At 62.4% G+C, this 56124-nt stretch carries 54 protein-coding genes (1 of these 54 only partly in view); 29 read left to right on the top strand and 25 right to left on the bottom strand.

What is annotated here, in order from left to right:
* On the bottom strand, positions 1 to 532 hold the 5' portion of the coding sequence (sfsA, locus tag J4721_RS10785; RefSeq protein WP_102914506.1) for a DNA/RNA nuclease SfsA. It extends 167 nt beyond the left edge of the window; 532 of the gene's 699 nt are visible here — the first part of the coding sequence; it begins with the start codon at positions 530 to 532; the stop codon falls past the left edge of the window.
* Between the two features lie 50 nt (positions 533 to 582).
* Between sfsA and J4721_RS10780 the strand changes: the two genes are divergently transcribed.
* From J4721_RS10780 to J4721_RS10765, 4 genes are read left to right on the top strand one after another with little or no spacing between them, the layout of a single operon-like run.
* The gene (locus J4721_RS10780) at positions 583 to 1305 is read left to right on the top strand and encodes a molybdopterin-binding protein (protein WP_027248675.1); all 723 of its coding nucleotides are present in this window, start codon (positions 583 to 585) and stop codon (positions 1303 to 1305) included.
* Positions 1302 to 2045, top strand: coding sequence for an N-acetyltransferase (locus J4721_RS10775; protein ID WP_211002675.1), 744 nt, complete (start codon positions 1302 to 1304; stop codon positions 2043 to 2045). Before J4721_RS10780 ends, J4721_RS10775 begins: the two co-directional genes overlap by 4 nt.
* 3 nt (positions 2046 to 2048) lie before the next feature.
* The gene (locus J4721_RS10770) at positions 2049 to 2624 is read left to right on the top strand and encodes a peroxidase-related enzyme (protein WP_014875801.1); all 576 of its coding nucleotides are present in this window, start codon (positions 2049 to 2051) and stop codon (positions 2622 to 2624) included.
* Complete coding sequence (locus J4721_RS10765; protein ID WP_211002674.1) at positions 2621 to 3601, top strand: OmpA family protein; 981 nt, start codon at positions 2621 to 2623, stop codon at positions 3599 to 3601. The genes J4721_RS10770 and J4721_RS10765 overlap by 4 nt, the downstream gene beginning before the upstream one ends.
* Positions 3602 to 3688: 87 nt before the next feature.
* On the opposite strand, the gene J4721_RS10760 is transcribed toward J4721_RS10765, so the two are convergent.
* The gene (locus J4721_RS10760) at positions 3689 to 4594 is read right to left on the bottom strand and encodes a LysR family transcriptional regulator (protein WP_014875799.1); all 906 of its coding nucleotides are present in this window, start codon (positions 4592 to 4594) and stop codon (positions 3689 to 3691) included.
* 222 nt (positions 4595 to 4816) lie between these two features.
* On the opposite strand from J4721_RS10760, the gene J4721_RS10755 reads away from it, so the two are divergent.
* The 4 genes from J4721_RS10755 to J4721_RS10740 all read left to right on the top strand — a co-directional run bounded on the left by J4721_RS10755 (position 4817) and on the right by J4721_RS10740 (position 6430).
* On the top strand, positions 4817 to 5260 hold the full coding sequence (locus tag J4721_RS10755) for a DUF4399 domain-containing protein (protein WP_199539482.1): 444 nt from the start codon (positions 4817 to 4819) through the stop codon (positions 5258 to 5260).
* A gap of 98 nt (positions 5261 to 5358) precedes the next feature.
* Positions 5359 to 5682 carry an NIPSNAP family protein gene (locus J4721_RS10750; protein WP_014875797.1) on the top strand — a complete coding sequence of 108 codons (324 nt, stop codon included), beginning with the start codon at positions 5359 to 5361 and terminating at the stop codon, positions 5680 to 5682.
* On the top strand, positions 5679 to 6035 hold the full coding sequence (locus tag J4721_RS10745) for an antibiotic biosynthesis monooxygenase (RefSeq protein ID WP_211002673.1): 357 nt from the start codon (positions 5679 to 5681) through the stop codon (positions 6033 to 6035). Before J4721_RS10750 ends, J4721_RS10745 begins: the two co-directional genes overlap by 4 nt.
* A 47-nt stretch (positions 6036 to 6082) precedes the next feature.
* Complete coding sequence (locus J4721_RS10740; RefSeq protein WP_076617233.1) at positions 6083 to 6430, top strand: hypothetical protein; 348 nt, start codon at positions 6083 to 6085, stop codon at positions 6428 to 6430.
* A 70-nt stretch (positions 6431 to 6500) separates the two neighbouring features.
* On the opposite strand, the gene J4721_RS10735 is transcribed toward J4721_RS10740, so the two are convergent.
* Positions 6501 to 7052, bottom strand: coding sequence for a type 1 glutamine amidotransferase domain-containing protein (locus J4721_RS10735; protein WP_211002672.1), 552 nt, complete (start codon positions 7050 to 7052; stop codon positions 6501 to 6503).
* A 160-nt stretch (positions 7053 to 7212) separates the two neighbouring features.
* Complete coding sequence (locus J4721_RS10730) at positions 7213 to 9240, bottom strand: NADPH-dependent 2,4-dienoyl-CoA reductase (RefSeq protein WP_211002671.1); 2028 nt, start codon at positions 9238 to 9240, stop codon at positions 7213 to 7215.
* 156 nt (positions 9241 to 9396) lie between these two features.
* On the opposite strand from J4721_RS10730, the gene J4721_RS10725 reads away from it, so the two are divergent.
* Both J4721_RS10725 and J4721_RS10720 read left to right on the top strand, forming a co-directional pair.
* Entirely contained in the window at positions 9397 to 9879 is a 483-nt protein-coding gene (locus tag J4721_RS10725) for an RNA pyrophosphohydrolase (RefSeq protein WP_211002670.1), read from the top strand.
* A gap of 39 nt (positions 9880 to 9918) precedes the next feature.
* Positions 9919 to 10422 (top strand): hypothetical protein, encoded by a 504-nt coding sequence (locus tag J4721_RS10720; protein WP_211002669.1) that lies wholly within the window; start codon positions 9919 to 9921, stop codon positions 10420 to 10422.
* A 51-nt stretch (positions 10423 to 10473) separates the two neighbouring features.
* On the opposite strand, the gene J4721_RS10715 is transcribed toward J4721_RS10720, so the two are convergent.
* A complete protein-coding gene (locus J4721_RS10715; RefSeq protein ID WP_102877241.1) occupies positions 10474 to 11343 on the bottom strand; it encodes an EamA family transporter in 870 nt (289 codons plus the stop codon).
* A gap of 83 nt (positions 11344 to 11426) precedes the next feature.
* Here J4721_RS10715 and J4721_RS10710 point away from each other — a divergent pair, with 83 nt between their 5' ends.
* A complete protein-coding gene (locus J4721_RS10710; protein WP_211002668.1) occupies positions 11427 to 11915 on the top strand; it encodes a MarR family winged helix-turn-helix transcriptional regulator in 489 nt (162 codons plus the stop codon).
* 99 nt (positions 11916 to 12014) lie between these two features.
* On the opposite strand, the gene J4721_RS10705 is transcribed toward J4721_RS10710, so the two are convergent.
* Together J4721_RS10705 and nth are read right to left on the bottom strand one after the other, a co-directional pair.
* Positions 12015 to 13004 (bottom strand): adenosine kinase, encoded by a 990-nt coding sequence (locus tag J4721_RS10705; protein WP_014881072.1) that lies wholly within the window; start codon positions 13002 to 13004, stop codon positions 12015 to 12017.
* On the bottom strand, positions 13001 to 13645 hold the full coding sequence (gene nth, locus J4721_RS10700) for an endonuclease III (RefSeq protein WP_014875787.1): 645 nt from the start codon (positions 13643 to 13645) through the stop codon (positions 13001 to 13003). Before nth ends, J4721_RS10705 begins: the two co-directional genes overlap by 4 nt.
* Positions 13646 to 13822: 177 nt before the next feature.
* Here nth and J4721_RS10695 point away from each other — a divergent pair, with 177 nt between their 5' ends.
* Positions 13823 to 14680 (top strand): bifunctional helix-turn-helix domain-containing protein/methylated-DNA--[protein]-cysteine S-methyltransferase, encoded by an 858-nt coding sequence (locus J4721_RS10695; RefSeq protein WP_014875786.1) that lies wholly within the window; start codon positions 13823 to 13825, stop codon positions 14678 to 14680.
* Here J4721_RS10695 and J4721_RS10690 read toward each other — a convergent pair.
* Positions 14635 to 14913 carry a hypothetical protein gene (locus tag J4721_RS10690; protein ID WP_102849658.1) on the bottom strand — a complete coding sequence of 93 codons (279 nt, stop codon included), beginning with the start codon at positions 14911 to 14913 and terminating at the stop codon, positions 14635 to 14637. The genes J4721_RS10695 and J4721_RS10690 overlap by 46 nt on opposite strands.
* Positions 14914 to 15016: 103 nt before the next feature.
* Between J4721_RS10690 and J4721_RS10685 the strand changes: the two genes are divergently transcribed.
* From J4721_RS10685 to J4721_RS10675, 3 genes are all read left to right on the top strand, one after another.
* Positions 15017 to 15724: a YafY family protein gene (locus tag J4721_RS10685; protein ID WP_211002667.1), complete on the top strand. Its 708-nt coding sequence runs from the start codon at positions 15017 to 15019 to the stop codon at positions 15722 to 15724.
* Positions 15725 to 15847: 123 nt separating this feature from the next.
* Positions 15848 to 16507: an OmpA family protein gene (locus J4721_RS10680; protein WP_014875783.1), complete on the top strand. Its 660-nt coding sequence runs from the start codon at positions 15848 to 15850 to the stop codon at positions 16505 to 16507.
* 210 nt (positions 16508 to 16717) lie between these two features.
* Complete coding sequence (locus J4721_RS10675; protein WP_211002666.1) at positions 16718 to 17260, top strand: NADPH-dependent FMN reductase; 543 nt, start codon at positions 16718 to 16720, stop codon at positions 17258 to 17260.
* A 79-nt stretch (positions 17261 to 17339) separates the two neighbouring features.
* Here J4721_RS10675 and J4721_RS10670 read toward each other — a convergent pair whose 3' ends face one another.
* Positions 17340 to 17756, bottom strand: coding sequence for a VOC family protein (locus tag J4721_RS10670; protein WP_211002665.1), 417 nt, complete (start codon positions 17754 to 17756; stop codon positions 17340 to 17342).
* Positions 17757 to 17779: 23 nt separating this feature from the next.
* On the bottom strand, positions 17780 to 18844 hold the full coding sequence (locus tag J4721_RS10665; protein ID WP_211002664.1) for an FAD-binding oxidoreductase: 1065 nt from the start codon (positions 18842 to 18844) through the stop codon (positions 17780 to 17782).
* 58 nt (positions 18845 to 18902) lie between these two features.
* Between J4721_RS10665 and mnmD the strand changes: the two genes are divergently transcribed.
* Positions 18903 to 19601, top strand: coding sequence for a tRNA (5-methylaminomethyl-2-thiouridine)(34)-methyltransferase MnmD (mnmD, locus tag J4721_RS10660; RefSeq protein ID WP_211002663.1), 699 nt, complete (start codon positions 18903 to 18905; stop codon positions 19599 to 19601).
* Complete coding sequence (locus J4721_RS10655) at positions 19598 to 20515, top strand: DMT family transporter (RefSeq protein ID WP_211002662.1); 918 nt, start codon at positions 19598 to 19600, stop codon at positions 20513 to 20515. The genes mnmD and J4721_RS10655 overlap by 4 nt, the downstream gene beginning before the upstream one ends.
* Here the strand turns inward: J4721_RS10655 and J4721_RS10650 are convergent.
* Entirely contained in the window at positions 20489 to 22447 is a 1959-nt protein-coding gene (locus J4721_RS10650; RefSeq protein WP_211002661.1) for a lytic transglycosylase domain-containing protein, read from the bottom strand. The two genes, J4721_RS10655 and J4721_RS10650, sit on opposite strands and share 27 nt — an antisense overlap.
* Positions 22448 to 22588: 141 nt before the next feature.
* On the opposite strand from J4721_RS10650, the gene dapA reads away from it, so the two are divergent.
* Positions 22589 to 23461 carry a 4-hydroxy-tetrahydrodipicolinate synthase gene (gene dapA / locus J4721_RS10645; protein WP_211002660.1) on the top strand — a complete coding sequence of 291 codons (873 nt, stop codon included), beginning with the start codon at positions 22589 to 22591 and terminating at the stop codon, positions 23459 to 23461.
* Positions 23462 to 23831: 370 nt separating this feature from the next.
* Here the strand turns inward: dapA and sigJ are convergent, their stop codons facing one another.
* The 6 genes from sigJ to J4721_RS10615 form a co-directional block, all read right to left on the bottom strand.
* A complete protein-coding gene (gene sigJ / locus J4721_RS10640) occupies positions 23832 to 24713 on the bottom strand; it encodes an RNA polymerase sigma factor SigJ (protein WP_211002659.1) in 882 nt (293 codons plus the stop codon).
* A complete protein-coding gene (locus tag J4721_RS10635; protein WP_014875774.1) occupies positions 24710 to 25183 on the bottom strand; it encodes a carboxymuconolactone decarboxylase family protein in 474 nt (157 codons plus the stop codon). The genes sigJ and J4721_RS10635 overlap by 4 nt, the downstream gene beginning before the upstream one ends.
* A gap of 148 nt (positions 25184 to 25331) precedes the next feature.
* The gene (locus J4721_RS10630; protein WP_211002658.1) at positions 25332 to 26219 is read right to left on the bottom strand and encodes a DmsC/YnfH family molybdoenzyme membrane anchor subunit; all 888 of its coding nucleotides are present in this window, start codon (positions 26217 to 26219) and stop codon (positions 25332 to 25334) included.
* On the bottom strand, positions 26219 to 27013 hold the full coding sequence (locus J4721_RS10625) for a 4Fe-4S dicluster domain-containing protein (protein WP_211002657.1): 795 nt from the start codon (positions 27011 to 27013) through the stop codon (positions 26219 to 26221). The genes J4721_RS10630 and J4721_RS10625 overlap by 1 nt, the downstream gene beginning before the upstream one ends.
* A 79-nt stretch (positions 27014 to 27092) precedes the next feature.
* Positions 27093 to 29933, bottom strand: a complete 2841-nt coding sequence (locus J4721_RS10620; protein ID WP_211002656.1) for a molybdopterin oxidoreductase family protein — start codon at positions 29931 to 29933, stop codon at positions 27093 to 27095.
* A gap of 76 nt (positions 29934 to 30009) precedes the next feature.
* A complete protein-coding gene (locus J4721_RS10615) occupies positions 30010 to 31143 on the bottom strand; it encodes a citrate synthase (RefSeq protein ID WP_211002655.1) in 1134 nt (377 codons plus the stop codon).
* Between the two features lie 32 nt (positions 31144 to 31175).
* Between J4721_RS10615 and J4721_RS10610 the strand changes: the two genes are divergently transcribed.
* Positions 31176 to 32027 (top strand): phosphate acyltransferase, encoded by an 852-nt coding sequence (locus tag J4721_RS10610; RefSeq protein WP_102873582.1) that lies wholly within the window; start codon positions 31176 to 31178, stop codon positions 32025 to 32027.
* Positions 32028 to 32064: 37 nt separating this feature from the next.
* Here the strand turns inward: J4721_RS10610 and J4721_RS10605 are convergent, their stop codons facing one another.
* The 4 genes from J4721_RS10605 to J4721_RS10590 form a co-directional block, all read right to left on the bottom strand.
* On the bottom strand, positions 32065 to 33225 hold the full coding sequence (locus J4721_RS10605) for an acetate/propionate family kinase (protein WP_102873583.1): 1161 nt from the start codon (positions 33223 to 33225) through the stop codon (positions 32065 to 32067).
* Positions 33222 to 33968, bottom strand: coding sequence for a TSUP family transporter (locus J4721_RS10600; protein WP_211002654.1), 747 nt, complete (start codon positions 33966 to 33968; stop codon positions 33222 to 33224). Before J4721_RS10600 ends, J4721_RS10605 begins: the two co-directional genes overlap by 4 nt.
* Positions 33969 to 33973: 5 nt before the next feature.
* Positions 33974 to 35749, bottom strand: a complete 1776-nt coding sequence (gene xsc, locus J4721_RS10595; RefSeq protein WP_211002653.1) for a sulfoacetaldehyde acetyltransferase — start codon at positions 35747 to 35749, stop codon at positions 33974 to 33976.
* Positions 35750 to 35942: 193 nt separating this feature from the next.
* On the bottom strand, positions 35943 to 37418 hold the full coding sequence (locus J4721_RS10590) for a PLP-dependent aminotransferase family protein (RefSeq protein ID WP_014881050.1): 1476 nt from the start codon (positions 37416 to 37418) through the stop codon (positions 35943 to 35945).
* Positions 37419 to 37669: 251 nt separating this feature from the next.
* On the opposite strand from J4721_RS10590, the gene J4721_RS10585 reads away from it, so the two are divergent.
* Positions 37670 to 37987 (top strand): helix-turn-helix transcriptional regulator, encoded by a 318-nt coding sequence (locus J4721_RS10585; protein WP_014875764.1) that lies wholly within the window; start codon positions 37670 to 37672, stop codon positions 37985 to 37987.
* A complete protein-coding gene (locus J4721_RS10580; protein WP_014875763.1) occupies positions 37980 to 39008 on the top strand; it encodes a permease in 1029 nt (342 codons plus the stop codon). Before J4721_RS10585 ends, J4721_RS10580 begins: the two co-directional genes overlap by 8 nt.
* A 119-nt stretch (positions 39009 to 39127) precedes the next feature.
* On the opposite strand, the gene J4721_RS10575 is transcribed toward J4721_RS10580, so the two are convergent.
* On the bottom strand, positions 39128 to 39709 hold the full coding sequence (locus J4721_RS10575; RefSeq protein ID WP_014875762.1) for a GNAT family N-acetyltransferase: 582 nt from the start codon (positions 39707 to 39709) through the stop codon (positions 39128 to 39130).
* Positions 39710 to 39822: 113 nt separating this feature from the next.
* Entirely contained in the window at positions 39823 to 41220 is a 1398-nt protein-coding gene (locus J4721_RS10570; RefSeq protein ID WP_061049731.1) for an aspartate aminotransferase family protein, read from the bottom strand.
* Between the two features lie 242 nt (positions 41221 to 41462).
* Here J4721_RS10570 and J4721_RS10565 point away from each other — a divergent pair, with 242 nt between their 5' ends.
* The 8 genes from J4721_RS10565 to J4721_RS10530 all read left to right on the top strand — a co-directional run bounded on the left by J4721_RS10565 (position 41463) and on the right by J4721_RS10530 (position 52156).
* Positions 41463 to 42269, top strand: coding sequence for a 3-keto-5-aminohexanoate cleavage protein (locus J4721_RS10565; protein WP_211002652.1), 807 nt, complete (start codon positions 41463 to 41465; stop codon positions 42267 to 42269).
* A complete protein-coding gene (locus tag J4721_RS10560) occupies positions 42266 to 43588 on the top strand; it encodes an aspartate aminotransferase family protein (RefSeq protein WP_211002651.1) in 1323 nt (440 codons plus the stop codon). The genes J4721_RS10565 and J4721_RS10560 overlap by 4 nt, the downstream gene beginning before the upstream one ends.
* 208 nt (positions 43589 to 43796) lie before the next feature.
* Entirely contained in the window at positions 43797 to 45266 is a 1470-nt protein-coding gene (locus J4721_RS10555) for an aminotransferase class V-fold PLP-dependent enzyme (protein ID WP_211002650.1), read from the top strand.
* The gene (locus J4721_RS10550) at positions 45266 to 46045 is read left to right on the top strand and encodes a class II glutamine amidotransferase (protein WP_014875757.1); all 780 of its coding nucleotides are present in this window, start codon (positions 45266 to 45268) and stop codon (positions 46043 to 46045) included. Before J4721_RS10555 ends, J4721_RS10550 begins: the two co-directional genes overlap by 1 nt.
* Positions 46046 to 46216: 171 nt before the next feature.
* Positions 46217 to 46969: an allophanate hydrolase subunit 1 gene (locus tag J4721_RS10545; protein WP_014875756.1), complete on the top strand. Its 753-nt coding sequence runs from the start codon at positions 46217 to 46219 to the stop codon at positions 46967 to 46969.
* Positions 46966 to 48021, top strand: coding sequence for a biotin-dependent carboxyltransferase family protein (locus J4721_RS10540; RefSeq protein WP_211002649.1), 1056 nt, complete (start codon positions 46966 to 46968; stop codon positions 48019 to 48021). Before J4721_RS10545 ends, J4721_RS10540 begins: the two co-directional genes overlap by 4 nt.
* Complete coding sequence (locus J4721_RS10535) at positions 48018 to 48791, top strand: LamB/YcsF family protein (protein ID WP_027248719.1); 774 nt, start codon at positions 48018 to 48020, stop codon at positions 48789 to 48791. Before J4721_RS10540 ends, J4721_RS10535 begins: the two co-directional genes overlap by 4 nt.
* Positions 48792 to 48940: 149 nt before the next feature.
* A complete protein-coding gene (locus J4721_RS10530) occupies positions 48941 to 52156 on the top strand; it encodes a 2Fe-2S iron-sulfur cluster-binding protein (RefSeq protein ID WP_211002648.1) in 3216 nt (1071 codons plus the stop codon).
* Positions 52157 to 52250: 94 nt separating this feature from the next.
* On the opposite strand, the gene J4721_RS10525 is transcribed toward J4721_RS10530, so the two are convergent.
* Both J4721_RS10525 and J4721_RS10520 read right to left on the bottom strand, forming a co-directional pair.
* On the bottom strand, positions 52251 to 54827 hold the full coding sequence (locus J4721_RS10525) for an HWE histidine kinase domain-containing protein (protein ID WP_211002647.1): 2577 nt from the start codon (positions 54825 to 54827) through the stop codon (positions 52251 to 52253).
* Between the two features lie 84 nt (positions 54828 to 54911).
* Complete coding sequence (locus J4721_RS10520) at positions 54912 to 55622, bottom strand: hypothetical protein (RefSeq protein ID WP_247656073.1); 711 nt, start codon at positions 55620 to 55622, stop codon at positions 54912 to 54914.
* Between the last annotated feature and the right edge of the window lie 502 nt (positions 55623 to 56124).

Below are 56124 nucleotides of genomic sequence, written 5' to 3'. Positions count from 1 at the left end.
AGAGCAGCACCGCCCGGTGCCCGGCGCGGCACATATCAGCCAGGTTGCCCAGATGCTTGGCGCCGCGCGCGGTGACGCTATCGGGGAATTCCGCCAGACCGGGCTGGCGCGATAGGGTGACGCTTTTGACTTCGACATAGCAATCGGGCAGGCCGGGTTGGCTCAGCAGAAAATCAATGCGGCTCTTCTCGGCGTATTTCACCTCAGCACGGACCGTTTCATAGGCCGACAGCGCTGCGATCTGGCGCGCTTCCAGCGTGGATTTCAACGCGCGGTTCGGCACCGATGTATCTACACCCACCAGGGTGCCACCGGCAACCTCGACCAGCCGCCAGCCGTATTTCAGCTTTTTCTTCGGATCGTCATTCGGCTCCAGCCAGACCGCGCTGCCGGGCTCGGCCAGCCCGAGCATCGAACCGGGGTTGGCGCAATGGGCAGTTACCTCGCGCCCATCCGGCAACTGGCAGTCCGCCAGAAACCTCTTGTAGCGTCGGATCAGCACGGCGGGCAGGAGAGGGGTTTGAAAGCGCATGTGACAGGGCCTATACCTGCGCTATCATTGGATCAAGAGGAGGAGCGCAGATGGCAAACCCAACCGCCGCCATGCTGGTGATCGGAGACGAGATTCTGTCCGGGCGCACCCGTGACGCCAATATGTATTATCTCGCCGGTGAACTGACAAAACACGGCATCGACCTGCAGGAGGTTCGGGTGATCAGCGATGATGCGGCTGCGATCATCGCGGCTGTCACGGCGCTATCCGACAGCTATGACCATGTCTTCACCAGCGGTGGCATCGGCCCCACCCATGATGACATCACCGCCGATTGCATCAGCAAGGCCTTTGGTGCGCATCTGGACGTGCGCGATGATGCCCGTGCTCTGTTGCAGGCCCATTACGACAAATCCGGGCAGGAGCTGAACGCGGCCCGCCTGCGCATGGCGCGGATTCCCGATGGCGCGACGCTGATCGAAAACCCGGTCTCCACTGCGCCCGGTTTCACCCTGCGCAATGTGCATGTGATGGCCGGGGTGCCCAGCGTGTTTCAGGCCATGGTGGCCTCGGTCCTGCCGACGCTCACGGGCGGCGCGCCGCTTCTGTCGCAGACCCTGCGGGTGCAGCGCGGCGAGGGCGATATCGCGCCTATCCTGACCGCCATTGCCGAGGCTTATGATGATCTCTCCATCGGCTGTTACCCGTTCCAGCAGAATGGTGCCTTTGGCGCCAATGTGGTGGTGCGCGGTGCCGACGGCGCGCGGGTGGATGCGGCGATTACGGCGCTGGCGCGGGATCTTGATCTTTGACGACCACTCCCTCTCTGACCGATCCCAAATTTTACGACGTCACTGATCACACCTGGCCCGCGGCTGAGATGTGGCAGCTTGGCCCGGTTACCCTGCGCCGTGGCGATGGCGGTGGCAGCCGTGTCTCCGCAGCAACCGTCATCACAGGCCACGCAAGCGAGGCAGAAATCACCGCCGCTGAACAGGCGATGTCGGAGATGGGGCAGGATCATCTGTTCATGATCCGCGATGGTCAGGACGCCCTTGATGCGCAACTCGCTGCGCGGGGCTATGTGATCAAGGATCCGGTGGTGCTCTGGATCTGTCCCGTCGAACAGCTCTGCCATGTTGAAATCCCGCCGGTGACCGCCTTCTGCGTGTGGGAGCCTCTGGCCATTCAGCATGAGATCTGGGCCGCAGGCGGCATCGGTCCCGAGCGCTTTGCGGTCATGCAACGGGTGGAGGGGACCAAGACCTCGCTGTTGGGCCGCTGTGATGATTCTCCGGGCGGCACCGGCTTTGTGGCGATCCACGACGGCACCGCCATGATTCACGCGCTGGAAATCCTGTCGCATCAGCGGCGCAAGGGCATGGGCGTTTGGCTGATGCACCGCGCTGCGCGATGGGCCGCCGATCAGGGCGCGCGCGAACTGGCGGTTCTCTGCACCGAAGCCAACGCCGGGGCAAACGGTCTATATGCCTCACTTGGCATGCTGCGCGCCGGGCGTTACCACTATCGGCACAACCCAAAGGGAGTGTAACCAATGACCCGCGACACCGACGCACCCACAGCGCTTGATCTGCCGATGGTGGACCCGCTTCCGCCCGAGACACAGAAGTATTTCGACATCTGCCAGGAGAAGCTGGGCATGGTGCCCAACGTGTTGCGCGCCAATGCGTTCGACATCGACAAGCTCAACGCCTTTACCGGGATGTATAACGACCTGATGCTGGCGGACAGCGGCCTGTCAAAGCTGGAACGCGAGATGATCGCGGTGGTCGTGTCTTCCATCAACAGCTGTTTCTACTGCCTCGCAGCCCATGGCGCTGCGGTGCGTCAACTGTCGGGTGATCCCAAGCTGGGCGAGATGCTGGTGATGAACTACCGCGTTGCCCCGTTGGAGCCCCGCCAGCGCGCCATGCTGGATTTCGCCGCCAAGGCAACCAAAGCCAGCGCCGAGATCGAAGAGGCCGACCGCCAGATCCTGCGCGACCACGGATTCAGCGACCGCGATATCTGGGACATCGCCAATGTCACCGGGTTTTTCAACATGTCCAATCGGGTTGCCAGCGCCACCGGCATGGTGCCCAACGACGCCTATCACGCGCAGAACCGGTGATCCGTCGTGCTGTCTTTGCCGCCCGACGGCTGACGCCTGCGGCGGCGGGGCTGCTCTGTGCGGCCCTGCCATCGTTTGTAGTGGCCCAAGGGATCGAACTGCCCCCCGGCGCACGTCAGCTGGCTGAGAGGGCCACCGCCCTTGGCAGCTACGCGGTGCCGCTGGGCCCCGCCAGCGACGATGGTGTGCCAGAACGCCAGGTGGAAGGGCAAATCCTGCGCCGCAGCTGGCGGATTTCCGGTGATGCCACGGTGCTGCAGGTGCTGGCCCCCCTGCGCGCGCACTTGGTCGAGGCGGGGTATGAACTGCTCTATCAATGCCCCGCGCGCAGCTGTGGCGGCTTTGATTTTCGCTTCGATATTGAGGTGATCCCCGCCCCGGACATGACCGTGGATGTCAGCAACTACAGCTTTGTTGCGGCCGAGCATCCCGACGGGCGCATCGTCACCCTCTTGGTCTCGCGCTCTGGCAACGCCACCTTTGTGCAGGCAATTGAGGTCACGCCCGAAGGTCTCAGCACGCCGGTCATCACAGATGGCATCACTCCGGCAAACGGCGGCACCGACGCAGCCCCGACCGTCGCGCTGCCACTCATTGGCGCGGCAGAGCTGATCACCGGGTTGCGCCGCAACGGGCGGGCGGTATTGGCTGATCTGGAGTTTGAAACCGGCGCCGTGACACTGGGGGCAAAACCCTATGACAGCCTTGCGGCCCTCGCAGAGTTCCTGATCCAGAACCCGGATTTTGATGTGCTCTTGGTCGGGCATACCGATACGGTGGGGTCGCTGGAGCAGAATATCGCGATCTCTGAACGCCGCGCCGATGCGGTGCGCCGCCGCCTGCTGGCCGATAGCGCGGTTGGCGGTGAACGGGTCGCGGTGGCAGGCGCGGGCTTCATGGCGCCGCTGACCACGAATCTCACCCCCGAGGGGCGCGAGGCCAATCGCCGGGTTGAGGTGGTGCTGATCAGACGCTGATATGGTGCGGTCCAACTCGGTCTTTCGGATAGATACAGAAAACCCGGCACAACGGCCGGGTTCTGTCCAATCCCAAAGAGGCGCGTCTCACCAGGTGATGCCATCCTTGTCGGCAAAGGCATTGGCGAGGAAGTCGATAAAGGCCCGCACCTTGGGCTGGGTGAAACGGCCAGGAGGGTAGACCGCATAGATGCCTTGGGTCTCCATCGGCAGCGAGGGCATGACGTCCTCGACCAGCCCTTCGGCCATGGCATCCGAATAGAGGTAGCTTGGCAGATAGGCGATCCCCAGGCCGGAAATGGCCGCATTCAGCAGCGATTGCCCGTCATTGACCGACAGCCAGCCGGAGGTCCGCACCTGCCGCTTTTCGCCCGACGGCGCGGTGATCTTCCACATGCTGCCGCTCGACTGGTTCGAATAATGCAGCAGCTTGTGCATGTTCAGATCGTCGATTTTCTGCGGACGGCCGAATTTCTCCAGATAGGCGGGGGAGGCGATCATCCGCTTGGTGGTTTCGGTCAGTTTGCGCGCCCGCAGAGAGCTGTCTTCCAGCTCACCAATCCGCAGCGCCATGTCGAACCCTTCAGAGATCAACTCCACATAGCGGTTGTTCAATACCATATTGACGGTGATGTCAGGGAAATCGCGCAGGAAGTCCGACAGCACCGGCGACAGGTGGTTGACGCCAAAATCCGTCGCCACCGAAATCCGCAACAGCCCGGAAGGCGCAGATTGCATCGAGGTCACCAGCGCGTCCGCCTCACCGGCATCATTCAGGACACGGCGCGCCCGATCATAATAGGCCAGACCAATTTCTGTGGGCGATACCCGCCGCGTCGTCCGGTTCAAAAGCCGCGCGCCCAGCCGGGCCTCAAGGCTGGACACATGTTTGGACACCGCCGATTTGGATATCCCCATTTTCTTTGCCGCATCGGTGAATCCGCCCTGATCCACCACATTGGCAAAGGCCTCCATTTCGGTCAGTCGATCCATTGCGTTCGCGTCCTTATCCATCCGAGTTCCCCCATTTTTCGCGGTGAAATCGGGCAAGAACGGGGCAGGGATGGGATAATTGCGAGGTTATTCACCGATAGTTTACCAGCTGGAAACACCTGCAGCTCTGCCCGAATATCGCAATAGTGGTCGAAGCCACTATGTTGAAAGGGGCTTACATCAATGGGAGGACAACTAATGACTGCGATCATCAGATCCACGATGAGAACCACGCTGGCGGCCCTCGTCGCCTTTGCCCTACCGGTTTCCGCGGCCTTGGCCGGTGGTGAAACCCCCGCACCGGAGGGGGCGGAGGTCTACTTCGTGATGCCCAAGGATGGCGATACAGTTTCATCCCCGGTCACCGTGGTCTTTGGCCTGCGCGGTATGGGCGTGGCACCGGCAGGGACGGAGGAAGAGAACACCGGCCATCACCACCTGCTGATCGACCGCCCGCCACTTGGCGAGGGCGAGGATGGTGCGGATGAGCTGTCCTACGGCCTGCCATCGGATGAAAACCACATCCATTTCGGCGGCGGACAGACCGAAACCACGCTGGATCTGGCACCGGGTGAACATACGCTGCAGCTGGTGATGGGCGATTACGGCCACGTCCCTCATTCGACACCCATCGTCTCAGAGGTGATCACCATCAAGGTTGAATAGGCGGGGCAATGGGCGGCGATACTTCGGCGTAGGGCGAAGCATTCCCCGCATCCTGCCTGCTAGATCGGGGGCGTATTTTCCAGCAAAGGACGCCCCTGATGCTCACCTGTGTTATCCGCTACCATATCGACCCCACCAAACGTGAGGATTTCGCCACCTACGCCCGCAACTGGGGGCAGGCAATTCCGCGATGTGGTGCGGATCTCATCGGCTACTACGCCCCGCATGAGGGCTCATCAACGCTGGCCTATGGCATCTATGATGTGGCAAATCTTGCCGAATACGAAGCCTACCGCGCGCGCCTCGCAGCCGACCCGCTTGGGCGTGAAAACTATGCCTTCGCTCAGGACCGCCGCTTCATCCTGCGCGAGGATCGCACCTGGCTGAAGAAAGTCTCTGACCCGGAAGGATCCACAGGATGATTGCCGTTATCTTCGAGGTTGAAATCAAGGATGGCGCCAAGGACCGTTACCTTGAGATCGCAGCAGATCTGAAACCCCTGTTGCAGGAGATTGAGGGCTTCATCTCCGTCGAACGGTTCCAGAGCCTGACGGCACCGGGCAAACTCCTGTCGCTGTCCTTCTGGGAGAGCGAGGAAGCCGTGGCCAACTGGCGCCGCCTCAGCGCCCACCGCGCGGGGCAGGCCGAGGGCAGAGAGAGCGTGTTCAGCGACTACCGTCTGCGGGTGGCAGGCGTGCTGCGCGACTACGGCATGGAGCGGCGCGACGAAGCCCCCGCCGATGCCCGCGCGGTCCACGATCCTGTTGTCACGTGAAACACAAGGCGCGCAGACTGCGCCTCTGGGGCTGTGCTGGGATCGGCATGGCCCTTTTCACCTCTCTGGTTGGGGCGGAAGAGACGCGAATACCCGGCGCGGCGATCCTGTCGCCCCGAGATGGCGATATCGTCGCATCGCCCATCGCGGTTGATCTCCGGGTGCCCGCAGAGGGCGCATATCACCTCTATGTCGATGGCGATCCTGTAGACCCCGAGGGACTACCCATGGGCGATGTCCGCCTGACCTTGGATGTGCCAACAGGGATCCACGAACTTGACGTGCGCCAGATGGGCGCCGCCTTCAGCGGTCAGGCTATCACCGTGCTTGTTGATCGGATCACCTTGCCGGACGACACGAACTGCCTCGCCTGTGGCGGTTTGCGCCGCCCTTGACCGTTACGGCAAAGACCCCGGCGGCGAACCGGGGCCGTTGTGGAAATAGACACATTCACCGGTCGCAGGCTCAGCGCGGGTGCCGACCTTCTTCGAACTCTTCTACGATCTTGCCGACAAATGCCTTCAGATCATCGGGGTTGCGGCTGGTCACGATCCCGTTGTCCGCGACGACCTCCGCGTCTTGCCAATCGGCCCCCGCGTTGATCATGTCGGTCTTGATCGACTGAAACGATGTCATGGTGCGGCCCTTGACCAGACCGGCCTCAATCAGAAGCCAGGGCGCATGGCAGATTGCGGCGACAACCTTGCCCTGATCGTAGAAAGCGTTGATCAGCTCAATCACATCGTCATTGATGCGCAGCAGATTCGGGTTGATCTGACCGCCGGGTAGGACCAGCGCGTCGTAATCGTCGACACGGACCGCCTCCAGCGCCAGATCCGCCTCGGCCTCGCGGCCCCAATCATCGCCTTCCCAACCCTTGATCGCCTTGCCATCGAGGCTGGCGACAGAGACCTCAGCGCCCTTGACCCGCAGCTGATCGCGCGGGAATTCCAGTTCGGACTGCTCGAACCCATGGGTGGCAATCATCAGGATCTTGGCGTCGGTGATACGGGGCATGAAACTCTCCTGTTCGTCGTGGCGGTAATCGCGCCGCAGGGGCGGCGCCGTTCACCGACAAAACGCCACCGGGCGCCGGAGGTTCCACAATAGCAAACGACCCCCGCCACCACAGGCGGCGAGGGTCGCAAGACTTACAAGGGGGCGAAATGGTGCCGGATCAGAGGCTGGCCGCCAGCCTCGTGCCCTGATTGATGGCCCGTTTGGCGTCCAGTTCTGCGGCCAGATCCGCGCCGCCGATCACATGGCAGGAGGTGCCCTGAGCCTCCAGCGCATCCGCCAGCGACCGCTCCGACAGCTGGCCAGAGCACAGCACCACGGTGTCCGCCGCAATCACGGTCGGATTTTCGCGTGCCTCGCCAAAGCTGACATGCAGCCCATCGTCGTCGATCTTCTCATAGTTGACGCCGCCGACGAAATTCACATCCTTCATCTTCAGCGTGGCGCGGTGGATCCAGCCGGTGGTCTTGCCCAACCGCTTGCCGTGGCGCTCCGCCTTGCGCTGCAACAGCGTCACCTCGCGGGCCGGGGCCTCGGGTTGCGGGCCTTCGGGGGCCAGACCGGCACGATGGTCGGCCGGATCCGCAACGCCCCATTCCTTCATCCACAAGGGCAAGTTTTCAGTGGCGCTTTCACCTTCGTGCAGCAGGAATTCCGACACATCAAAGCCGATGCCGCCTGCGCCGATCACCGCCACCCGCTTGCCCACCTCGGCCTTGTGGCGCAGCACATCGATGTAATCGACCACATTGTCACGGTCCTGACCGGGGATCTGCGGATTGCGCGGCACCACACCGGTGGCAATCACCACCTCGTCAAAGTCCTTGAGATCGCCCGCAGAGACTTCGCGGTTCAGTTCCAGCGTGACGTCGCTCTGGGCCAGCATGGTGCGATACCAATCGACCAGCCCCCAGAACTCTTCCTTGCCCGGCACCTGCTTGGCCATGTTCAACTGGCCGCCAATCTCACTTGCGCGATCAAACAGCGTCACCTTATGGCCGCGCTCCGCTGCCGCCAGTGCGGTGGACAGACCTGCCGGACCCGCACCGACAATGGCGACGGTCTTCACGCTCTCCGCAGGCGTCAGCACCAGTTCGGTCTCATGGCAGGCGCGCGGGTTCACCAGGCAGGAGGTCAGCTTGCCGCTGAACGTATGGTCCAGACAGGCCTGATTGCAGGCGATGCAGGGCGCGATCTGATTGGCCTTGCCGTCGGCGGACTTGGCCACAAAATCCGCATCCGCCAGCATTGGTCGCGCCATCGACACCATATCGGCGCAGCCCTCGGACAGCACCTGTTCGGCGACCTCAGGCGTGTTGATCCGGTTCGATGTGATCACCGGAATGCCAACCTTGCCCATCAGCTTTTTCGTGACCCAGGCAAAGGCCGCGCGGGGAACAGATGTGGCAATCGTCGGAATCCGCGCCTCATGCCAGCCAATGCCGGTATTCAGGATGGTCGCGCCGGCTTTCTCGATCTCCTGTGCCAGTTCGACCACCTCGTCATAGGTGGAGCCATTGGGCACAAGGTCGATCATCGACAGGCGGTAGATGATGATGAAATCCGTGCCCACTGCCTCGCGGGTGCGGCGCACGACCTCGATCGGCAGGCGCATCCGGTTCTCATAGGAGCCACCCCAGCGGTCCTCACGTTTGTTGGTATGGGTGACGAGGAACTGGTTCAGGAAATAGCCTTCTGACCCCATGATCTCAACGCCATCATAACCCGCCTGCTGCGCCAGCACGGCGGCATTCACGATATCTGCGATCTGCTTCTCGATGCCCTCTTCGTCCAGTTCATTTGGCGGGAAGGGCGAGATGGGGGATTTGACCGGGCTGGGGGCGACACATTTTGGCCCGTAGGAATAGCGCCCCGCATGCAGGATCTGCATCGCGATCTTGCCGCCCGCCTCATGCACGCGATTTGTGACGATGCTGTGGTTTTCCACATCCTGATCGGTGGTCATCATCGCGGCCCCCGGCAGAACGGACCCTTCAAGGTTCGGACCAATACCGCCGGTGACCATCAGCGCCACGCCACCCCGCGCCCGGTCAGCATAAAATTCGGCCACCCGGTTCCAGTCCTTGGTTTCCTCAAGCCCGGTGTGCATGGATCCCATCAGCACGCGGTTTTTCAACGTGGTAAAGCCGAGATCCAGCGGCGCCAACATTTTCGGGTACGCAGTCATGACACTCTCCCTGGTAGTTCTCTGGTAAGTCTTCTGTCTTGGTTTGCGCGAAAATGGCCCAGCCTGAAAGGGATTGTCACTTTGGACGCGGCGTCAACCTCTTGCACGACGCTGGGGCACAGGTGCACAAGGGGGCATCCAACCAAGGAGAGCCTGATGACGCCCGAAGAAATCGCCGCCTTGCCCTATCGACCCAATGTGGGTGTGATGCTGATCAATGGGGTAGGGGATGTCTGGGTCGGCCAGCGCATCGACCGGCACAAGGACGCCTGGCAGATGCCACAGGGCGGCATTGACGCAGGCGAAGATCCCAGGCTGGCGGCCCTGCGTGAGCTGGAGGAAGAAACCGGCGTCACCGCCGATCTGGTTGAGATCATCGCCGAAAGCAACGGCTGGCTGCCCTATGATCTGCCCGCTGAGGTGGTGCCGCAGTTCTGGGGCGGCAAATATCGCGGGCAGGAACAGAAATGGTATCTTATGCGCTTTCTCGGGCGCGACGATCAGATCAATATCGCCACCGAACACCCGGAATTCTCCGCCTGGTGCTGGCAGCCGGTCGATCAGCTGGTGAGCAAGATCGTGCCATTCAAACGCGAGGTCTACGAACGGGTTATTCAGGAGTTTCAGGACCATCTATGATGGTTCGGACCGACCTCCCGTCTGACAAAGGATGTTCTGATGCCGCCTCTTCGCACGTTTTTTCTGCCCGTCGCCGTCCTGTCTGTGCTGGCCGGTCCGGCATCCGCCCTCAGCTGCCTGCCTTGGGGACCGTCGGATGCCTATCTTGAGGCCGCGAAATCCGACAAGACCTATGTCGTGGTCGAGGGCGTGCTGAGCTTTGACGAGGGCGCGTTGCCCAAGGCCCCGCAGGACAATCCCAATGATGCGCCGCCCCGCAGCCTGATCCCCGCGCGGATCAACGGCAAGCTGATGACGGCGCAGGGCTTTGCGAAACCGGTCGATCTGCCGATCACGCTGGAGGTCCTGTGTTTTGGGCCGTGGTGTGCTGGCGCAGCGGATGGCGTGGACTATCTGGCCTTTCTGGAGCAGCGCGCGGATGGCTATGTCCTGCGGATGGATCCCTGTGGCGGCTTTGGCTTCGGTGGCACCGATGGTGCCGCCCGAGAGGAGGTGCTGGCCTGCCACGCGGGCACATCCTGCACCCCTTGGTCCGAACGCTAACCCGGTCCCGGGTTTTGTTGCCGGCTTCGGTCTTGCGCATCCGGCAGGGCCTCAGGCCCCGGCCACCCGCCGCCTGCGCCAGCGCAATCCGCTTTGCCCCAGCCACAGGCTGAACAGCGCAAGGCCCGCGCCAATCGCCTGTTTCGCCGTCAGCACCTCGCCGAGGAACACCCAGCCCAGCACCACCGCTGACAGCGGGCTGAGCACCCCGAGAAGCGACACCACCGATGGCTCCAGCCGGGCAATGCCGCGAAACCACAACACATAGGTCGCAGCGCCACCGATCAGGCTCATGTACGCCAATCCGAGCAGGTTCTCGGCACTCAGCTGCGGCAATGCGGGCAGCGACCACAGGGTCACCGGGATCAGCAGCAGCCCGCCCGCCGTCAGCTGCCAGGCGGTGAAGGTCAGCAAGGACACAGGCGGCTGCCACTTGCGGCTCAGCACCACGCCGGCCGCCATCGCAATGGCCCCGGCGAGCCCCGCAAAAACACCGATCCCGTCCAGCTGCGCACTCGGCGTCAGCACCAGCAACGCCACGCCCAGAATGCTCAGGCCCGCCGCCAGCACCGCCGCCGTGCGCACCGGCGTCTTCAGCATCAGCGCTGACAAGAACACCACCACCAGCGGCTGTACCGCGCCAAGGGTCGCGGCCACCCCGCCGGGCAGGCGGTAGGCGGCGACAAACAGCAGGCTCCAGAAGATCGAGAAGTTCAGCGCCCCGAGCACCAACAACCGCGGCACCCAGTTCAGCGGTGGCAGTTGCCGCACCATCAGCATCAACAGCAACCCGGCTGGCAAAGCCCGCAGTAGGGCCACCAGCAGCGGCGACTGCCCGGGCAGCAGGGTAGTCGTGACAATATAACTGCTGCCCCAGATCATGGGCGCCAGCGCGGTAAGGATCAGATCACGGCTCTGCATAGCAGACTCCTTTTGGATTTCTCGATATCAAGATATAACGGTTTTTCTTGACGTCAAGATATCACCCGGTAAAACCTTCCGACATGGACCATGTGGATTTTGTGACCCAGCAATGGGAGCGAGAGCGCCCCGACCTTGATGTATCGGCGATGGCCGTCATCGGGCGGGTTGGGCGATTGGCGCAAGCTTATCAGAAGGAAATGCAGAAAACCTGGGCGCGCTATGATCTGAACGCGGCCAAGTTCGACGTGCTGGCCACCCTGCGCCGCGCCGGTGCGCCTTATCGCCTGTCACCGGGTGATCTGTTGCAGGCCACCATGGTCGCCTCCGGCACCATGACCAACCGTATCGACCGGCTGGTGGACGCGGGTCTGGTGGCCCGCAGCGTCAACCCCGAGGACAGCCGCAGTTTTCTGATTGAGCTGACGCCAGAGGGGTTGCGCCTGATCAATGAGGTGGTCGAGGCTCATGTCGCCACACAGACGCGCCTGCTTGATGGTCTCGGAACGGAAGAGCAGAAGCTGTTGACCGACTTGCTGTCAAAGGCGCTGACCTCCGCCGAAAACGCCTGACCCCGAACCGGGAAAACCAAAGTTGTTGACCGATGAAAAAAGCCGCCCCCGATGGCTCCGGGGCGGCTTTATCATATCAGTTGCAGGGGGCGTGCCGGCTCAGAGCAGCCCTTCGCGGCGCAGCACCTGGCTCATCACCGCTTTGGGGCGGGGGCCGATGTGGCTGATCACCTCGGCGGCGCAGGCGTTGCCGATCTTGGCGCAGGTCTCGATATCCAGCCCTTTGGCCATGCCAAACAGGAACCCGGCCGCAAACTGATCACCCGCACCCGTGGCATCCACCGGAACCACCCGTTCGACCGGCACCGACACGCGGCTGTCACCCTGAACCACGGTGACACCATCGCCGGAGCGGGTGCAGACCACGAGCGAACAGATTGCAGCCGTCTTGGCCAGCGCCTCTTCCAGATCATCGGTTTCGAACAGGGATTTGATCTCGGCCTCATTGCCGATTACGAAATCCAGATCGTTTTCGATCAGCGACAGGAAATCGGCGCGGTGGCGTTCCACACAGAAGGGATCGGAAATCGCGATGCCGCATTTGCCGCCACCCTCGCGGCAATCCCGCGCCGCTTCCATAAAGGCGGTTTTGCCCTTGTCCTTGTCAAACAGATAGCCCTCTAGGAACATCAGCTGCGCCTTGCCGGCCACCGTATCCGGCACATCTGACGAGGACAGCTCGGACGAGATACCCAGATAGGTGTTCATCGACCGCTCACCATCGCCGGAGACAAAGATCATCGAGCGCGAGGTGGGCAGCTCGCCGCCTGCAACCGGCGGGTTCACAAAATCCACGCCATCATCGGTCATTGCCTGTGCATAGAACCGTCCCAATGCGTCGTCATGCACCCGGCCGATAAACGCCGCCTCCAGCCCCAGCGCACCGGCCCCAGCGATGGTATTTGCGACTGAGCCGCCGGGCGTCTGCACCCGTTCCTGCATCGCCGCATAAAGCACCTCGCCGCGATCACGTTCGATCAGCTGCATGATGCCTTTTTCAATGCCCATATGCTCCAGAAAGCTGTCGTCGCATTGGCTGATCACGTCCACAACGGCATTGCCGATCCCGACGAGCTGGTAGGTTTTCATAGAGTTTTGTCCTCAAACTGGCAGAGATCGCGGATGATGCAGGTGGGGCACATCGGCTTGCGAGCTTTGCAATGGTATCGCCCGTGCAGGATCAGCCAATGATGGGCATGGAGCTGAAAATCTGCCGGAATGTTGTCTTCGACGGCGCGTTCGACCGCATCGACATCCTTGCCCGGCGCAATACCCGCCCGGTTGCCAACGCGAAAGATATGGGTGTCCACCGCCTGTGCAGGCTGGCGCCACCACATGTTCAGCACCACATTCGCCGTCTTGCGCCCGACACCGGGCAGGGATTGCAGCGCCGCGCGGGAATTGGGCACAATGCCATCATAGTCTTCGACCAGAATCCGCGACATCTTGATCACGTTCTTGGCCTTTTGCCGGTAAAGGCCAATGGTCTTGATATGCTCGATCAGACCTTCTTCGCCTAGATCCAGCATTTTCTGCGGGGTATCTGCGATCTTGAACAGCTCGCGCGTGGCCCGGTTGACACCGGCATCCGTAGCCTGTGCCGATAGCGCCACCGCCACCACAAGGGTATAGACGTTGACGTGGTCCAGTTCGCCCTTGGGTTCTGGATCCGCTGCCTGAAACCGCGTGAAGATCTCACGCAGGGTGTGATAATCGAGTTGCTTTGCCATCGCGGACCTTAATGCCGCGCAGGGTCCCCCGGCGCAAACAGAAAAGCCGCAATAGGTGAGCGAAGCGTTACCCTGTGGTCACCGGCCCATAGTCCGCTGTTCTCGCAAGATCCGGGTCGCGCAGTCAGGGCTTGCCCCTATAATGAGGGGCAGGAACACAGGTCGGGAGGGCTCCCCATGAACATCCAAACACGCGAGCAGAGCTATCACTACGGCGTCATGCGCCGCGCGATTGAGCTGATTGACGATGGCGGTGAGGATCTGACCCTGGCCGAACTGGCCGCTGCCATGGATATGAGCCCGGCGCATTTTCAGCGTCTGTTCTCCGCCTGGGTCGGCGTCTCCCCCAAGCGTTACCAACAGTATCTGCGCCTTGGCCATGCCAAGACCCTGTTGCAGGACCATTTCACCACGCTGGAGGCCGCCCATGCTGTCGGTCTTTCGGGCAGCGGCCGTCTGCATGATCTGTTCCTGCGTTGGGAGGCGATGAGCCCCGGTGAATACGCCCGCAAAGGGGCCGGTCTGCGTATCCTCTGGGGGTGGTTTGACAGCCCCTTCGGACTGGTGCTGGTGATGGGCACGGAGAAAGGCATCTGTGGCATGGGCTTTGCGGCGGAAACCGGGGCTGAGCCGACCATGGCCGACATGCGCAGCCGCTGGCCCGACGCCGATTTTGTCGAGGATCCGATGGCCCTGCGCGCGATGGTGGAGGCGATCTTTGATCAGCGGGGCGAGGCCGTCCTGCATATGATCGGCGCGCCACTACAGATCAAGGTCTGGGAGGCGCTGCTGCGCATTCCTTCGGGACAGGTCACCACCTATTCCGAGATCGCCCATGCCATCGGCGCGCCCCGTGCGGTGCGCGCCGTCGGCACGGCGGTAGGGCGCAACCCGGTCAGCTGGCTGATCCCCTGTCACCGTGCCTTGCGTAAATCCGGTGCCCTTGGCGGTTACCACTGGGGGCTGCCGGTCAAACGCGCGATGCTGGCCTACGAGGCCGCGCGGGATGAGGGGCAGCAGGACGGCGCGGCCTGACCCGCACCTGTCGCGCCCTGACCCATGCGTCGCGCAAACAGGCGCCGCAGCAGGCCGGGGCGCTTGGCGGTCGGCTCTGTCTCGGCCCGCGCTGCGGCCTTTGCCGCTGCCTCAGCCGCACCCCGGATCTGAGCGGCATCCCGCTCCAATTCATAGGATTTGGGAAACTGGCGCTGTGCCTCCCATTTGTCTTTGCCCAGTGTGATCAGAACAATCCAGTCATAGGTCAACATGGTGTCTCTCCTTCTGTCTGAAGCCAGAACACCACAACGCTGCTGACACCCATTGTCAGCGGCCTGTGCTAAGATGTCAGCAGCCTGTCAGTGGAGAGAGACCATGGAACGCACCGGTCGCCTGTTCGAAGTCATCCAAATCCTGCGCGCCGCCTCCGCCCCGATCCGGGCCGAGGATCTGGCGGCGAAGCTTGAGGTCTCAAAACGCACGATCTACCGCGATATCGCTGCACTTCAGGGCATGCGCACCCCGATCGAAGGGGAGGCGGGCATCGGGTATATGTTGCGCAAAGGCTATGATTTGCCACCGCTCAACTTCGATGAGGAGGAGTTGGAGGCGCTTTATGTCGGCCTGTCTTTGTTGATGCGAACCGGCGATGGCGCCCTGCAAGAAGCCGCCATACGGGTCTGTCGCAAGGTGATGGAATGCCGCTCCCCCGGGGATCGGCTGCAGGTGGCCCCCTGGGGTGGTGCCCCGCAGGATGATCCTGAACAGGGCTGTGTCTCCAAGGGGCTGCTGCGTCAGGCGGTGCGCGAAAGCCGCAAACTGCATCTGACCTATCTTGGCCCTGACAGTGGCGAAACCCGACGGATCCTGCGCCCGCTGGCGCTGATCTACAATGTCGAAACCACGCTACTGGCCGCATGGTGCGAATTGCGGGGCGGGTTTCGTCACTTTCGCACCGACCGGATGCTTTGTGCTGATCTGCTGGACGACAGCTTTGCGCCAGAGGCCGATATACTGCGCAAGCTGTGGATCGATCAGGGAGGTGGCGTGCTTGGCGATGAGGAAGGTGTCGCCTCAGCTTAAAGCAGAGATTTGGCAGGTTTTCGCCGAGCAGAAAAGACGTTACCTTGTGATGAACGCGCCGCAGCACGATATTCTCCGCAGCACGGGCTCCGCCCGGATTGAGCAAGCAAAAGGCAGATTTTGATGATTCAGATGAAACTTACCACCGCCGCCATCGTGGCCGCTGGCCTTGGCCTGACCGCCTGTACCGATCCCGCAACCATCGGGACCCCCGGCAGCAAAACCCAGAACGGCGCGCTGATTGGCGGCCTGATCGGCGCGGGTGTTGGCGCTGCTGCCAATGATTCCGACCGTGGTCTGGGTGCTGTCACCGGCGCGCTGGTCGGTGCTGCTGCTGGCAGCGTGATCGGCAACCAGCTGGACGCACAAGAGCGCGAGCTGCGCCAGTCGATCTCCAACGATGGCATTTCCATCGTCAACACTGGCGACCGTCTGATCGTGTCCCTGCCAAATGACCTGACATTTGCCACCGACAGCGCGGCGGTCTCGCCCGCTGTGCGGTCTGATCTGAACAAAGTGGCCAGCAGCCTGGTGCGCTATCCCAATAGCCAGGTGCAGGTGATCGGTCACACCGATAGTGATGGCGACGCGGGCTATAACCAAGGCCTGTCCGAGCGCCGCGCCAATGCGGTTGCCGACCAGATCCAAGCCGGTGGCGTGCCCTACAACCGCGTGCAGATCATCGGCCGCGGTGAGAGCCAGCCGGTGGCCTCGAACCTCACTGCTGAGGGTAAGGCGCGCAACCGTCGTGTCGAAATCGTGGTGATCCCGCAGGGCGCCTGATTTCCGGCCTCACAGTTAAGGTCTGATAGACAACAGGGCCGCGCCGCAGGGTGCGGTCCTTTTTTGTGCGAAAATGTGCAAAACTAACGCCACATAGTGCGTATTGTGAACTGTTGCACAGTCAGTGCGCAGGCTTTGGGCTTTTCTTGTGACCGAAGCGGAATAGGTTGGAGCCAGACAGACATTCCCAACCGAAAGAGGCATCCTTCCATGTCCGATCCCAAACTCATCACCATTTCCGGCTCGCTGCGCGCAGGGGCCACCAATCGCAAACTGCTGGCCGAGGCCGCGCGTCTGTTTGGTCCCGCCGAGGTGACAGAGGCCGATCTCAATCTGCCGCTCTATGATGGTGATGATGAGCAGGCGAGCGGTATTCCCGCAGCCGTTCAGACACTTGCGGATCAGATTGGGGCGGCGGATGCGGTGATTATTTCGACCCCTGAGTACAACGGCGCGCCGTCAGGTGTGTTGAAAAATGCCCTCGACTGGGTCAGCCGTACCAGCAACAAGCCCTGGCAGGACAAACCCGTCGCCATCATGTCCGCCGCTGCGGGCCGCGCCGGCGGCGAGAAATCCCAAATGCTGCTGCGCACATTCTTGGTGCCATTCCAGCCCCGCGTCCTGACCGCGCCGCAGGTGCATCTGGCGGCATCGCATTCGGAGTTCGACGAAGGCGGCCGCCTGCTGAGTGAACTTTATACCGAAACGCTTGAGGCGCTGATGACAGCACTGCGGGCTGAAATCGCGCGCTAAATCAGATGAAGTCCCCAACAGGCCCGGTGCGCGCGTATCACCCCGGGCCTGTTGTCTTGTGGGCTAGGGCGGGCAAAGGCTACCCGTTGCGGCCCGGCTCATCCGGGTTGCTGGAAAACAGGGCAATCTTATTGCCCTGCGGGTCGCGCAGATAGCCTACGTAGAACCCTGCACTATAAGCCGCGCGAAACCCCGGCGCGCCATCGTCTGTTCCGCCTGCCGCCACTGCGGCTGTATGTAGGGCCCGCACCTGAGCCTGAGTGTCGGCCTGAAAGGCCACCATCACCCCATTGCCCGCCGAGGCAGGCGCACCGTCAAAGGGATGTTTGACATAGACATCTGGCGCGGTCGGAACCTCTCCCTCCGGCACCGGCAGGGCGAAGCTGAGACCATCGGAGCCTTCGCTGAAATCATAGCCAAGTGCCGGCAGGAACGCGGTGTAGAACGCCCGGGCGCGGGTCATGTCATTGGTACCGATGGTGATATAGGCGATCATCGCTCTGCCCCTTGGCCTGGCATTCAGAAGTTATCTTCGACCCGGAAACCATCGGGGATATCGTCGTTTCCGTCCAGAAGCAGATTTGCCATTGTCTCGGCCACCTTGGGTGCCATGCCAAAGCCGATCTTGAAGCCCCCGTTGGCGATGAAATGGTCCGTGCGATCAGGCCAGGCCCCCAGCATCGGCGCGCGTGAGCGGGCACGGGGGCGGACACCGGCCCAGCGTTCGATCACCTCGGCCCCGTGCAGGATCGGCAAAGCAGCCCGCGCGCGGTTGATCACATCGTCCAGCTGCGCATCGGTGCTGCTGGGATCCTCAAACTCACGTTCGCTGGTGGAGCCAATCGCGAGTGTGCCGTCAGCATGCGGGATAATATGCAACCCATCGGCATAAAGCTGCGGCACATCCCCCTCGGCAAAGCGCAGCAGCGCGGCCTGACCCTTGACCCCATTGCCCAGCGTCTTGCCCGCAGCCACGCCGCCGGGACCTGCCAGCCTGTCGTTCAGCTCCAGCAGCCCGGCATAGCCCTTGGCATGTACCACGAGCCCCTGATCGGCGCCCTCTGCCTGCACCTCAACACCCATGACGGACAACCCTGCCACCAGTGCGGCACAGGCGCGGCGGGGGTGCATCCGCGCGCTCAGCGTGTCGTGGATGACAAAACCGGTGGCGCTGGGCGGCACCCATGGCCCCGCGTCGGCAGCGGCGATGACGGACCAGTCCGCCTTCCCCTGCCACAGGTTCCGGGCGCTTATTGCGCGTTGATGCGCCAGATCCAATGTGCGTTGATCATTGATCGGTTGCAGCCGTCCGGTGCGGCCAAAGCCGGGGGAAACCCCGCCGGTTGCCTCAACCTCGGCCCAGAAAGCTTCGGCCATCAGCAGGCTTTCCAGCTGGTACTGTTTCTTGGCGTTCCAGTTTTCCGGCACATGCGGCGCCAGCGCGCCGACCAGCCCGCCGCTGGAGCCGGAGCCCGCACCAAAGGGGTCGATCACCTGCACCGATGCGCCGCGCCGGGCGCAGGTCCAGGCAATCGAAAGCCCAAAGATCCCGGCGCCCCGGACGGTGATATCTGCCATTGCCATTTTCGCACCCTTTCGCCAGTGTCGCGCCGTTCCACCGCATCACTTAGGGGATAATAGCATGGCAGACCAGCAGGCGCGGCTCAGCTGGCGGGATGGCAGCATTCCGGTATCCGATCAGTTTGACGACCCCTATTTCTCAATCCACGATGGGCTGGCCGAGACGGAGCATGTGTTTCTGGGCGGCAATGACCTGCCCGACCGCTTTGCCGCTGCGGTGGAGGCAGGCGAGGATTTTCATATTGCAGAACTGGGGTTTGGCACTGGGTTGAACCTGCTGGCCGCCTGGCGGGCCTGGGAGATGGCGCAGGCCGAACATGACACCGCAGCGGTGCTGCATTTCACCAGTTTTGAGGCCTTCCCCATGGCCACGGATGATATGGCGCGCGCGCTGGAGGCCTTTCCCGAGGTGGCGCCTTGGGCCGAACGGTTTCTGGCGGTCTGGCGTGGTGCAGGTCAGTGCGATCTGGGCAATTTGCGCGTCAATGTCATCACCGGCGACGCCCGCGTGTCGCTGCCAGACTGGACAGGGGCGGCAAACGCATGGTTTCTGGACGGGTTTTCACCGGCCAAAAACCCGGAGCTGTGGCAGGATGATCTGCTCGCTGCTGTCGCGGGGCACACCCGCGCTGGCGGCACGGCGGCAACCTACACCGCAGCGGGATTTGTTCGCCGGGGGTTGGAGGCTGCCGGGTTCGAGGTCACCCGCACGCCCGGTTTCGGGCGCAAGCGGCATATGACAAAGGCACGATTGCGATGACCATGCGCCCCGACGCCAAAATACTTGAGCCGCATCCACCCCAGTTGACCCAAACGAACAACGTCTCGGCGGGCGTTCTGTTGATGATCGCGGCCACAGTTGTCTTTGCGATGCAGGACGGGATCTCGCGGCATCTGGCGGGGGAATACAACACCTTCATGGTGATCATGGTGCGTTACTGGTTCTTTGCGCTGTTTGTGATTGCGCTTGCAGCGCGCGCGCCGGGGGGCATTCGCGCCGCGGCCCGCACCGATCAGCTGGGGTTGCAGATCTTTCGCGGGGTGCTGCTGGTGGCGGAGATTTGCGTTGCGGTCTATGCCTTTACCGTGCTGGGGCTGGTCGAAAGTGTGGCGGTGTTTATCTGCTATCCGCTGTTGGTGGCGGCCCTGAGCGGGCCAGTGCTGGGCGAGAAGGTCGGCTGGCGGCGGTGGGCGGCAATTTCGGTCGGGCTGATTGGCGTGCTGATCATCCTGCAACCGGGCGTCGGTGTCTTTGATCCGCTGGCAATCATCCCGTTCGTTTCGGCGCTGATGTTTGCGCTTTATGGTCTGATCACCCGCTATGCGGCGCGGCGCGATAGCACGGCGACCAGTTTCTTCTGGACCGGAGTTGCAGGCATGGTGGCGATGACCCTTGTCGGCATCTGGTACTGGGAGCCGATGAGCCAGGGCGACTGGATGTGGATGGGCATCCTGTGCCTCACTGGTGTGACCGGGCATTGGCTGCTGATCAAATGCTATGAGATGGCTGAGGCCAGCGCGGTGCAGCCCTTTGCCTATTTCCACCTGATCTGGGCGGCGGTGCTTGGGGTGGTTGTCTTTGGCGAGGTGATCCGCACCAATGTCGCCATCGGTGCGACCATCATCGTGGCGGCCGGCCTGTTCACCCTATGGCGCGAACGCGTCAAGGGTTGATCCGGCCAGTTCCTTGGAGAACGGCACTGGCAGCGGCGGTTTGCCAAGGCGGGCGCGATAGACCGGCAGGCTCTCGGTGACCCGCATCACGTAGTTGCGGGTCTCGTTGAAGGGGATGTGTTCGATCCAGTCGACAATCCCCGGCGTGCCATCGCGCGGATCGCCGTAGCGCTCCATCCAGGCCCTGGGGCGATGGGGGCCTGCGTTATAACCTGCTGCCATCATCACCACATTGCCGTTAAAATCACCCGCCAGATCCGCAAGGTAATTGCTGCCCAGAAGCGCATTATAGGACCAGTCGGAAATCAGCCGTGTGGTGGTGTGATTGGCCTGAATGCCCATGTTGGATGCCACCAGTTTTGCGGTGGCGGGCATCACCTGCATCAGTCCCCGCGCACCGGCGTGGCTGATCACGATGGGGTCGAATTCGCTCTCGCGGCGGGCAATGGCGAGGGTCATTTCCTTGGCCATCGGCAGGTCCTTTTGCGCGACGGGATGCAGGGGGAAATAGGCGGCCTCCAGCTCTTCGCCGGTCTGCGCGGCGCGTTTGGCGATCATCACCGCCAGATGTGGTTCGTTCATGCTGACGACCATTTCGCCCAGCTGACGGGCTTCAACCGGGCTGAGCCCCTCAACCAGATGGGTGAGGAAGCGCTCCGCCAAGGGCAGATCGCCAGCCTGCAACAGCAACAGCCCGGCCTCTGCCACGGTGGAGTTCAGGAAGCTGGCCGCGCGCCAGTCGGGCAGCTGCGGCGGGGTGACCAGATCGGGATTAAAGGGACGGCCCAGAACCTCTGCCGCCAACAACCCGTAGAACGATGTCTGATAATCCGCCGCCTTGGCATAGGCGGCATGGGCTTTCTCGATATCACCATGGGCGCCATAGGCCTGTCCCAGCCAATAGCCGCCGCGTCCGATTGAGATTGGGCTTTCGACGGAGGCGAGGAAGCGTTCGAAGTGATAGGCGGCCAGTTCCGGGTCCTGCAGTTTGCGCAAGGCGATATAGCCTGCCAGCCATTCGCAATCGGAGTAGCCATAGCCCGCATCCTCGGGCGCGAAGTGATGCGCGGCCAGCTGATAGGCGCGTTCGTGGTTGCCGTCGCGCATATCCTGCCGCGCCAGATCCCGGCGGCGGCGCAGCCATTTGGCAGGCTCGCCCAGTTTCTTGGCAGAAGTGCTGCGATCCATCATCAGGGTGATGGCATCCTCTTGCCGCCGCTTGCGGTCGCGCCAGGCAAAGCGGTCATAGGCAAGGCCCGCGTCATCCTTCAGCGCGTCGGGAACGGCAGCGATTTTGCCATCCACACCCGGTTCCACCTCTTGCAGGGCCAGACGGGCCTCTGCCAGCTTGCGCTGATCGGTGCTGACCAACGGCAACATCCGCCGCGCGCTGACCTTGTGACCGTCCCACAGCAGCCGGTCCAGCCGGGCTGCGTGATGGGACGCCAGAAGTTTGGCGTGATGTTTCAGGTAATCGTCCTGAATGACCGACCCCATGGGCATGGTCCGCCAGGCCAGCACCAGCTCTGCCTCGCCTTCGCCTTTTTGCCCGGCTGCGATCAGCGCGCGGCCATAGCTCAGCGCGCCTTCGGCGGTCTGTGGCCGGGTGTCGCTGTAAAAGGCAAGGATGGTCTTGCGACCTGCGCTGGCAATCTCCGGCTCATTCTTGCGCTGCAGCAGCGCCAGCCCCGGCCAGTCCGACCGCCGCGCCAGAAACGCCATCACATCGGAGGCCGACCCCATCCCGGCGCGCAGGCGGTGCCATTCAATGACATCGCGGGCGACGGTGGCTTCGTGGCCTGCGCTGCGACCTGCCTCGCTCCATTTTTCCGAGCGCATCAGCTCAAGCGCGCGGCTTAGGTCCACGGCCATGGCAGCGGTGCCGCTCAGAGTGGCGGAAATAAGGGCAATAAGGGCCAGAATGCGTGTCATCTCTTGCATTTTCCAACGTTCCGGGGATAGAGCCAATGACGATAATCCGTGACCTGCCGGTATCAACTCAAATCCCCGGCATGTCCATCACCCAAGCCGGTGCAATTCTGCGCCCGCACGAACAGCAAAGGGAGCGTGCCCATGTTCAAAGGCTCTATGCCAGCCCTCGTCACCCCGTTTTCCAACGGCGAGCTGGATCTGGATACGCTCAAACGTTTGGTCGAGTGGCATATTGATCAGGGCTCTACTGCGCTGGTCCCGGTGGGCACCACCGGCGAAAGCCCGACGCTGACTCATGAAGAGCATGAAACCGTGATTGCCGAGGTGGTGAAGATCGCGGCAGGCCGGGTGCCGGTGATTGCCGGCGCGGGCTCCAACAACACGGTTGAGGGCAAGCGGTTCGTGCAATTCGCAGCCGAGGTCGGTGCTGATGCCGCGCTGGTGGTGACGCCGTACTACAACAAGCCGACTCAGCGCGGATTGATCGCGCATTTCACCGAGCTGCATAACTGCGCCGATATTCCGATTGTGATTTACAACATCCCCGGTCGCTCGGTCATTGACATGACCCCGGCCACCATGGGCGAACTGGCCAAGCTGGAACGCATCATCGGTGTGAAGGATGCAACCGGCGATATCGCGCGTGTGTCGCAGCAACGTGCGTCCTGCGGTGCGGATTTCATCCAGCTGTCCGGTGAGGATGCCACCGCACTGGGGTTCAACGCCCATGGCGGGGTTGGCTGTATTTCGGTAACGGCCAATGTGGCGCCGAAGCTTTGCGCGGAATTCCAGGCGGCGACGCTGGCCGGTGATTACGCATTGGCGCTGGAGTATCAGGACAAACTGATGCCGCTGCATGAGGCGATTTTCATTGAACCGGGTCTGGTTGGGGCAAAATATGGCCTGTCGAAACTGGGTCTGTGCAGCGAAGAGGTGCGCCTGCCGCTGACGGGTCTGGAAGACAGCACCAAGGCCGCAATCGACGCGGCCATGGCGCACGCGGGCCTGCTGTAAGCGCAGCACACCGACCATGGACATGGTTTTTCGGACCGGGACGCTGATGCGTTCCGGTCTGTTTCGTTTTGGCTGTCTTCTGTCTCTAACCGGCGGTTTAGGGTCACATCGCCAGGGCCAGATCCGTCGAAAATGAAAAAGGCGGCGCCGCCCCGAGGAAAGTTCCCGGGAAAGGCTGGAAGTTGCGGGACGCGTCACTGCCCCGGTGCCAAACTGTTTTGCACGAACCCTGAGGGCATAACTGCCAACAGGGCCGGTTTCCATGGTGTCCGGGGGCGTAAATCCCGGAGGTGATCGCGATCCGGAACAGGATAGTGCCGCCAGATGTATCAACGGTAAGCAGGGCGCGCGCCGCATTGGCAACGGCGGGTCACCCCAGCACGGATGTCAGATGCCGTGTCTTATCCGGGTTGCGAGTCACATAGATGCGGGCAATCCGGCCGTCGCGAATCTCCAGCGAGGTGGCTTGCAGAATGCCGTCCTCGCCCCGGCTCAGAATGGCGGGCAGGCCATTGAGCTGGCACAGGCGCCATTGATCTGGCGCTGTGTGATGGCCTTTGCGGGCAAGCCCGGCGAGAAGGCGCAGCACCTTGTCGCGTCCGTAGATCGGGTTGAGCGCCGCAGTCGCCTTGCCGCCGCCATCGGATATCAGCTGCACATCGTCACTCAGCAACCGGGTGAGGGCGGTCATGTCCCCGGTTTTGGACGCGCGAAAGAACGCCTCGGTCAGCGCGTCACCGTGATCGGGGCGGCTGGGGGGATCCGGTCGCAGTGCCTGCACCTTGCGGCGCGCGCGGGTGGCGAGCTGGCGGCAGGCCTCCGGTGAGCGATTGAGCGCAGAGGCCACATCGCCATAAGAGCTGTCAAAGATGTCATGCAACAGAAAGGCCGCGCGTTCGAGCGGCGACAGCGCGTCCAGCGCCAAGAGCAGTGCAACCGAGACGTCATGGTCCAACTGCTCGGTGGCGTCATCGGTGAGCACGGGTTCCGGCAGCCACTCCCCCGGATAGGTCTCACGCTGTTTGCGGGCCGATTTCAGCTGATCAAGGCACAGCCGCGTGGTGATACGCATCAGATAGCCGATAGTATCCAGAACCTCGCCCTGCGGTGCGGATTGCCAGCGCAGATAGGCATCTTGCAGGATATCCTCGGCGTCCGTCACGCTGCCGAGCATCCGGTAGGCGGCCGCAAACAATCGCGGCCGCGCTGTCAGGAACGCATCGGTTCCGGTGTCTTTCATCTGTGCTGTCACGCCGCGTTGGCCCCTGTGGTCTGGTCCTCGCTCACAGGGTGGGCGCTGCGAAAGCCGATTGCAATGCGGTTCCAGCTGTTGATGGCGCCGATCAGCAGCGTCAGCAGCACCTGTTCGCGCGGCTCAAACAGGTCTGCCATGGCGTCATAATCGGCGTCCGGTGCGGCGGTGGCCTCCACCCGCGTCAGCGCCTCGCACCATGCCAGGGCGGCGCGTTCGCGGGGCGTGTAGAGCGGAGATTCGCGCCAGGCGTTCAGCAGATGCATCCGGTCCTCACTCTCACCGTGGGCGCGCATCTCATGGGTGTGCATATGAATGCAGAAGGCGCAGCCGTTGATCTGGGAGGCGCGGAGTTTCACCAGTTCCACCACGCTGAATTCCAGCGTGCTGTTCTTGAACAGATTCTCCTGCTCCAGCATCGGTTTGAACAGATCACCGGCGACAGAGAAATAATCGAGACGTTGGGTCATGGGTTTGGTCCTTTCTGATGGGTTCAGAAACAGGACGAGGCAGCGGGCGGGTTTGTGACATGACCGGCGCGTTTTTTTTGAAGAATAATGTGCATTCAATGAGAAAAGGGCGCCGCTGGGGCGCCCTGATTGTGGTCTTTGGTGGTGATCAACGCTTGCCGTAATAAAGCCCGACCACATGTTCGGCCTGTGCAAAGAACAGCCAGCGCGAGACGGCAATACCGGCGATATGCAGGAGCACGGCAACGCCTGCGAGCAGGTGTTTGAGCATCAGACCCTCAACCGGCAGGATCAGGCAGATCAAGGGCAGCGCAAAGCCAAGGGCGAAGGCGATCACCCGCAGTTTCTGCGCATGTTTGCGCCCGACCACATGCACGAATTCGCGCAACAGATAGTTGGAGCCGGTGTGCGGCGGCTCAAACGCGCGCACGGTGCCGCGATCGCCAAGGCCAGTGGCGGTGCCCATATTGGTGCCGGAGGTGGCAAAAGCCTGATCGCCCTTGGCCCAATAGGCCAGCTGCACCGAGCCTGCGATGGCCAGAAGCCAGGGCGCCAGCGCCTCAGCCCCCGCCAGCAGTGATCCGCCCGCAAGGCTGAAGGACAGGAACATCACCGGCGTCAGGGACATGTTCCAGCGCGGGATGGTCTTCAGCTGGGTGTAGATCATCGAAGTGGTAAAGACCGTCGCCAGCGACAGCGCCGCGCCGATCCAGCCAAGTACCCACCAATGGGTGTCCAGAAACACCGCGCCAAAGGCAAATAACCCCATCACGATGAGGGCTGCGACTGCGCAGATGCCCTCACGGCTGAGCCAGCTGGTTTTCCACTGGGTGAAGGCGCGCCAGGCCCGTTCCGGCCGGCCGAGGTGAAAGGTGGAGGCCAGTAGCCCGCCCACTGCAAAGCCAAAGGCGAGGGCATAAAACACAAAGGCCACCCAGCCCGTCACTTCGGGCTTGCCGAGGCCAAGGAAGGCCAGAAGACCAAAACCGAGACCGCAGAGGGTGGTGAAGATGATAACGGATGGTGCCGGATGCATCAGCTTGCCCCTCCTGACTTTTGTCCCGGAAGCTTATCAAGCGCCTTGTCCAGCCAGCCAAGGAACCCTTTGGGATCTTCGGCGACGGGGGCCAGCAGCGGGGCGAGGATGTCGATCTGGTCCTCGATCTGGTCCTTCGGGCGGGGCGGCAGGTATTTGTTCACCGGTTTGGTGCCCATTTCCGGCATCAGATCCATGCCGCCGCGCGCGGCCACCAGTTTGGAGACATCGCTGTCGGGATCCCCCAGATCGCCAAAATGGCGCGCGCCTGCCGGGCAGGTCCGCACGCAAGACGGCACACGGTCCACCTCTTCGAGGTTCTCATTGTAGATCCGGTCGACGCAGAGCGTGCATTTCTTCATCACACCTTCGGCCAGATCCAACTCGCGCGCGCCATAGGGGCAGGACCACGCACAGAGACCGCAGCCGATGCAGTTGTCCTCGTTCACCAGAACGATGCCGTCTTCCACCCGCTTGTAGCTGGCGCCGGTGGGGCAGACGGTGACGCAGGGAGCGTCCTCGCAATGCAGGCAGGATTTCGGGAAATGCACCAGTTGGGCCGCCGGGTTGGGCTGGCTGGCACAGGGGGAGGGCTGTACCTCGTAGGAGTGCACACGGTTAAGGAAGGTGCCGGAGGGATCAGCGCCATAGGCATTCTGATCGCTGAGCGGCGCGCCATAGTTTTCGGTGTTCCAGCCCTTGCAGGAGATCACACAGGCATGGCAGCCGACGCAGGTATCAAGGTCAATGACCAGACCCATCTTGCGGTCGGTCCTGGTGGGAAGCTCGGTCATTGCATACCCTCAGTACAAGTTGCGGAACCAAGAAGACGGGTATTTTCTTGGCAATTTTCCTCGAAGAAAATTGGGTCGATCATTTGCCCACCTTCCATGTCAGGTCTTTGGGGCCGGTGCCCACGGGTGAGGTTTGTGCAGGGACCGCGGGTTGGCTCTCGCTCAGATCTTCCGGCGCGGCGGCTTTCTCGATTATGACCTTAAGGTCGAACCATGCGGCCTGACCGGTGATCGGGTCGGAGTTGGCCCAGCGGAGGCCGTCGCCCTTGGGCGGCAGCAATTCGTGGATCAGATGGTTCAGCAAGAAGCCCTTGGTGGCTTCGGGGGCGTTTTCCTCCAGCGCCCAGGCGCCCTTGCGTTTGCCGATGGCGTTCCAGGTCCAGACGGTGTTTTCATTGAGCGCAGCCATCTCCATCACCGGAACGGTGATTTCGCCATGGGGCGAGGTGACCTTGGCCCAGTCGCCATCGTTGAGGCCGTTTTCGCGCATCAGTTTGGTCGGCACATAAAGCGGGTTGCGGCCGTGGATCTGGCGCAGCCAGGCGTTCTGCGTGCCCCAGGAGTGATACATCGCCATCGGACGTTGGGTGAGGGCGTTGACGGTGAAGCCTTCGTTGCCCTGCTGGTCAGTCTCGTACCAGATCGGCAGCGGGTCCATGGTCTGGCGAATGCGGTCGCGCAGATGGTCGGGCGGCTGACGTTCGCCGTGGCCTTCGGCGGCCAGCTGGAATTTACGCAGCGGTTCGACATAGAGCTGGAACAGGTAGGGCTGCGGGCTGTCGAACAGACCGAGGTTCACCGCCCAGTCCTGATAGGCCATGTTCCAGGGTTTGAAATAGCTCGCCTCCGCCGGGATATGTTCGACGAAGAAACCGCCGTTTTCGATGTATTTGTTCAGCTGTTCGGGATTCACCTCGCCCCGGCCAACCTTGTCGCCATTTTCTCCGCGAAAGCCAGCCAGCGGGCCGATGCCCGGCTTGCGTTCGTGGTTCACGATATAATCGGCATAGTCCTGCCATTTGGCGGTGCCGTCTTCATGGGTGAAGCCGGGCAGCTTCATCTTATTGGCAAGCTGCACCAGCACGGTCTGGAAACCCCGCACATCGCGGTCGGGTTCGACCACAGGCCAGCGGATCGCATCCGCTGCGCCGTCGGCTTCGCAGATGGGGCGGTCCAGCAGTGAGATGCAGTCGTGGCGTTCCAGATAGGTGGTGTCGGGCAGGATCAGATCGGCATAGGCCACCATCTCCGACGAATAGGCGTCCGAATAGATGATCCGGGGGATCACATAGTCGCCGTTGTCATCGGTGTCGGTCAGCATCTCCATCACGCCGCGCGTGTTCATCGAGGAGTTCCACGACATATTCGCCATATACATGAACAGCGTGTCGATCTTGTAGGGATCGCCGGCATGGGCGTTGGAAATCACCATATGCATCAGCCCGTGGCTGGACATTGGGTTTTCCCAGGTAAAGGCCTTGTCGATGCGGGCCGGGCTGCCGTCGGTTTTCAGCGCCAGATGTTCCGGCCCGTGGACAAAGCCCAGATGCGGGCCATCCAGTGGTTTGTTCGGGGTGACGCGGCAATGGGGCGCGGGATGCGCCTCTACCGGTTTGGGGTAGGGCGGCTTGAAGCGGAAGCCGCCGGGGGCCTCCACCGTGCCCAGCAGGATCTGCAGCACATGCAGCGCGCGGCAGGTCTGGAACCCGTTGGCATGGGCCGAGACGCCGCGCATGGAGTGCATGGCGACCGGGCGGCCTTTCATGGTTTTGTGGGTCTCGCCGCGGAAATCAGTCCATTCCTGATCCAGCTCAAACGCCTCGTCAAAGGCGACGCGGGCCAGTTCGGCGGCGATGGCACGGATGCGCTTGGCGGAGACGCCGCAACGCTCAGCCACGGCTTCGGGGGCGTAGTCGTCGCTGAGATAGCGCTGGGCCATCAGCTGGAACACCGACACATGGGTGATGCCATTGAGTTCAAACGAGCCGCCCAGATCAGGGCGCACGCCGCGCATGTCAAAAGGCGCCAGCTTGCCGGTGGTGCGGTTGATGACCAGGGGCGCGCCGTGATCGTCGCGCAGGAACAGGCCATAGTCGGGACTGTCGGGATCCTGATTGACCAGCACCGGCGCATTGGTGAACTGGCCGAGGTAGTCGAGGTCGATCTTGCCAGCCTTCATCAGCACATGCACCAGCGCCAGGATGAACAGCCCGTCGGTGCCCGGCGTGATGCCGACCCAGTCGTCAGCCACGGCATTATAGCCGGAGCGGATCGGGTTTACCCCGATGACCCGCGCGCCACGCGCCTTGATCTTGCCGATGCCCATCTTGATCGGGTTGCTGTCGTGATCCTCGGCAACGCCGAACAGCATGAACAGCTTGGTATGATCCCAGTCGGGCTGGCCGAATTCCCAGAACGCGCCGCCCATGGTGTAGATGCCGGCGGTGGCCATATTGACCGAGCAGAAGCCGCCATGGGCTGCATAGTTGCAGGTGCCGAAGTTCTGCGCCCAGAAGCTGGTGAAGCTCTGGGACTGGTCGCGGCCGGTGAAAAACGCGAGCTTTTCGGGGTTATCCTCGCGGATCGGTTCCAGCCAGCCTGCAGCGATATCCAGCGCCTCGTCCCAGGAGATTTCCTCAAACTTGCCGGAACCGCGCGGGCCAACGCGTTTCATCGGCGCGCGCAGACGCGAGGGGGCGTTGTGCTGCATAATGCCGGCGGAGCCTTTGGCACAGAGCACGCCCTTGTTCACCGGGTGGTCGCGGTTGCCTTCGATATAGGCGACTTTCTTCTGGCCATCCTCATCCGTTTTCATGTGGACGTTGATGCCGCAGCGGCAGGCGCACATGTAGCAGGTGGTCTGGCGGATCTCGTCCGATACGGGCGGCGAGGTGTCTAGCTGGGGCTGGGTATGTGCCATGGTGTCCCTGTTTGATGATGCGCCGGGCCTGCATGGGCCGGGCGGCGTTATTTGGTGTGGCGCGGAGTGCGTGGGATCAGCGCGTATTTATCGGAATATAGGCGCGGGGTTCCGGCCCGTTGTAAAGGGTCAGCGGGCGGATCAGGATATTGCCGCGCTGCTGTTCGATGCACTGGATGATCCAGCCGGGCATCCGCCCGATGGCAAAGATCGGCACGTAGAGATCCATCGCGATGCCATGCAATTGGTAGATCACGCCGGAGTAGAAATCGACATTCACGTTGAGACCATGGCGCGCGTAGGGCTGCATCGCCTCAACCACGGCTTGCAGGATTTCGTACCATTCCGGTGCCCCCATTTCCGCGCCCAGCTGGCGCACGCCTTCCCGCATGTGCCGCGCGCGGGGGTCTTCCTTGCGGTAGACGCGGTGGCCAAATCCGGTGACGGCCTCCTTGGCGGCGCGCTTGGCCTTCACGTAGGCGGCGGCTTTGTCGGGGGTGCCTATGTCATGCACCATTTTCATCACGTCCTCGGCAGCGCCGCCATGGGCCGGACCTGCAAGGGTAGAGAGCGCGGTGACGATCCCGCCGTGCAGATTGGTCTCTGTCCCGATGGTGACGCGCGCGGCAAAGCTGGAGGCATTGGCGCCATGTTCGGCGTGCAGGATGAAATCCACATCCGCCAGCCGGGTCGCCTCGGGTGTGGGTTTCTCGCCCTTCAGCATCCACAGCCAGTTGCCCGCATGGCTGAGATCCATGTCCGGGGCCACAACTTCGCGGTCATTTCGGATCGCGTCATGGGCGGCGATGATGATTGGCACCTGCGAGATCAGCCGGATTCCATTGGCGACAAAAGCGTCTTCGCCGACCTGCTGGCTGTTCGGTTCCAGTGCCGCAAGCGCCGAGACAGCGGTGCGCAGCACGTCCATGGGATGGCCATCCTTGGTGGCGCGGATGATATCGAGCACCGGTGCCGGCAACACGCGTGCGGTTTTCAATGCGGCGTCAAACTCTGCGAGTTGGTCTGCGGTCGGCAGCTCGCCGCGGATCAGCAGGTAGCAGACTTCCTCGAAGGTGGAGTGGGTGGCCAGATCGTGAATCGAATAGCCGCGATAGCTCAGCTCTCCCTTGGCGCCATCAATGTCGGAAACCCCGGAGCGTTCGAAGTAGATCCCCTTGAGGCCGCGGTTGATCTTGACGTTATCGCTCATTGCTGGCTCCTTTCCCCGCAAGGGAGATCAAAATGACTGTACTTGAAAAGGCGTATGCGCAGGCCCGCAACCGTAGGGCGCGGGTGGTGTTCCCCGAAATGGACGACCCCAGAGTGGCAGCCGCCGTCGACCAGCTGACCCGCGAGGGGCTGGTGGAGGCGGTGCCTTTGGCGCCGATATCTGCGGCGCATGTGGAGGTGTTGGTTGCGGCGCGCGGCATGAAGGAAGGCATTGCGAAGCGGATGCTTTCCAAACCCCTGTACCGCGCGGCGGCTATGGTGGCTGCGGGAGAGGCGGATGCGATGGTGGCGGGCGCGGATGTGCCCACGCGCCGGGTGATTGAGGCGGCCAGCATCGGCATCGGGCTGGATGCAGGGGTCAGCACCGCCTCGTCGTTTTTCCTGATGATCTTTCCCGATGGGCGCGAATTGGTGTTTGCGGATTGCGCGGTAAATGTCGCGCCGGATGCTGCGCAACTGGCGGATATCGCGCGGGCCTCTGCGCGTTCCGCCGAGGCGCTGTTGGGGGCTGCGCGGGTTGCGATGCTGTCGTTTTCCACCGGTACCTCAGGCGATGGCGACAGTGTGGCGTTGGTGCGCGCGGCGGCAGAGGTCAGCGGTTTTGCAGGCCCGGTGCAGGCGGATGCGGCGCTCAATCCCGCGATTGCGGAGAAGAAGGGAATCGCGCCGGTTGAGGCCAACGTGCTGATTTTCCCGACGCTGGATGCGGGCAATATCGGGTACAAGCTCTGCCAGGAATTGGGTGGTGCGCAGGCGCTGGGGCCGTTCTTGCAAGGCTTTGCCAAGCCGGTCTGTGATCTGAGCCGGGGCGCCTCGGTCGAGGATATCGTGGCGGCGACTGTGCTGACGGTGGCGCAGATCTGATCTGACGCCGGGCCGGACAGGAGGGCGGGGGCGGTGATCATGGCGTCGCCATCAGGGTCTGGGCGTCCATGGCGATCTGGCGTTCTTCCTCGGCCTCGATCACCCAGATCGCCACCTTGGAGCTGCCCGCATGCAGGCGCGATTTGCGGGCGTGGTTGGCATCGACATCCATCCGCGCGCCGATCCATTCCAGACCGCGCAGGATGCGGGCGCGCACACCCACCGCGTTTTCACCGATGCCGCCGGTGAAGGCGATGGCATCCAGCCCCTCCATTGCGGCAATCAGACTGCCCGCGTGACGCAGGCTCCAATAGCAGAAATGTTCGATGGCAAAGGCGCTGTCAGCACTTGGATCGAGCATCAGGTTGCGCATGTCGGATTTGCCGCCCGACAGGCCAAGCAGGCCGCTTTCGTTGTTCAGGATCGCCTTGGTGCGGTCGAGGCCGTTGTCCTCGACCAGGCGCAGCACCGCGTTGGCGTCGATCCCGCCCGACCGCGTGCCCATGGTCAGGCCATCCAGGGGTGAATAACCCATGGTGGTGGCAATGGACTGGCCATTGCGGATCGCACAGAGCGACGCGCCATTGCCGAGGTGAAACGCCAGCAGGCGCGAGGGCAGGGCGGCGCCGGAAATTTCCGGCAGGCGCCGCACCAGCGAGGCGTAGGACAGCCCGTGAAACCCGTAGCGGCGGATGCCCTTGGTCTCTTCCACGCGGGGGATCGCATAGCGGGTTGCGACCTCTGGGTTGGTGGCGTGAAACGATGTGTCAAAGCTGGCAAACTGCGGCAGATCGGGGGCGGTGGCAGCCATCGTGTCAATTGCGGCGAGGCTATGGGGGTTGTGCAGCGGGGCAAGCGGGGTGCAGTCGGCAATTTCCGCCCGGATCTCGTGGGTGATCCGCACCGGCTTGGTCAGTTTGCGCCCGCCATGCACGACCCTGTGACCCACGGCTGCCAGCTGTGTCGGGTCAAGCCCGTGGTCGGGCAGCGCTGCGAGGATCGCGGCGAGTGCTTCGGCGTGGGTGGGGAACTGGCTGTCGCGGCTGGTGTCTGCGATGCGCAGGCGCGATTGCGGCGTGCCGATCCCCTCGGCCAGACCGGCGAGCCGCTGATTGAGGTCGGCGTCGAAGATCGCGAATTTGATCGAGGAGGAGCCTGCGTTGAGGACCAGGATATTGCCGGCGGATCGGGGGCTCATAGCGCAACCTTCGCGATATTGAGGGCGGCAAGGCCTGCCATCAGCGTGACGACATAGCGGCGAAACAGATGCGGCGCGGCGAGGGCAAAGCCGCGTGAACCAATCCAGACGCCTGCGCCAAGGATCGGAAAGGCAAGGATCACACCCCAAAGCGTGTCCGGTCCGGTCAGCCCATGGGCGGACATCACCGGCAGGGCCATCAGGTCGATACCGGTGAGAAACACGATCATCGTGGCGCGGAACACCGCAGGCGGGATCGGCTGCGCGGTCATGAAGGCGGCGGCGGGCAGACCGCCGACGCCGGCGCTATTGGCCATGCCGGAGGCCATGCCTACAGCGACATGACCGGCGGTGCCAATGGGCCGCGCGAGGCTCCAACCGCTGAGCAAAAGCAGGCTGAGCACAAAGATCAGCACCGAGATTACCAGCCGCGCCTGATCCGGGCCAAGGCGGGCCATCACGGCCACGGCGGGCAGGGTCGCAACGGCGGCACCTGCCAGCAGAGCGAAGGATCTGCGCCAATCGATATGGGGGCGGATGCCGCGCGCCTGAAAGGCGGTCATCGCAATCTCGCATGCAAAAACCACAGGGATCAGCGGCAGCGGATTGGTGACCAGAGCGGCGAGAATGATGAAGATCGCGGAGAACCCGAAGCCGGAGTATCCGCGGATAAAGGCCGCCGCAAACAATGCGGCGGCCAGAAAGGCGCCCGCGCCCATTGAGAGATCAAAAGGCAGGGGCATAGGCGTCAGACCTGCTGTTCGCGCATGTCGGCCTTGTCGATGCCTGCCACGCGGACCGGCTTCTTCATGGCGTCACGGCGGAACGGTTCCCCCAGCTCCTGATTGATCATGGCTTCGATCAGGGTGGTCTTGCCGTTTTTCTGATCTTCGATGGCCTGCGCCAGCGCCGAGGTCAGCTCATCCATGGTGCGGGCGACGACGCCGTTGAGGCCACAGGCCTTGGCGATGCCTGCATAGGAGACCTGCTCGTCCAGTTCGGTGCCAACAAAGTTGTCGTCAAACCACAGGGTGGAGTTCCGCTTCTCCGCGCCCCACTGGTAGTTGCGGAACACGATATGGGTGATCGCGGGCCATTCACCGCGGCCAATCGCGGTCAGCTCGGTCACGGCGATGCCGAAGGCGCCGTCACCGGAGAAACCCACGACAGGGGTCTCAGGGCAACCGATCTTCGCGCCGACAATGGCGGGCAGACCATAGCCACAGGGACCAAAGAGGCCGGGGGCGAGGTATTTGCGCCCCTCGTCGAAGGACGGGTAAGCGTTGCCGATGGCGCAGTTGTTGCCGATGTCAGAGGAGATGATCGCCTCACGGGGGAGGGCCTGCTGGATGGCGCGCCACGCCATGCGCGGGCTCATCCATTCGGGTTTGTCGGCACGGGCGCGCTGGTTCCAGGTGGTGCCCGGATCGTCGTCCTCGTGGGTCATTTCAGTCAGCTGCTGCGCCCAGCGGGATTTGGTTTCCGAGATGCGATTCTTGCGCTCCTCGCGGCCTGCATCGCCTGCGCTGTCGCTCAGCTGAGAGAGGATCCCGGAGGCCACTTTGGCCGCGTCGCCGATGATGCCGACGGAGACTTTCTTAGTCAGGCCGATGCGATCGGGGTTGATATCCACCTGAATGATCTTGGCGTTGGCCGGCCAGTATTCCATGCCGTAACCCGGCAGGGTGGAGAACGGGTTCAGACGGGTGCCGAGGCAGAGGACGACGTCGGCGTCCTTGATCAGCTCCATCCCGGCCTTGGAGCCGTTGTAGCCCAGCGGACCTGCAAACAGCGGGTGGTTGCCGGGGAAGGCGTCATTGTGCTGATAGCCCACGCAGACCGGGGCATCCAGACGTTCGGCCAGTTCCTGAGAGGCTGCGATGCCGCCTTTGGAGAGAACCACACCAGCGCCGTTCAGGATCACGGGGTTCTTGGCTTCAGACAGCAGCTTTGCCGCGTCACTGACGGCGGTTTCGCCACCGGAGGGGCGTTCGAATTCGACGATGGCGGGCAGTTCGATGTCGATGACCTGGGTCCACATGTCACGCGGAATGTTCAACTGCGCCGGGGCTGACGCACGTTTTGCGTTCATGATCACACGGTTCAGAACCTCGGCGACGCGGGAGGGGTCGCGGACCTCTTCCTGATAGGCCACGCAGTCGGCGAACATGCGCATCTGTTCCATTTCCTGGAAACCGCCCTGACCAATGGTCTTGTTTGCGGCTTGCGGGGTGACCAGCAGCAGCGGGGTGTGATTCCAATAGGCGGTTTTCACGGCGGTGACGAAGTTGGTGATGCCGGGGCCGTTCTGCGCGATCATCATCGACATCTTGCCGGTGGCGCGGGTGTAACCATCGGCCATCATGCCGCCGGAGCCTTCATGGGCGCAATCCCAGAAGGTGATCCCCGCTTCGGGGAAGATGTCGGAAATCGGCATCATGGCCGAGCCGATGATGCCAAACGCATGTTGGATGCCATGCATTTGCAGTGTTTTTACAAATGCTTCCTCGGTGGTCATTTTCATCGCGTATTCTCCTGATGAGACGCCAAAAGGGCCGGCACAAAGGCCGGGATGAATCTGGTGTATTCCGCCGGGCAGACCCGGGTTAGGGCCAGTTCCCGCCCCGGCTTAGTACCAGTATGCAACGGGGTGCTGATTGCTGCGGTGCAGCGTTAAGCAGGCGGCCGTGAGGCGGGCGAACCGCAGCTGTGGCTGGCTAGCCAGCCTTTGCACGGCTGGGGCGCAGGGCCTCTGCGATGAGGGCCAGCCCGGGCGCGATCCGGTTGGACGGGATCGAAGAGTACCCCAAGCGGTAATAGTTCTGTTTGCGGTGTTCCGCCGCGAAGAAAGGCGCGCCGGGTTCGATCAGGACGCTCGTTGCCTTCAGCGACTGGGCGACCGCAGCGGTATCCACACCTTCATCGGCGCGCATCCACAGGGAGGAGCCACCGTAGACCCCAACCCCCGCGACGCTGAGCCCGTGATGGGTCACCGCGTCTTCGATCACGCAGCGGCGATCGTGCAGTACCTTGGCCATGCGGCGGATCTGGGCATCATAGTGGCCCAGCGACAGGAAATAGGCCACGGTGCGCTGCACATGGCCGGGCGGGTGGCGCAGCACATTGGCGCGCAGGGCGCGGGCCTGCCGGATGAAGGGTTCGGACCCCACCAGATAGCCAAGGCGAAGGCCGGGAAAGAGCGATTTGGAAAAGCTGCCGACATAGACCACCCGCCCATCCGCATCGAGCGATTTCAGCGCGGGGGAGGGCGCGCCGAGGAAGGACATTTCAAACTCATAATCGTCTTCGACAATCACCGCGTCGATCTCGCGGGCGCGTTCCAGAAGCTGCTTGCGCCGGGCCATGGGCATGGTCGCTGTGGTCGGGCTTTGGTGGCTGGGGGTGGTGAAGATGACATCGGTGTCATCCCGGATGGTGTCAGGCGGCAGCCCGTCATGATCTACAGGCAGGCAGTCGATCTCGCAGCCGCGATAGACCAGCTGATCGCGCAGGGTATAATAGGTCGGATCCTCCAGCGCGGCCTTGCGTCCCGGTCCCAGCAGCAACTGGGTCACCAGCCAGAGCGCGTTCTGGGCGCCAAGCGTGATCAGGATTTCCTCTGGCCGGGCAGAAATACCGCGGCGGGGCAGGGTGTGGCGGGCGATATATTCCACCAGGAGCGGATCGTCCTGATCGAAGTAATCATTGGTGAGCGCGGCAAAATCCTTCTGTCCCAGCGCCCGCAGCGCGCAGAGCCGCCAGTTGGCATGATCAAACAGCGAGGCATCCGCCTGCCCGTAGATGAAGGGATAGCGGTAATCGCGCCAGTCCTGCGGTTTACGGGGGGTGTCGCCGCCGCAGTAATTGCCGACGATGGCCGAGGACCAATCCACCGTATCCGCAGATTTCTGCGAGGGCGCGTAGCTGGGCGGCACAGGGGCATTCTCGGAGACATAATACCCGGACCGCCCCTTGGAGATCAGGTAATCATTGGCCAGAAGCTCTGTATAGGCCAGCGTCACGGTGATGCGACTGATGCCCAGATGCGCGGCCAGCTTGCGCGAGGAGGGCAGTTTCTCCCCCACGCGCAGGCGCCCGGAGAGAATGCCCTCCGCAATCATTTCCTGGATCTGCGCCTGCAGAGTGCCGTGCGCATCGGGGTTGAGAAAGAAGGTGTCGACAGAGATAGCCATGAATCACTGTAGGCTGGACATAAATGGGGTGCAATCTGGACTTAGTGCCAGTTTGTGGGAATCTGTGCCGTGTACTGGCTTGAGACCGGTGGCGCAGGCCGGTTCCACCCTATCAAGCGGGGTGGCAAGACGAATATGCTCATTTGCCGTTTTGATCCCCTGCACCAGATGTGTCTTGCGTCTCACCATTAAAACGATAAAACTAGTTATATCGAATAATTTGAGGCCAGGACGAGGCCAAGAGGTGCGTTATGGAATGGGAACATGCAGCGGGTGGATTTGCGGCGATGGGATCGGAGGCGCGGCTGGCGGTGTTGCGCTGTCTGGTGCGCGCGGGCGAAGGCGGGTTGATGGTGCAGGATATTCAGGCCCGCACGGGCATTGCACCGTCCACATTGGCCCATCATCTGAAACTGCTGGCAAGCGCGGGGCTGATCCTGCAGCGCAAGGAAGGGCGCAGCACCTATAACACGGCAGATTATGCCCAGTTGAAGCAAATGGCGGAGTTTATCCTCAGCGAGTGCTGCGCGGATGATGTCTCTGTCCGGGAGGTGGCGAACGATGGCTGAGCTGACACAAAACCTGCGTCCGGTGACGCTGATTGCGCGGGGGATTAAAACGCCATGGGCGCTGTGTGTAGCGATCCTGCTGGCGGTGGCTGTGCTGGATCCCGGCAATCTGGCAGAGGTCATCCGGTTCGCCGGGGCGGCGTTGCTGCATACCGGTCGTTACATTCTGTTTGCGGTACTGCTGTTGTCCTACCTGAAGGCGACGGGGGCCGAGGTGATGGTGGCGCGGGCCTTTGAAGGGCGCGAAGTGCGGATGATCTTTCTCGCGGCGGTCTTTGGCGGGCTGGCACCGTTTTGTTCCTGCGAGGTGATTCCGTTCATTGCGGGGCTTCTGGCGCTGGGCGCGCCGCTTTCTGCGGTGATGGCGTTCTGGCTGGCTTCGCCCCTGATCGACCCGCCGACGCTGCTGATCACGGCGGGCGCTCTGGGCTGGCCCTTTGCCATTGCCAAGGCGGTGGCTGCGGTGGCGCTTGGCCTGTTTGGTGGCTTTGCCATCAAGGCATTGCGGGGCGCGGGGGCCTTTGCCAGCCCGCTGAGGCAGGCGCCGACCTCAGGCTGCTGTGGTTGTGGAGCGCCGAAGGCCGAGGCGCCGGTCTGGGCCTTTTGGCGGGAACCTGCGCGGCGCAGTCAGTTTCGGCAGGAATTCATCAGCAATGGCCTGTTTCTGGTGAAATGGTTGACGTTGGCCTATGTGCTGGAGGCGCTGTTGGTGTCCTATGTGCCTGCGGATCTCATTGCCACTTTGGTTGGTGGGGAGGGGATTCTGCCGATTGCCACTGCGGCGCTGGTGGGGATGCCTGCCTATCTCAACTCCTATGTGGCGCCGCCTTTGCTGGCGGGGCTGATGGAGCAGGGGATGAGCGCGGGGGCTGCCATGGCGTTTATGGTGGCCGGGGCGGTCAGCTCAATCCCGGCGATGGCGGCGGTTTGGTCACTGGTGAAACCGCAGGTCTTTGCCACCTATCTGGCCTTGGGGATCACCGGCGCGATCCTGTCTGGGATCCTGTTTCAGATGGTTTAACAACTGCGCAATGAGCGGGGGCACGGCTCCCGCCCGTTGCAGGGCAATCAGAGATGTCCCTGCGCCCGTTGGGCCAAGCGCCGCGCATCTGCGCGGCGCAGCGCGTTTTGAGGTGGCCGTCATCTGCCCTGCAGATGTAGCAGGTGGGCGCGGATCGTTGGCCATTCGGCGGCGGTGATCGAATAGACCGCCGTGTCACGCTGGGTGCCATTGGCCAATATCATATGAGCACGCAAGATACCGTCCAACTGCGCGCCGAGCCGTTCGATGGCGGCCCGACTTTGGCGGTTGAGACGATGGGTGCGGAACTCCACCGCGATGGCATCAAGGGTCTCAAAGGCGTGGCTCAGCAGCAGGAATTTGCATTCGGTGTTGATGCCGCTGCGCTGCACCGATGTGCGATACCAGGTGGAGCCGATTTCCAGCCTGCGGTTTGCGGCGTCAATGTTCATATAGGTGGTCATGCCGACCGCACGCCCGGTGCTGTCGAGAATGGCGAAGGGGGCCATGCTGCCGCTGTCTTGCAGGTCAAGGCGGCGACTGATTTCGGTTCCGATATCCTGCGGCGCGGGCACTGTCGTGTACCACAGCCGGTGCAGGTCGCCGTCGGCGGCAGCCTCTGCCAGATCGCTGGCGTGGTCGGGCAGAAGCGGGGTGAGGGAGACGGTTTTGCCCGTCAGGGGGAGCGGAGAAGCCCACATGGTTGCGCACCTTTGATCTGAAATATCCAATCCAGAGGTGCAAGAAAGGTGGCCCGGTTCAAAGGGCCACCTTTTAACTTTTCGATCAGGCCAGATGGCCCGATCTGGAGATATCAGCCAAAGACCTTGGTCAGGGCCACATCCACCGCGTCGGTGATCTTGTCCACATCTTCTGGCGTGACGATCAGTGCGGGGCTGAAGCACAGGGTGTTGTTTTTGCCCGGAATGGAGCGGTTGGTCACACCGATGATGACGTTCTGATTGCCACATTCAGCCACAACCGCCTGTGCCAGTTTCTCGTCCACCGGTTCCTTGGTCTCGCGATCCGCGACCAGTTCGGCGCCGAGGAACAGACCTTTGCCACGGACATCGCCGATGACCTGATGTTTCTCCATCAGCGCCTCAAGGTTGGCCTTCATCCGCGCGCCCATGGCGGTGCAGTTGTCGAGCAGGTTCTCATCCTCGATGATCTGCATATTGACCAGCGCGGCCGCAGGGCCAGCGGTACAGCCGCCGAAGGTGGAGATGTCGCGGAAGTAGTTCAGCGGATCGCTGGCGTCATCCTTGAACATGTCAAAGACCGCTTCGGTGGTGACAAGGCAGGCAATCGCCGCATAGCCGGAGGCCACACCTTTGGCCATGGTCACGAAATCAGGCTGAATACCGTAGTGCTGATAGCCGAACCAGGTGCCGGTGCGGCCAACGCCACAGACCACTTCGTCGATGTGCAAGAGGATGTCATACTGTTTGCAGATCTCCTGCACGCGCGGCCAGTAGCCTTCGGGCGCCTCAATGACGCCGCCGCCTGCGGTCACCGGTTCAAGGCAGAGTGCGCCAACGGTGTCGGGGCCTTCGCGCAGGATGATCTCTTCGATCTGGTTGGCCGCTGCAATGCCGAACTCCTTGCCGGAGAGATGCTCCAGACCCAGCTCGTGCTTGCGGTACTCCATGCAGTGGGGAACCTTCACGAAATCGGGCGCGAAGGGGCCGTATTGCATGTTGCGCTCTTCCTGACCGCCTGCGGACATCGCCGCGAGGGTGGAGCCGTGGTAGTCGCGGTCGCGATAGAGGATCTTGGTTTTCTTGCCGCCGTATTTCTTATGCGCAATCTGGCGCACCATCTTGAAGGCTTTCTCATTCGCCTCAGAACCGGAGTTGTTGTAGTAGACCCGGCTCATGCCCGGCATCTTCTCAATCAGCTTCTCTGCGAACAGGGCACCGGGGATGGACCCTGCCGACTGGGCGAAATAGCAGAGTTTCATCAGCTGGTCATAGACCGCCTTGGCGATTTCCTCGCGGCCATAGCCGACGTTGACGGTCCAGACACCGCCGGAAACGGCATCGAGCCATTCCTTGCCGTTCTGGTCCCAGACCCGCATGCCCTTGCCCTCGACGATGATGCGGGGGTCGTTTTCTTCAAAAGGCTTGTGCTGGATCAGGTGATGCCAGACGTTGGCCTTGTCTGCGGCGATGACCCGGCTCAGGTCGTTTTCATTGAACGTGCCATCCATGACATGCCCTTTCCAAGTTGTTCGAAAATGCGGTCTGCCATGGATTGTCTGGTCAGACTCGCCCTGTATCTACGAAACGCTATATTTACGTTTTGCTCTAGGTCCAGTTGCCGGCGCAATTTAGCTCCAGACGCGGAGCTGGCGGATGATCTTGCTAAAAAACATTTGTTCTGGATTTGCCGGATTGAGAACGTGCGTCGTTATGCGCCAGATCGGTGCAGTGACACAGGCGGAGCGAAGCGTTGACGACATATCATCTGATGGTGGCCCCCAATGGGGCGCGGCGGCGGCAGGCGGATCATGCAGGGCTGCCGTTGCGCACGGCGGAGATTGCTGCGACGGCGGCGACCTGCCAGCGGGCCGGGGCGGATGCGCTGCATCTGCATGTGCGCGACCGGGACGGCGGGCATTCTCTGGATGCGGGACGCTACCGCGCGGCGATGGCCGCGGTGGCCGAGGCCGCGCCGGGCATGGCGATCCAGATCACCACCGAGAGCGCCGGGGTTTTTGACGTGGCCGATCAGCTGGCCTGTCTGGAGGCGCTGCGTCCGACGGCGGCCTCGATCTCGGTGCGGGAGCTGGCACGCGATGCGGATCTGGCGGCGCGGGCCTATGCGATCTGCGCCGAGGCCGGGACACAAGTGCAGCATATCCTTTATGACCTGAACTGTGTGGCCCAGCTGCGGGCGGGCTATGCTGCGGGGCGGATTCCCGCAGCGATGCGGTCAACGATATTCGTTCTGGGACGCTACGCGCCGCCGCGTCTGGCCCATCCGGCGGGGCTGCGCCCGTTTCTGGCGGCAACTGCGGATCTGGATCTGGACTGGGGGCTCTGCGCCTTTGGCCAAGAGGAGCACGCCTGCCTGCTGGCAGGGCTTGAGGCCGGCGGGCGGCTGCGGATCGGGTTTGAAAACAATACCCAGGCTGCAGATGGATCAGAGTATCCTGACAACGCGGCCTCTGTCGCGGCTTTTGTCGCATTGGCCCGCGCGGCGGGGCATCGCCCGCACATGATGTCTGTTTTTAGCGATCAAGGAACCCAGTTATGAGCCATGTTTTCCCCCGCCACACCAAGGCCGTTCTGCCCACCGCCGTTGCAGGGGACGGCTGCTACCTGATTGATGCCAATGGCAAACGCTATTTCGATGGCTCGGGCGGCGCGGCGGTGTCCTGTCTGGGCCATTCCGATGCCGAGGTGATTGCGGCCATACAGGAGCAGGTGGGTAAGCTGGCCTTTGCCCACACCGGGTTCATGACGTCGGAACCGGCAGAGGCGCTGGCGGATCTGCTGATTTCACAGGCGCCGGGGGATCTGAACCGGGTCTATTTCGTCTCTGGCGGGTCAGAGGCGACCGAGGCCGCGATCAAGCTGGCGCGGCAGTATCATCTGGAGCGTGGCGACAGCGCGCGCTGTCACGTGATCGCGCGCAGGCAGAGCTATCACGGCAATACGCTGGGGGCGCTGGCGGCGGGCGGCAATGCATGGCGACGCCAGCAGTTTGCGCCGCTGCTGATCGATATTTCGCATATCGCGCCCTGCTATGAATATGTCGATCGGGGCGAGGGCGAGAGCCGCTATGACTATGGTCAGCGCGTCGCCAATGAGTTGGAGGCGGAGATCCTGCGGCTTGGACCAGAAACGGTCATGGCCTTTATGGCCGAGCCTGTGGTGGGGGCGACATCCGGCGCGGTGCCGGCCGTTGAGGGGTATTTCAAACGCATTCGCGAAATCTGCGACCAATATGGCGTGTTGCTCATTCTGGATGAGGTGATGTGTGGCATGGGGCGCACCGGGCATCTGTTTGCCTGCGAGGCGGATGGTGTCGCGCCGGATATCCTCTGTATCGCCAAGGGGCTGGGCGCTGGCTATCAGCCGATTGGCGCGATGCTGTGCAGCCGTCAGATCTATGACGCCATTGAGGGCGGAAGCGGTTTTTTCCAGCATGGCCACACCTATATCGGCCACCCGGTGGCAACGGCGGCGGGGCTGGCAGTGGTGCGGGCGCTGCTGGATCGCGGGCTGGTGCAGCGCAGTGCAGAGATGGGCGGGACGTTGCACGCGGCGCTGGTCGCGCGCTTTGGCCAGCATCCGCATGTGGGCGATCTGCGTGGGCGTGGGTTGTTCCGGGGGATCGAGCTGGTGGCAGATCGGGAGAGCAAGAGGCCCTTTGATCCCGGCCTAGGCATTGCGGGCAAGTTGAAAAAGGCCGCGTTCGAGGCCGGGTTGATCTGCTACCCTATGGCGGGCACGCGGGATGGGCGCAACGGTGATCATATCCTGCTCGCGCCACCCTTTATCCTGAGTGAGGATCAGATTGGCGAGATCACCGACAAGCTGGAGGTTGCCTTGGATCAGGTGTTGCCCTGAGCCACTTGGTACTGGGGCGGTCTCAAGAGATTCGCGGACTGGCCGATCAAACCATGGGGATGCAGCCCGGTGCATGGGATTTTGATCGGTTTTTGGTGTATATTTGGGGTCATTATATTTGCGCACTGACTTAATTATGCAGTAAATGAGTGAATGTTTTCCGCTCTTGCTTGGTAGTGTGTTGGAATAGACCAAGAGGACCGTTCAAATGACCACAGATATCGCCACTCCCGACCTTCTTGATCGCTTCAGCGCGTCACTTGCCGGGGCTGAGTGTCTGGACCGGCTGCGGGCCGGTGTCATTGGTGAAGGGGCGGAACTGCCAGGGCCGAATGGGCCGGTGACGATGATCTATGCCGATTATGTCGCCTCTGGCCGCGCCCTGCGGCAGGTTGAGGACTTCGTTCTGACGGAGGTGCTGCCGTTCTATGCCAACAGCCACACCGAGGCGTCTTATTGCGGCAGCTTCATGACCCGGCTGCGTGGCGCAGCACGGCAGACAATTGCGCGGATCTGCGGTGCGGATGATCGCTTTGCCACAGTGTTTACCGGATCGGGTGCAACGGCGGGCCTGAACCGGCTGGTGCATCTGCTGGGGGTTTCCGGCGCGGTGGCTGCGGGGCAGACGCCTCTGGTGATCCTTGGCCCTTATGAGCATCATTCCAACATCCTGCCGTGGCGCGAAAGCGGTGCCGAAGTGGTGGAGATTGCCGAGGCGGCCGAGGGCGGGCCGGACATGGCGGAGCTGGAGGCGGTCTTGCAGCGGGCGGCGGGCGGCGACCGCCTGATCGTGGGGGCGTTTTCAGCGGCGTCAAATGTGACAGGGATTGTTACCGACACCGATGCCGTCAGCCGTCTGCTGCGCCAGTACGGCGCGCGGGTGGTCTGGGATTACGCCGGTGGTGGCCCCTATCTGCCGATGGATATGGCTGCGGGTACCGATGCCGAGAAGGACGCGATTGTATTTTCAGCCCATAAGTTCCTGGGCGGGCCGGGGGCGTCTGGTGTGATGATCCTGCGCAAGGCTGCGGTGGCAAGCACACGCCCGACGCTGCCCGGTGGCGGCACCGTGAAATTTGTCTCCCCCTGGCGGCATGATTACGCGGATGATCTTGCCGCGCGGGAAGAGGCGGGCACGCCCAATGTTGTGGGCGATATCCGGGCCGCGCTGTGCCTCCTGGTGAAGGAGGCGATGGGTCAGGCGTTTATGGACCGGCGGCAGGAAGAGTTGCGCCAGCGGGCGCTGGCGGCCTGGCAGGATCTGCCCAATCTGCAAATCCTCGGCAATCCGAACGCAAGGCAAAAGCTGCCGATCTTCTCGTTTCAGGTGCAGGATCCCGAGACCGGCGCGCCGATCCACCAGCAACTGTTCACCCGCATGCTGTCGGATCACTACGGGGTGCAGGCCCGTGGCGGCTGCGCCTGTGCGGGGCCTTATGCGCACCGGCTGCTGAATATCGGGCAGAGGCAGTCCCGCGCTATGCGCGCGGCCATTCTGGACGGGCAGGAGATCGAGAAACCCGGCTGGACGCGGCTCAATTTCTCCGCCACGCTGAGCGATGAGAAAGCCGATGCAATCATCCACGCGGTGCGCGACCTTGCACAGGATCCGCAGCGGTTTTGTGAGGGCTACAACGTCGATACCTCTACTGCGCGTTTTGCGCCGAAGGTGGCATAATGTGCCGTCTGCTCGCCTGGAACGGGGCCCCGCGCTACCTTGAGGATCTGGTATTTGTGCCGGAACATTCGCTGGTGCATCAATGCCGCAACGCGCTGATCTGCAAGACGCCGATCAACGCTGATGGGTTTGGCATGGCCTGGTATTCGGACCGGCCCGAACCCTGTCTGTATAAGGATACTCACCCGGCCTGGTCTGATCCCAATCTGGCGCAGATTTCGCGGCATACCAAGACAGGGCTGTTCCTGGCCCATGTGCGCGCCTCGACCGGAACTGCGACTTCGCGCAACAATTGCCACCCTTTTGCCAGCGGCAAATGGAGCTTTATGCACAATGGTCAGGCAGGCGGGCATATGCAGTTCCGTAAACGGCTGGATACGATGATCCCCGATGCGTTTTACGATCACCGTCTGGGCGGCACGGAGAGCGAGGCGATATTCCTCATTGCCCTTGGTCTGGGGCTGGATGCCGACCCCATCGGGGCGGTGGCTGCCGCCGTACAGCAGGTTGAGGCCGTCTCGCGTGATCATGGCACCACGCCGCATATGCGCTTTGGCGCCTGCTGGTCCGATGGTACACGACTTTATGCGGCGCGCTATGCGTCCGACCGGCATGCGCCGAGCCTCTATTATAGGGTCTACAAGGAAGGGGTGATTGTCACCTCTGAACCGTTGGACAGTGATACTGGCAGCTGGATTGAGGTGCAGCCGAACCGCGCACTGGTGGTTGAGGGGGGCGAGGTCATGGACCTGCCATTCACCACGGCCTTGGCGGCCTGATCCAACCCCGGCGCGGGCGGGAGAGCAGCGCCAGCGCGCTGGTGGCCTGGGAGAGCAAAGCGCGGTTGACTATCGGCGCGTTGCGGCGCAACCCTGTGGCGAAAATGGACGGCGATACCGGAGCGGCCCAAGTCGGCCGGGGCGTCGCTCGTCGCCGCTGTCGGAGGAACCATGTCGCGCGAGGCCCCCCCAACCTATCCGCTGATCCGCAATGTCGGGCTGTCGGGAATGCTGGTCAGTTTTGGTGATCAGCTGGATGAGGCCACCAACCGGGCCACGCTTGCTTTTCGCAGCGCGGTCAACGAGTTGGGGCTGAGCGGCGTGGTGGAGACCGCGACCTCGCTGGCATCGGTGTTTGTGCGGTTTGACGCCGCGGATCTGCCGCATGACCGGCTGCGCGGGGTGCTGGCAGATCTGTTGCAGGCCCGTGACTGGCGAGAGGCGCCCTTGCCGCAGGGGCGGCGGTTCTGGCGGGTTCCGACAGTTTACGGCACCGAGCTGGCACCACAATTGGCCGAGGCCTCGGATCTGGCAGGCCTGAGCGAGGCGGCGGCAATTGACGAGTTGGGGGCGGCGCGGGTTCGGGTGCTGACCATCGGCTTTGCGCCGGGGCAGCCTTATCTCGGGACGCTGGGCGAAACCTGGGACATTCCCCGCCAGAGCGAAGTCACACCTCAGGTCCCGGTTGGCGCGCTGGTTTTGGCGATCCGTCAGTTCGTTTTGTTTTCGACCGCTTCACCAACCGGCTGGCGCCATGTTGGGCAGACTGGTCTGACACTGTTTCAGCCGGAGGCTGCCGACCCCTTTGCGCTGCGCGCGGGGGATGAACTGCAGTTTGAACCGGTGAGCCGCGCGGCGTTTCAGCGGTTGCGGGACAGCGGCGCCGAACAGGGCGGTGCAATTGTCAGCGAGGTCACATCATGAGAGCGCTGCGGGTTCTGCGGATCGGCCCCTCCTGTACGGTGCAGGACCGCGGTCGGGTTGGCTACCTCGGGCAGGGGCTGTCGCAGGGCGGCGCGGCGGATACGCTGGCGCTCGCCGAAGGCGCGGCGCTGCTGCGGCAGGATGCCGGGTTGGCGGCGCTGGAGATGGCCGGGATAGGCGGGCAGTTCGAGGCGAGCGCGCCGATGCGGATCGCCCTGACCGGCGCCGAGATGGTGGCAACGCTGGATGGTACGCCGCTGGTCTGGAATGCCTCGCACCGGATTGAGCCGGGGCAGCGGTTGGAGATCGGTGCCGCAAAACGGGGCGTTTACGGATATCTGCACGTGGGGGGCGGGTTTGCCACGCATATGCAGCTGGGCGCGCGGGCGGCGCATCTGGTGGCGGCCCTTGGCGCGCCGGTGGCCGAAGGCGATACACTGCCGGTGGGAGCTGAGGTGCTGCCGGCGGCGCGGCAGGTCACGGGGTTGGGGCTGCGCGTGGCGGACCGGTTTTCCGGCGGGGAGCTGCGGCTGGTCGAAAGTTTCCAGTCTGATTTGTTCCCAGCCGAGGTGCGCCGTCGCTTTGCCGAGACGTCCTTCACACCGGGGCGGCGCGCCAGTCGCATGGCGTTGCAGCTGATGTCCGAGGGTGCCGGATTTGCCGCTGAAGGGCAGCTGAATGTGCTGTCGGAGATCATTGTCCCGGGAGATGTACAGATGACGGGCGATGGCCGCCCGTTCCTGCTGCTGCGCGAGGCGCAGACCACCGGGGGCTACCCACGGATCGGTACGGTTCTGCCCTGCGATCTGTCGCGGGCGGTTCAGGCGGCAGCTGGGGCTGTGCTGCGGTTTCGCTGGGTCACGCTTGAGGAAGGGCTGGCCCAGCAGGCCGCCCATGAGGCTGCTGTTGCGGGGCTGCCCTCTGCCTGCCGCCCGTTGTTGCGCGATCCGGCTGATATGGCTGACCTTCTGTCTTATCAGTTGATTGGTGGCGTGGTTTCCGCCGCAGCGGATCCTTTTGAACACCGAGATGAGCCTGGAGCTGAGACATGAGCAAGACCGTCGATCTGAACGCCGATATGGGTGAGAGTTTTGGCCCCTGGACCATGGGAGATGATGCAGCGCTGCTGGAGGTTGTCTCCTCGGCGAATATCGCCTGCGGCTTTCATGCGGGGGATCCGGATGTGATGGCGGCGACCATGGCGCGGGCCCGCGATCACGGGGTGGGGATTGGCGCGCATCCGGGGTTTGATGATCTTCAGGGCTTTGGCCGCCGCAGGATGCAGGTGCCACAGGATACGCTGGCCAATCTGATCCGCTACCAGCTGGGCGCGGCGCAGGGCATGGCGCGGGCGGCGGGCACTGAGGTGCGGCACCTGAAGCTGCATGGGGCGCTGTCCAATATGGCCTCAGTGGATCATGCCATGGCGCGGGCCTGCTACGAGGCGGCGTTGGAGCTGGACCCGGATCTGATCATCATGGTGCTGGCGGCCACCGCCATGGAAGAGGTGGTGCGCGAGCTGGGCTGCAACTGGTGCGGTGAGATCTTTGCCGACCGGGCCTATAATGATGACGGGACGCTGGTGGACCGGTCGCTGCCGGGTGCGGTGATCCACGATCCGGCGCTTGCCGGGCCGCGCATCCTTCAAATGGTGCAAGAGGGGGCAATCATCACCGAAAGCGGCGCGCGCATCCCCACCGCCATCGACACGATCTGCCTGCATGGGGATACGCCCACAGCGGTTGAGCTGGCGCGCGCGGTGCGTCGGGCACTGTCTGAGGGCGGTATTGAGGTTCGGGCTTTTGACGGGCGGCGGGGTTAGGCGGCGTTGGGGTAGATTGGATGTTGATTTTATTGTTTTAAATCAATTTATTAATCTCACTATCAATAATATTGGATTTTGGAGCCTATCCCTTGTACGGATTTCTGGGTTAAACCTGTGGCAGCCTTTCGCTGCAACAGGATCCGCCTATGTCCCTCCGTTTGTTTTCGACCCGGTCCCGCCCGATACATATGGGACCGTTTCCGATGGAGCGGGTGCAGCCGGGCCCGATGCCAGATCTTGCGGCAGTGCCGCCGTTTCAGCCGCTGAATTTCCGACGGGCTGATATGCCCAGCTCCATCGTCAATGCGATGGGGGAGTATCAGGCGATGATGGATGCGATCCGCGACGGGCTGGTCAACAAGGCGCAGGCTGACTGTCCGAGCGACCCGCAGGAGCGGGCCGATCATATCAAGGCCTTTGGCTATTTCAGCGATGCCGCAATGGTGGGGATCGGGCCGCTACCCGCATCGGCCCGCCTGGCACAGCCCTATCGCAACCCCGATATCGACCGGCTGGCCCACGATCTGAAGACCCGCCAGACCAAGACACTGGCTTCGGGCATCGACATGATCATGGCGGATCTGCGCGATGCGATGGAGGCGCCGCCGACCACGATTGGCGATCACACTCATTCGATTGTCTTTCTCTATGATATGCCCCGCGATCCGCGTCCGGAGGAGGCGGGATGTGACTGGCTGGAGGGGGCCGAGCGTCACCGCGCCTGTCTGCGGGCCTCGGAGACGGCGGTGGTGCTGGCGAATTACATCCGCCTGCTGGGCTGGGATGCAAAGGCGCATACCGGCACCTCGGCGGATGTGGATCTCAATCAGCTGACCGTTGCGGCGGGGCTTGCCACGGTTGAGGACGGCAAGCTGGTGAACCCCTATCTGGGCACACGGTTTGGTGTGGCGGTGGTGACCACCGATTTTGAGATGGCGCGCGACCGGCCGCTGTTGCCGCAGGATCTGCAACCGGTGATGCAGGTCAAAGGGCCGAAATGGTGGCTGGGGATCGGGTCGGAACGTTCAGCGCTGAATGGTGATCCTTTTGCCCGCCGCGATTTCCGCGATGGGCCGCATCCGTTTGAGACGCTGAAGCGGGTCGCGGATCCCACCACCTATATAGATGAGGCCCGTGTGGCGCGGGTGCCCAAACGCGCCGATATGTTTGCCCGCAGCCAGTTCGGCGACATGGGCAAGACCAATCAGACGGCGGCAACCGGCGGGTTTTATGTGCGCAAGGCCGCGCCCTCGATGGCGCAGCGGCGGATGCTGGGGGCTTTTGTGCTGCTGCAGGATGGCGCGCCCGCCCCGCAGGCTCCGCGCCCCACAGATGCGGAGCGCAACGCCGCCAATATCAAGGCGGCGAGCTATTGGCTGGGGATTGATGCGGTGGGGATCAGCCGCTGCCCGGATTGGACCTGGTACAGCCATGACGCCACCGGCGCAGAGATCCACCCGGAGCATGATCAGGCGATTTCGATGATTGTCGATCAGGGCTTTGACACGACAGAAGGCACCTCGGGGGACGACTGGATTGCGGTGGCGCAGTCCATGCGGGCCTACCTGCGGTTTTCGTTGCTGGGCGGTGTGATTGCGCGCCAGATCCGCAACCTCGGCTACAAGGCGAAGGCCCATACGGTGATGGATGGTGAGGTGTTGCAGCCGCCGCTACTGCTGTTGTCGGGACTGGGGGAGGTGAGCCGGATTGGTGAGGTGATCCTGAACCCCTTTCTTGGGCCGCGCCTGAAATCCGGTGTGGTCACCACCGATATGCCGATGGCCCATGACAAGCCGATCGATTTCGGCCTGCAGGCGTTTTGCGAGGCCTGCAACAAATGTGCGCGCGAATGCCCGTCGGGGGCCATCACCGCGGGGCCGAAGCTGATGTTCAATGGCTATGAGATCTGGAAATCGGACAGCCAGAAATGCACCACCTATCGGATTACCACGCCCGGCGGGGCGATGTGTGGGCGGTGTATGAAGACCTGCCCCTGGAACCTAGAGGGCATATTCAAGGAAAAACCCTTCCGCTGGGCGGCGATGAATATGCCATCGGCGGCGCCTGCGCTGGCGCGGCTGGATGACATGGTCGGCAATGGCGAGATGAACCCGGCCAAGAAATGGTGGTGGGATCTGGAACTGGAGGAAGACGGCGGCTATCGCCCGACGCGCCATCCGGTCAATGCGCGCGCGCTGCAGAAGGATCTGGATCTGCGCTATGAGGATCAGACGCTGGCGGTGTACCCCGCACATCTGGCGCCGCACCCCTGGCCATATCCGTTCCCGATGGACCGGGAGGCGGGGATTGAGGCCTATCAGGCAATGATCACCGCCGAAGAGTACAAAGCCCGCCGGGCGCGGGGCGAAACCGGTGATTGGGATCACATCTATAGCAATGACGACGACAGCCCCGTGTTGCGGGTTGAGGTGTCCAACGTGGAGGTGATGAGTAGCGGCGTCACCAAATACGAATTCAAGAGCCTCGACGGCAGCCCCCTGCCGGAATGGACGGCGGGGGCGCATTTGGACATCGTGGTCGCGCCTGAATTTTTGCGGCAGTATTCCATGTCCGGCGATCCGACGGATCGGTCGAAATATCAGATCGGAGTGCTGCGTGAGGATGTGGGACGAGGGGGCTCAAAGCTGCTCCACCGGATTTTCACCAAGGGGCGGCGGGTCTTTATCTCCAAACCGATCAACCATTTCCCACTGGTGGAGGAGGCCAGCCGCAGTTTCCTGATGGGGGGCGGCATCGGGGTGACACCGATGATTGCGATGGCGCATCGTCTACATGCGTTGGGACAGCCGTTTGAGCTGCATTACTCCGTGCCCTCGCGCAAGGATGCAGGCTACCTGAATGATCTTGCAGCGATGCCTTGGGCCGAGCATGTGCACATCCATGTCTCGGATGAGGGCAGCCGCGCCGATCTGGATGGATTGCTGGCAGGGTATCAGGGCGGCTGGCATGTCTACACCTGCGGGCCGGACCGCTACATGAGCGGCGTGATGGAGGCGGCAGAGCGGCAGGGCTTCGCTGAGGAGGCGCGCCATCTGGAGTATTTTTCCGTGCCGGAGGTGCCGGAGTATGAAAACCACGACTTCACCCTGAAACTCGCGCGCACCGGTCGCAGCCTGCACGTGCCAGCGGAGAAGACCGCCACGGATGTGCTGGCGGAGAACGGCATTCATATTGATGTGAAATGCTCTGACGGGATCTGCGGCGTATGCAAATGCGGGCTGGTGTCAGGCGAGGTGGAGCACCGCGATTTTGTCCTGTCCAAGGCGCAGCGCAAAGAGGCGGTGATCCTGTGCCAGTCGCGGGCGGCGGAGAAAGATGGCGTGATCGAGGTCGATCTTTGACAGCGGAGCCTTGAGCCCGCGCGCGCCCAGATGTTTCGGGCCGCGTCACAGATGGCGCGGCCCGGTCGCTGTCACAGAGGGATTGGCACCCCGATCATGGGGTTTCAGTGGCTGACCTCTCGCCCGCGCGGAGAAGGGCGGCGGCCAGCGCACTTTCGGAGACCGGTTTTTGCACAATCGGGCAGGGCGGGTAGATATCCACGATATCCTGCACTTCGCCGTAGCCGGTGGTCAGCACAAAGGGGATGCCACGCCGCGCCAGCTCTTCGGCCACGGGGACCGATTGTTCGGAGCCGAGATTGACGTCCAGCACCGCATATTCAAAGCCGCCCTCCGCCAGTGCGTCCAGCGCCTTGCCGACGGAGGAGGCGCTGGCGACCTCGAAGAAACCCATATCTTCGAGCATGGCGGTAAGATCCATGGCGATGATGAAACTGTCCTCAACCACCAGTGCTTTGCCACCCAGCTTCGGGGCTTCCTTGGCCTCGGAGAGGGGCGCGTCAGGAATGGTGTTGCTCTCGTTATGCTTGATCTTGTCGAGATAGCGGGTGGGGATACGGAACCGCGCCTCAAGGCCGGTTGTCTTATATTGGACCGAGGCGTCGCCTTTCAGCTCGTGCGGGATGGAGTTCTCCACGATGGTAGAGCCAAAGCCGCGTCGTGCAGGCGGCGCCACGGGCGGGCCTCCGCGTTCAATCCAACTGATCAGAAGGGCGCCGCTGTCCTCTTCTTCCAGAACGATCTCGACACGGCCAACCCCATTGCTGAGGGCACCATGTTTTACCGAATTGGTGGTCAACTCATGCAGAACCAAGGCCAGAGTGGTGAAGGCCACCGGCGTGACCAGCGCATCAGGGCCGGTAAGGACAACCTCATCATCACGACCGGTGGTGTAGGCCTCCAGTTCGCAGGTGATCAGCGCCCGCAGGGAAGCGGGTTCCCATTGCTCACCCGTCAACTGGTCATGCGCGCGCGCCAGCGAATGGATGCGGCCATCCAGGTTTTCGGTGAATTCGGTCAGCGTCCGCGCCGTGCCCTTGGTCTGGGTCACCAGTCCACGCATCAGGTTGAGGATGTTTCGGACCCGGTGGTTCAACTCGGAGATCAGCAGCTGTTGCTGCTCCTGCGCCCGCGCCCGCTCTGCATTGTTGGCTTCCGTCACCTTAAGGAAGATCTCCAGCAGCACGGTGCGCAGCATATTGGCGCTGTGAAGGCTGTTGTCTGCCCAGGGAGCAGAGCGCCATTCGACGGTTTCCTGCCAGGCCTCGAAGCTTTTGCGGGGGGTAAGCCGCACGCCATTGGGACCGACTTCCATCGGTTTGGTCGGGTCGCCCGCCCATTCCACCGTCTGCGAGATATTGCGGCGGCACAGGATCAGATAGTCGCGCGGGCGTTTTGAAATCGGGATCGCGAGGATACCGGCGCAGCGGTCGATATAGTCGCGTGCTGGTTCGTGAAGGCTCTCCAGCTGATTGGTCGAGAAGGCCGTGGCTCCAATGGTGAGATCCAGCATTCTGGCGAGTGACCGGGTCTCCTCCGCGGTGGGTGTGGTGCCGGTGGCGTGAAATTCGCCATCGGAGTAAAGCACCAGACCGTCATGGGGGATCACATCCTGAATGTCTTCGGAGACTGAAATCAGGCTTTCCTTGAACGGGCGGCCATCCGCCAGCATTGCCATCAACTGGGTCTGCAGGCGGCTCATGCTCTTTTCTTCGCGGCTGCGCTGGGTGGTCTCGAACTGGCTCAGTTCATATGAGAACACATGTGCGAACATCTCGATGGCGGTGCGGCGTTCATAGTCGATATACCGCGGGCGCTTGTGATGGCAGGCAAACAGGCCCCACAGCTCCCCATCTTTCATGATCGACACTGACATGGAGGCGCGCACGCCCATGTTGCGCAGATATTCCAGATGGATCGGAGAGACCGCGCGGGTCACCGCCAAAGACAGATCTAGGGGCGCCCCATCGATTTTGAACGCCGGGCTGATCGCCGCGCCCTCATCGTCCACATAGGCAATCAGCCGCAACAGCGACCGCTTATAAAGTGCGCGCGCCTGTACAGGGATATCGGAGGCGGGAAAGAACATGCCTTCGTATTTCTTGGTCCGGTCGCTGCGTATCTCGGCGATCACCTGTCCGGAGTGATCCGGCTGGAACTGATAGACCATGACACTGTCGAAACCCGAAAGCGCCTGCAGGCCGCGTGCAGCCCCCTGCGCCAGTCGCGAAATATCCTCGTCCCGGCGCAGCTGCGAGAAATGCGGGTAGATCTCGGACATTACATCGCGCTCGCTGTGCTCGAACTTCGGTTCGAATTCGATGACCAGATGACGGCCGCTCTGATGGATGCTGACATCAAACGCCTGGCTGCGGTCTTTCAGCGGGATATTGAAGAACCGCAGGTTGCTGTCTGGGGCCTCCAATGCGCTCAGATTGCGACGAATGCGGGTGAAGGCGTCCTCCGCGATCAGATCTCCCAGCGAATGGCCGACAGCCGCCTGCGCCTCGATGCCCAGTATTTCAAGGAGATTGTCTGAGGCATGCTGCACCAGCCAGTCCGTCGAAACGGCAATCAGCGCGCCGTAAGATTGCACCCGGCCCAATTGGTGGATCGGTTCACGGTCGCAATTGGTCAGTGTGGTGGTGGAGACTGTCTGTTCCAAAGCCATTGTACAGGCCCTTTTTTTGATAAGCCGTTTGCACGTCGCGCCAACGGCGCTGTCTTATATGTATTACTCTATATCAGATCGTGATCAGATCGTGGATGGTCTCAGCGGATTGAGCCGCGCCGCAGTCTCAAAGAGACCGAACCCTTTACGGGTATCTGCAATAATGCACCGGGCCAATGCGCGCCCCGGCGGAAGCTGGTCCAGATCTGTGCAGGTGGCGCGCCATGCCACCAGATGATCTCGGGGTGTGAAATAGGCAGGCAGCGCCGACTGGCCCGCCGCCTCGCTCAGGCGGCGGCGCAATACCTCATTTCCCATACGCGACCCCAGCACGAGGTAATCCACCGCCAAAGGGTGCAGCCGGGGCAGGGTGTCGACAGGGATGGTGGCCGGGTGGTCGCCATTGTCGGCGCAATCTGCGCGCAGCGCTGCTGTCAAATCGGCGAGCAGTGCGGTGGCGCGTCCGCTTTTGAGACAATAGGTGCTGGCCAGCGCATGTAGTGCAGTATGCTGGCAGGTCAGAAACCAGGCCAGATGGGGCAGGGGGCTTTGGTGAAACGGGGCAAAGGCCAGTTCAGCGGCATCGTGTTCGGGACGGGTGGCTCGTCGCAGCTCAAACCGAAACCCGGGCTTGTCCTGAAGGCTGCGATGCGTGCCACGGGGCTGCTGCATTTGTCCGCCTTCTGTTACGGAGGGGGCATCGCCTTTCAGCACAGTGTTCAGGGCGTCCCGGCTAGGGGCGTCGTTGGTATCCTCGGTCAGGGTGAGTGATGCGGGGAGGTGAAGATCTGTCATGGTCTCGTATCTTGGTCCTGCGCGCACGCGTTTTGAATTCTGCATGGACAGGATCCCTCGGTGATCCGGTGCATCCTGTTGTCGTCTCCGCGCTGATCTCTGCGCTGATCCTTGCGGCGTAGTCATGCTTGCAGCTTACCAAAGCCCATGAGGAGGTGTGGCACAACCCCTAGCCCCAACAGTGACCTAGCGGCGTTCTGAGGGTTGACCAGTATTCCGTAGGGGGAGACGGATTTGTGCAAAAGCATCGCTTTGATCGGCAGTTTGCGGTTCGTGATTCCGACTCGAAGTGGGTCGAGGCGGCGGGCGCCTAGTGGTCGCGCACGGTCGAGCACCTACATATAGATACCGCGCTGTCGCGCTGGCGCTTGGGCAAGCTGTGAGTCGTGAGAAACGCGCCCGAAATGAGAGGAGTTTGGAGAAATCTCATATTATAAGCTGTTGATAGAAATGAATAATAAGTGATTTTTGGGAAAACTTCATGAAAACGTCAAAAAACCGC

Origin of the sequence: Phaeobacter sp. HS011, from assembly GCF_018101215.1 — a bacterium.
Taxonomy (GTDB): Bacteria; Pseudomonadota; Alphaproteobacteria; order Rhodobacterales; family Rhodobacteraceae; genus Phaeobacter; species Phaeobacter inhibens.
Note: the sequence above shows the minus strand (reverse complement) of the source record. Positions and strands in the feature narration are given on the sequence as shown.

Excerpts from the sequence above, each read along its gene's own strand:
- J4721_RS10560 (WP_211002651.1), top strand. The coding sequence starts at position 42,266 with ATGAGCCATGTTTTCCCCCGCCACACCAAGGCCGTTCTGCCCACCGCC.
- J4721_RS10605 (WP_102873583.1), bottom strand. The coding sequence starts at position 33,225 with ATGAGCCCCCGATCCGCCGGCAATATCCTGGTCCTCAACGCAGGCTCC.
- J4721_RS10630 (WP_211002658.1), bottom strand. The coding sequence starts at position 26,219 with ATGCATCCGGCACCATCCGTTATCATCTTCACCACCCTCTGCGGTCTC.
- J4721_RS10585 (WP_014875764.1), top strand. The coding sequence starts at position 37,670 with ATGGAATGGGAACATGCAGCGGGTGGATTTGCGGCGATGGGATCGGAG.
- J4721_RS10520 (WP_247656073.1), bottom strand. The coding sequence starts at position 55,622 with ATGACAGATCTTCACCTCCCCGCATCACTCACCCTGACCGAGGATACC.
- J4721_RS10590 (WP_014881050.1), bottom strand. The coding sequence starts at position 37,418 with ATGGCTATCTCTGTCGACACCTTCTTTCTCAACCCCGATGCGCACGGC.
- J4721_RS10635 (WP_014875774.1), bottom strand. The coding sequence starts at position 25,183 with ATGACCCAACGTCTCGATTATTTCTCTGTCGCCGGTGATCTGTTCAAA.
- J4721_RS10755 (WP_199539482.1), top strand. The coding sequence starts at position 4,817 with ATGAGAACCACGCTGGCGGCCCTCGTCGCCTTTGCCCTACCGGTTTCC.
- J4721_RS10655 (WP_211002662.1), top strand. The coding sequence starts at position 19,598 with ATGACCATGCGCCCCGACGCCAAAATACTTGAGCCGCATCCACCCCAG.
- J4721_RS10720 (WP_211002669.1), top strand. The coding sequence starts at position 9,919 with ATGCCGCCTCTTCGCACGTTTTTTCTGCCCGTCGCCGTCCTGTCTGTG.
- J4721_RS10760 (WP_014875799.1), bottom strand. The coding sequence starts at position 4,594 with ATGGATCGACTGACCGAAATGGAGGCCTTTGCCAATGTGGTGGATCAG.
- J4721_RS10710 (WP_211002668.1), top strand. The coding sequence starts at position 11,427 with ATGGACCATGTGGATTTTGTGACCCAGCAATGGGAGCGAGAGCGCCCC.
- J4721_RS10705 (WP_014881072.1), bottom strand. The coding sequence starts at position 13,004 with ATGAAAACCTACCAGCTCGTCGGGATCGGCAATGCCGTTGTGGACGTG.
- J4721_RS10740 (WP_076617233.1), top strand. The coding sequence starts at position 6,083 with ATGGCCCTTTTCACCTCTCTGGTTGGGGCGGAAGAGACGCGAATACCC.
- J4721_RS10570 (WP_061049731.1), bottom strand. The coding sequence starts at position 41,220 with ATGGATGGCACGTTCAATGAAAACGACCTGAGCCGGGTCATCGCCGCA.
- J4721_RS10745 (WP_211002673.1), top strand. The coding sequence starts at position 5,679 with ATGATTGCCGTTATCTTCGAGGTTGAAATCAAGGATGGCGCCAAGGAC.
- xsc (WP_211002653.1), bottom strand. The coding sequence starts at position 35,749 with ATGAAAATGACCACCGAGGAAGCATTTGTAAAAACACTGCAAATGCAT.
- J4721_RS10665 (WP_211002664.1), bottom strand. The coding sequence starts at position 18,844 with ATGGCAATGGCAGATATCACCGTCCGGGGCGCCGGGATCTTTGGGCTT.
- J4721_RS10540 (WP_211002649.1), top strand. The coding sequence starts at position 46,966 with ATGAGAGCGCTGCGGGTTCTGCGGATCGGCCCCTCCTGTACGGTGCAG.
- J4721_RS10780 (WP_027248675.1), top strand. The coding sequence starts at position 583 with ATGGCAAACCCAACCGCCGCCATGCTGGTGATCGGAGACGAGATTCTG.
- mnmD (WP_211002663.1), top strand. The coding sequence starts at position 18,903 with ATGGCAGACCAGCAGGCGCGGCTCAGCTGGCGGGATGGCAGCATTCCG.
- J4721_RS10610 (WP_102873582.1), top strand. The coding sequence starts at position 31,176 with ATGACTGTACTTGAAAAGGCGTATGCGCAGGCCCGCAACCGTAGGGCG.
- J4721_RS10620 (WP_211002656.1), bottom strand. The coding sequence starts at position 29,933 with ATGGCACATACCCAGCCCCAGCTAGACACCTCGCCGCCCGTATCGGAC.
- J4721_RS10690 (WP_102849658.1), bottom strand. The coding sequence starts at position 14,913 with ATGTTGACCTATGACTGGATTGTTCTGATCACACTGGGCAAAGACAAA.
- J4721_RS10525 (WP_211002647.1), bottom strand. The coding sequence starts at position 54,827 with ATGGCTTTGGAACAGACAGTCTCCACCACCACACTGACCAATTGCGAC.
- J4721_RS10750 (WP_014875797.1), top strand. The coding sequence starts at position 5,359 with ATGCTCACCTGTGTTATCCGCTACCATATCGACCCCACCAAACGTGAG.
- J4721_RS10725 (WP_211002670.1), top strand. The coding sequence starts at position 9,397 with ATGACGCCCGAAGAAATCGCCGCCTTGCCCTATCGACCCAATGTGGGT.
- J4721_RS10535 (WP_027248719.1), top strand. The coding sequence starts at position 48,018 with ATGAGCAAGACCGTCGATCTGAACGCCGATATGGGTGAGAGTTTTGGC.
- J4721_RS10650 (WP_211002661.1), bottom strand. The coding sequence starts at position 22,447 with ATGACACGCATTCTGGCCCTTATTGCCCTTATTTCCGCCACTCTGAGC.
- J4721_RS10580 (WP_014875763.1), top strand. The coding sequence starts at position 37,980 with ATGGCTGAGCTGACACAAAACCTGCGTCCGGTGACGCTGATTGCGCGG.
- J4721_RS10615 (WP_211002655.1), bottom strand. The coding sequence starts at position 31,143 with ATGAGCGATAACGTCAAGATCAACCGCGGCCTCAAGGGGATCTACTTC.
- J4721_RS10575 (WP_014875762.1), bottom strand. The coding sequence starts at position 39,709 with ATGTGGGCTTCTCCGCTCCCCCTGACGGGCAAAACCGTCTCCCTCACC.
- J4721_RS10770 (WP_014875801.1), top strand. The coding sequence starts at position 2,049 with ATGACCCGCGACACCGACGCACCCACAGCGCTTGATCTGCCGATGGTG.
- J4721_RS10735 (WP_211002672.1), bottom strand. The coding sequence starts at position 7,052 with ATGCCCCGTATCACCGACGCCAAGATCCTGATGATTGCCACCCATGGG.
- J4721_RS10530 (WP_211002648.1), top strand. The coding sequence starts at position 48,941 with ATGTCCCTCCGTTTGTTTTCGACCCGGTCCCGCCCGATACATATGGGA.
- J4721_RS10685 (WP_211002667.1), top strand. The coding sequence starts at position 15,017 with ATGGAACGCACCGGTCGCCTGTTCGAAGTCATCCAAATCCTGCGCGCC.
- J4721_RS10670 (WP_211002665.1), bottom strand. The coding sequence starts at position 17,756 with ATGATCGCCTATATCACCATCGGTACCAATGACATGACCCGCGCCCGG.
- J4721_RS10695 (WP_014875786.1), top strand. The coding sequence starts at position 13,823 with ATGAACATCCAAACACGCGAGCAGAGCTATCACTACGGCGTCATGCGC.
- J4721_RS10600 (WP_211002654.1), bottom strand. The coding sequence starts at position 33,968 with ATGCCCCTGCCTTTTGATCTCTCAATGGGCGCGGGCGCCTTTCTGGCC.
- J4721_RS10675 (WP_211002666.1), top strand. The coding sequence starts at position 16,718 with ATGTCCGATCCCAAACTCATCACCATTTCCGGCTCGCTGCGCGCAGGG.
- J4721_RS10555 (WP_211002650.1), top strand. The coding sequence starts at position 43,797 with ATGACCACAGATATCGCCACTCCCGACCTTCTTGATCGCTTCAGCGCG.
- J4721_RS10625 (WP_211002657.1), bottom strand. The coding sequence starts at position 27,013 with ATGACCGAGCTTCCCACCAGGACCGACCGCAAGATGGGTCTGGTCATT.
- J4721_RS10715 (WP_102877241.1), bottom strand. The coding sequence starts at position 11,343 with ATGCAGAGCCGTGATCTGATCCTTACCGCGCTGGCGCCCATGATCTGG.
- nth (WP_014875787.1), bottom strand. The coding sequence starts at position 13,645 with ATGGCAAAGCAACTCGATTATCACACCCTGCGTGAGATCTTCACGCGG.
- dapA (WP_211002660.1), top strand. The coding sequence starts at position 22,589 with ATGTTCAAAGGCTCTATGCCAGCCCTCGTCACCCCGTTTTCCAACGGC.
- J4721_RS10550 (WP_014875757.1), top strand. The coding sequence starts at position 45,266 with ATGTGCCGTCTGCTCGCCTGGAACGGGGCCCCGCGCTACCTTGAGGAT.
- J4721_RS10680 (WP_014875783.1), top strand. The coding sequence starts at position 15,848 with ATGATTCAGATGAAACTTACCACCGCCGCCATCGTGGCCGCTGGCCTT.
- J4721_RS10545 (WP_014875756.1), top strand. The coding sequence starts at position 46,217 with ATGTCGCGCGAGGCCCCCCCAACCTATCCGCTGATCCGCAATGTCGGG.
- J4721_RS10730 (WP_211002671.1), bottom strand. The coding sequence starts at position 9,240 with ATGACTGCGTACCCGAAAATGTTGGCGCCGCTGGATCTCGGCTTTACC.